The sequence below is a fragment of the Streptomyces sp. SudanB182_2057 genome (genome assembly GCF_964272715.1).
Taxonomy (GTDB): domain Bacteria; phylum Actinomycetota; class Actinomycetes; order Streptomycetales; family Streptomycetaceae; genus Streptomyces; species Streptomyces rubradiris.
In genome coordinates this window covers 1,325,168-1,382,838 of record NZ_OZ186798.1, presented here as the reverse complement: position 1 = coordinate 1,382,838, position 57,671 = coordinate 1,325,168, and the positions used below count along the sequence as shown (strand labels likewise).

Below are 57,671 nucleotides of genomic sequence, written 5' to 3'. Positions count from 1 at the left end.
CGGTGCGCGGGACGGTGACGGGAACATCATCGTCGGCCCGGACCCGGCCCCGCCAAGCCGTCCCGGGCCGTCCCCCTCCGCTCCCTCGCCGGCCCCCGCGCCGACATCCGCCTCCCCGGCCCCGTCCCCCTCCGCCCCGACGACGCCCCCGGCGAGCCCGGAGCCCTCCCGGTCGCCCGGGCAGCCGACGGGCAGCCCGTCACCGTCCACCTCACCGGACCCGACGGCCGAGCCGAGCCCGTCACCCACCGGACCGGACGACTGCGCCACCTCGTCGGCCACCCCGACCCCCACCCCCGCCCCCAGCACCTCCCCGAGCCCGACACCGTGCCCCACCCCGCGGCCGGGTGAGGACGCCCGACCGGTCCTCGCAGACCGGCCGGGACGGTGCTCCGCGCGGTGGTGTGGTGAGACGCGGGCTTTGCGGGCAGACGGAAGTGATCTTCACGTTCCGCCAGGGGAAGGGGGCGTCACCTCGTGACCATGCCCGCACGCCGCATACGTCCGCGCACCGGCCGCCGGTCGTTCGACCTACGCGCGACCGCCCTGTTCTTCGTGCTGCTCGCCCTGCTCCTGTGCGTCCTGGGCTTCGCCGTCCGAACGCTGGCCGGGACCGCCGAGCGGCGCCCCGCCTGGGTGGCCGTGCTGTGCCTGGCGGGTCTCGCCGCCGTCCTGGCGTGGGGCCGCCGACGGCGCCGCCTCTTCGGCGCCCGGCCCGCCCGGCGGGCCGCCGCGGCGCTGGAGGAGGGCGTGCACACGGCGCTGGAGGAGTGGGAGGCGCCCGTGGCTGACGCCCCCTCCGCCGGCGACCTCGTCGAGCCGGCCGGGTACGACCGCGCGTACGACTACGACGCCCTGGACGCCGACGAGTTCGAGCGGGCCGTGGCCGGGCTGTGCGAACGGGACGGCTGTACCGGGGTAGAAGTCGTCGGCGGTGCGGGCGACTTGGGCGCCGATGTGCTCGCCGTGACGCCGGACGGGCGGCGGGTGGTCATCCAGTGCAAGCGCTACGGCGACGGGCACCGGGTCGGTTCGCAGGACCTGCAGCGCTTCGGCGGCACGTGCTTCACCGTGCACGGGGCCGATGTCGCGGTCCTCGTCACCACCAGCGACTTCACCGCGCCGGCCGCCGAGTACGCCGAACAGTGCGGCATCGTGTGCGTCGGCCGGCCGGCCCTGCGGGCGTGGCACGACGGCACCGGTCCGGCACCCTGGATGCTCGTGGAGGCCGCCGGCGGATGCTGACCGACCGTTCTTCGCTTCGGGCCGCTTGCCCGGCGAGCTCGGGTGCGGAAGGGGCCGTTGCGGGGGAGCCGGGAACGGTGGTCCGGCTCCCCCTCGGCGTGCGGGTGGTCAGCCGGTCGTCAGGGTGGCGTCGTCGACGACGAAGCTGGTCTGGAGGCCGGAGTCCTCGGTGGTCGCGAACGCCAGCGTGATCTGCCGGCCGGCGTACTGGCCGAGGTCCAGGGTGCGTTCGGTGTACCCGGTGGCCGCGTCGGCGTTGGAGTAGGTCTGCTGGACGGTCCCGTTGACCTTGACCTGGAAGGTGTCGTACACCGTCGTGCCCGTCTCGGCGGTGTCGATGTGCAGCCAGTACCTCAGGGTCGCCGTCGCGCAGCCCGCCGGGACGGTCACCGTCTGGCCGATGCTGTCGGTGGCGGCGTAGCCGTACCCCGCCAGCCAGGCGTACCGGGACCCGGAGTGCGCGGACTGCCCGCTGAACGTGCCGATCGCGCTGGTGCTGCCCGTCCACGGCGATGTACCGGTCTCGAAGCCGCCGTTGGAGAGCACCTGGGTCGGCGTGCAGCCACCGGCGCCCTTGACGGTCAGCGTGTACGACGCGCTGCGCGTGGCGGTTCCGGTGCCGGTGAAGGTGAGCGGGTAGGTGCCCGGTGGCACGGAGGAGCCGACGGAGACCGTCGCCGTGGACGAGGCGCCGGAGGTCACCGAGGCCGGGCTGAAGGAGACCGTGACGCCCGCCGGGGCACCCGAGGCGGACAGGTTCACCGTCTGTGCGGAGCCGCTGGTGGTGGCCGTGGACACGGTGGTGGTCAGCGAGGACCCCGGGTCGGTGCTGCCGGTGCCCGGGTTCACCGAGACCGAGAAGTCGTTGGCCGGGGCGGTGTCCGAGACCGCCTGCTTCCACAGCGTGTAGGCGACACCGTCCGCGCTGCGGTTCAGCCCGGTGGCGTTGATGTTGCTGGTGGTGTCGCACGCGGAGTGGTAGCAGCGGTCGTACGCGGTGCCCGCCGTGCCGCCCCACTTGGCGGCCTGCGCCGAGGTCTTGCGGGCGCTCGCGCCCATCGCGTAACCCGAGGTCGGGATGCCGTAGTTCTCGAAGGAGTAGTCGTCGGAGCGGCCCGCGCCCTCGGTGTTCTCCTCGGGCTGCAGGTTCAGCGAGTCCCAGTACGCCTTCATCGGCGCGGCGGCGGCCGAGGTGATGTGGTTGATGAAGTAGCCGCCGTTGGGCGAGGCGACCATGTCGAAGTTGTAGTACGCCTTGATCGCCGAGCGCTGGGCGGAGGTCAGCGAACGGACGTAGAAGTCCGAGCCGTTCAGGCCCTGCTCCTCGTCCGTCCACCAGCCGAAGCGGACGCGCGCCGCCATGGAGGGGCCGGTCTCGGCGAGTTTCAGCGCGACCTCCAGGAGGGTGGCGCTGCCGGAGCCGTTGTCGTTGATGCCGGGGCCGGCGGAGACACCGTCCAGGTGGGCGCCGAACATGTACACCTTGGACGCGTCGCCGCGGGGCCACTCGGCGATCAGGTTGGGGCCGGCGCCGCTGGTGCAGCCGGAGGTGCAGGGCTGCTCGGTGACGGTGTAACCGGCCGCCTGGAGCTTGCCCTTCACATAGGCGACCGAGTCCCGGTAACCCTGCCCGGTGGAGCGGCGGTTGCCGCCGTTGCGGGTGGCTATGGAGTTCAGCTCGGTGAGGTGCGCCTGCACTCTGGTGACGTCGATGTCGGGCGCGGCGGCCAGGGCGGGGGCGTGGGCCGCCGTGGGGAGGCGGCCCGCGGGGGCCGCCTCGGCGCTCGCGGGCAGCAGGGTGAGGCCCGCGGCGGCCGTGGCCAGCGCCAGGCCCGCCAGGGACAGTCTTCGTGGTCGTAGCACCATGTCTCCTTGTGGGGTGGAGGAAACGCCGGGTGGGCGGCGGGCCCGGGTGGGCCGCACCACGACACCCAGAAGAGCATGCGCATGCCAAGCCTTCGGTAAGCACGGACGTGCGGGACCGGCCGGATCGCGGCTCCCGCCCGTCCTCCCGGCGGGCGCCGGCACGGGTGCCGTACGGGCGCGCCGGGGCCCCGAGGAACCGGGCGGGCGGCCATGAGGTTAACGGGCTCGCCCTGCTCGCGCCCCCGGCCGAAACCGGCGCGTCCGCTCCCGGCCAGATCCGCCGCCCCGGGTCCGGGCCCGGAGGACGGCCCTGGCCTCCGGTGCGAGCCGCCCGTATCGTGCGCGCATGCGTGCGCGGGAGAACCCTTCGCGGGGACGGCGGCCGACGGACTCCGAGGCGAAGGCGGCCTATCTGGCCATGAGGGAGCGGATCGGGACATCGGACGCGCGGCATGCCACCGAACGGGAGGAACTGCGCGGACTGCCCGCCGAAGTGACGCGGTGGCTGGCGGAGCGGCGGCTCCTGGACCCGAGCGGGGAGCGGCTCAGCCCCCCGGAGAGCGCCCTGCGGCACGTCGTCTCCGAGCACCGGCGCCGCCTGCGGGAGACGGTCGACGGACTCGCCCGGGACGCCCGGGCCCTGGACGACGTCCTGTCCCTGCTGACGGTCCCCCGGCCCGGCACCCGGGAAACCGTGGAGACGGAGTTCTTCACCGACCGCGAGCGCACCCGGCAGCGGCTGGAGGAACTCGACGCGCTGAGCCGGGAGGAGTTCCTGGCGATGCGCAACACCTTTCCCGGGGCGCGGGTCCTGGACGCCAGTCTCGCGCGGGACCTGGAGATGGCGGCCGACGGCATCCGCATGCGGGTGCTGACCTCCCAGCAGGCGCTGCGCTCGCCCGCGCCGGCCCGCTATCTGGCCGCGCTGGCCGAGGCCGGGGTCGAGGTGCGGGTCGCGGCGACGGTGCCGCTGCACATGAACATCATGGACCGCGCGGTGGTCGTGATCGGGGTGGGGGCCGGCCCCCGGGGCGAGGGCGGTGACGTCATCCTGCACAGCGGGCCCGTCGCGCAGTGCTTCGCCCGGGTCTTCCTGCACGCCTGGGACCTGGCCCGGCCCCACACCGGACACCCCGCCGGACCGGATCGCCCCGGGCCCGCGCTGACCGCGCTGGAACGCGAGGTGCTGGCGCTGCTGGCCACCGGCGCCAAGGACGACACCATCGCCCGCCGGCTGGACTGCTCGGACCGCACCCTGCGCCGCGTGATGCACCAGATCATGGCGAAACTGGGCGCCTCCAGCCGCTTCGAGGCGGGAGTGACCGCGGCCCGCCTCGGCCTGGTGGACTGAGACCGGCGGCGCCGCGGGCGGACACCCCGGACGGCGGGACGGGGCCGGGGCCGGCCGCTGCGCGACGCGGGGTGGACCCGGAGGGATCGGTTCCGGGGCCACCCCTGAGGCGTTCTCGGTCGCCGGGACGGGTGTCCCTCCCGGTCAGGGGGCCACGGCGCGGCCCGTCTGGGGGGAGATACGGCCGGCGCACAGGCCCTTGCCCGCCAGGGTCTGCGCGATGCGCGGGATGGCGGCGAGGGTGTTGGCCGGCCACTCGTGCATCAGGATGATCTGGCCGTTGCCCAGCCGCGACACCGCCTGCACGATCGCGTCGGTGCTGGCGCCGTTCCAGTCCTGCGAGTCGACGTCCCAGATGATCTGCCGCAGGCCGTACTTGGCCTCCACCGCCTGGACGGTGGCGTTGGTCTCCCCGTACGGCGGGCGGAACAACTGCGGTGTGCCGCCGCCGGCCGCCGCGATCGCCTGCTGGGTGCGGGAGATCTCGGAGTCGATCTGGGCCTGGCCGAGCTGGGTCAGATGGGGGTGGGTGTAGCTGTGGTTGCCGATCCACATGCCGGCGCTCACCTCGGCCCGCACCTGGGCCGGGTAGGCGGCGGCGAACTGGCCCTCGTTGAACATCGTGGCCCGCAGGCCGTTCTGCCGGAGCGCGTTGAGCAGGGCCGGGGTGCGGTCGTTGGACGGGCCGTCGTCGAAGGTGAGTCCGACGTAGCCGTTGCAGGCGGCGGCCCGCGCCGGCGGGGCCTGGACGGCGGCGGTGACGGTGCCGGCCACGGCCGTCACGGCGACGGCCAGTCCGGTCAGCAGGGAACGGGGTGCGGTGCGCATGCGGGTGGGTCCTCCTCGGGTCGTGCGGGACCGCGGGCGGGGATGAGCGGACGGGAGGAAGGGCTGGTCAGCCGCTCACCGTGAGGTTGGAGTAGCCGCTGCTCTGGTAGCCCTCGGTGGCGAGGATCATGTAGTACTTGAAGCTGCCGAGGGGCATGCCGACGCGGGACCAGGCGTCGAAGTGGTTGCCGGTGGTGATGGTGCCGCCGGTCCGCTTGGACTGCCGGACGCTCCAGTACTGGTTGAAGGTCTTCGTGCCTTCCACGGAGGGGGCGTTGTACCGCGTCGTCTGGTAGATGTCGTACGTGCCGCCGTCGCTGCTGACCGTGCCCTTGTACGTGCCGGTGGGCCGGTAGGTGCCCCAGTTGTCGACGATGTAGTACTCCACCAGCGGGTTCGACGTCCATCCGTACAGGGCCAGGTAGCCGTTGCCGGACGGGCTGAAGCTGCCCGAGTAGCTCACGGTCCTGCGCCCGCCGGTGCTCCAGCCCTTGCCCGCGACGAAGTTGCCGCAGTTCGTCCACGAAGTGCTGTAGTTGCCGCCGGAATTGAGGGTCATCGAGACCGCGCCGCCGCCGTCGGTCCAGAACGAGTAGTAGAAGCCGTTGTCGGTGCCGGTCCGGTTGGTGGTGATGACGGTGGCGGCGTCGGCGGTGCCGGGCAGCAGCAGCCCGGAGGCGGTGGTGGCCGCCGCCAGGGCGCCGGCGCGGCCGATGAAGCCCCTGCGGCTCATCGGGCGGGGGAGGGCGTTGTCGCTGTCCATGCTTCCTCCTGGTGAGGGTGGATGAGCTGGGACCCGGGGCGGGCGCGGCCGTGCGGGGTGCCGGGCGCAGGGGTGGCAGGCAGGCGGATGGAATGGCATGTACGCGCCATGCGCCAGGACGGGGTCGTTCCTGCCGGGGGCGGGCTCGATTGCTGGAGAGTATGCGGCCGTGCCGAAACGGCGGTCAATCCGTCTGTTTCCGAAACTTCATCGAAACAAGGTGAGCGTTCGTAGGGGTGGAGGCCGAAAGTTTCGTCTGCGCTGGTCGGTCGCGGTGTGACCGTGGCTGTCCGGACGGTTGACGGGGTGTGGGCGGGTGTCTAGCGTGACGCAACGCTCGACAACGGATCCGAAACATTCGAATGCCCGGGAGGGCACGTGAACCTGCCCCGCATCACCGCGGCCGCCGCCGCGGCCTGCTGCCTCGCCCTGCTTCCGCTCACCGCCGCGAGCCCCGCGGCCGCGGCGGGCGGCCCCGCCGCGGCGGACCGCCCGCTGCGGCAGCTCGCCGCCGACGACCACCTGCGGATCGGCACCGCCGTCGACATGTCCGCGCTCGCCGACGACGCCGCCTACCGCCGGCTCGCGGGCTCCGAGTTCTCCACCGTCACCGCGGAGAACGTGATGAAGTGGGAGGCGATCGAACCCCGCCAGGGGGAGTACGACTACGCCGCCGCCGACCGGCTCCTCGACTTCGCGCAGCGGCACGGGCAGAAGGTGCGCGGCCATGTCCTGGTCTGGCACAGCCAGTTGCCGGCCTGGCTGACCTCCGGCGACTTCACCGCCGACGAGCTGCGGGAGATCCTGCACCGCCACATCACCGACACCGTCCGGCACTTCAAGGGCCGGATCTGGCAATGGGACGTGGTCAACGAGGCGTTCAACGAGGACGGCACCCTGCGCGACAGCATCTGGCTGCGCGCACTCGGGCCCGGCTACATCGCCGACGCCTTCCGCTGGGCGCACGAGGCCGACCCGCGCGCCCTGCTGTTCTACAACGACTACAACACCGAGTGGACGGGCCCGAAGAGCGACGCCGTGTACGACCTGGTGCGCCGCCTGCGGGCCGAAGGGGTGCCCGTCGACGGCGTCGGCTTCCAGGGGCACCTCGGCATCCAGTACGGCCTGCCCACCGACATGGCGGCCAACTTCGCCCGCTTCGACAGGCTCGGCCTGGCGACCGCCGTGACGGAGGCCGACGTCCGCATGGAGATGCCGGCCGACGCCGGCAAGCTGGCCACCCAGGCCGAGGGCTACCGGCGCCTGCTCGACGCCTGTCTGCGCGCCCGGCACTGCGTGTCGTTCACCGTCTGGGGCTTCACCGACAAGTACTCCTGGGTGCCCGACACGTTCCCCGGCGAGGGCGCGGCCAACCTGTTCGATGAGAACTACCGCGCCAAGCCCGCGTACCGCACCCTCCAGGAGCAACTGACGGGCCGGGCACGGCCGCGGTCCGCCGAGTAGGGGCGGCCCACCGGCACGCTGACGCGAGGGGCGGGCGGGTCCGCCGCGGCGGCGGCGAGGGGGCCGGCCCGCGGTGACCGCCGCGGGCCGGCCCCCTGGTCATCCCCCGTCACCTCCCCGGGGCGGGGCCGTGCTCTGGCGTACCACCAGGTGGGTGGCCAGCTCGATGCGCAGGGCCGTCTTCCTGGCGTCCTTGGGCCGCAGCAGCATGCGCGCCGCCTCCTCGGCCATGCGCTGGAGGGGCTGCTGGACGGTGGTCAGGGGCGGGCTCGACCAGCGGGCCGGGGGCACGTCGTCGTAGCCCACCACCGACAGCTGCCCGGGGACGCTCAGCCCCAGGACCCGGGCCGCCTCCAGGACGCCGAGGGCCTGGAGGTCGCTGCCGGCGAAGATCGCCGTCGGCCGGTCGGGGCGCCGCAGCAGGTCCATGGCGTGCTCGAAGCCGCCCTGGACGTGGAAGTCGCCGAACCGCACCAGCGCCGGGTCCGGTTCGTGCCCCGCCATCGCCATCGCCGAGCGGTATCCGTCCAGCCGGGCCAGCGAGCACATCAGGTCCTCGGGGCCGGTGATGATGGCGACCCGCTCGTGCCCCTGGTCGGTCAGGTGGCGCGTCGCGGCCATGCCCCCGGCCCAGTTGGCCGAGCCGACGGACGGCACGTCCGGGTCCGGGTCGCCCGCCGGGTCCACGATGACGAACGGGATGGCCCGTGACCGCAGTTGGCGTTTCACGTCCTCCGGCACCGTCGAGAAGACCAGCAGGACGCCGAGCGGGCGGCGGCGCAGCACGCCCCCGATCCACTCCGGGCCGGGCGCCTGCCGGGTGCCGCTCTCGGTGAGCGCCACCGTCGCGTCGTTCTGCTTGGCGACGTTCTCCACCCCGCGGATGAGCTCCATCGCCCACACGCTCTCCAACTCGTGGAAGACGATCTCGATGAGCGGAGCCTGCGGCGCGCCCGCCGTCCGCCGACGGTAGCCGTGCACCTCCAGCAGACGCTCCACCTTGGCCCGGGTCGCGGGGGACACATCCGAACGACCGTTGAGCACTTTCGAAACTGTCGGAAGCGAGACGCCGGCCTCCCTGGCCACGGCTGCCAGGGTGACTCTCCGACCGACCTGGGCTTCTTCGCGCATGGTCGCAGCATAGGGCACGGACGCCGGGTAACGGTTTGGCCGCGTACGTGCACGACCGTTGACCACTTCTTCCTTCTCCTCCTACTGTCCAGCCGCAGGACTTTCGGCTCTTATACCGAAACTTTCGGAAGGCGGATGACCCATGCGTACACGTGTGTCCAGAGTGGTCGCGGGCGGCGCGACCCTCGCCCTGGCGGCGACCCTCGCCGCGTGCGGCAGCGGCAGCGGCAGCGGTTCCTCCAACGACGGCAAGATCCATGTGCTCGTCTACGGCGACTCCGGCAACAAGATCGAGAAGCAGATCGTCGACACCTTCAACAAGACCTCGAAGGTCAAGGCGGTCCTCGACACCATTCCCGGCGCCGACTACCAGCAGAAGCTGCAGACCATCATCAGCACACCCCAGGCGCCGGACATCTTCTTCCACTGGGGCGGCGGCAGCATCAGGCCCTTCGTCAAGGCGGGGCTGTTGATGCCGCTGGACGACTTCATCAAGAAGGACCCCAACCTCGACGACAAGTTCCTGCCCACCGTCTACAACAGCTCCGTCGTGGACGGGAAGCCGTACGGCATCCCCATGCGCGGCACCCAGCCGGTGCTGCTGTTCAGCAACAAGAACGTGCTCGACAAGGCGGGGGTGAAGCAGCCCCGGACCTGGGACGAACTGCTCGCCGCCGTGAACAAGTTGAAGTCCTCGGGCGTCACCCCCATCGCCCTCGGCGGTGGCGACCAGTGGCCGACGTTGATGTGGTTCGAGTACGTCTACGACCGGGTCGCCGGCCCGGGGCTGTTCGAAAAGGCCCTCAAGGGTGACAAGGACGCCTGGGCGAGCGCGGACAGCAAGAAGGCGCTCGGCATGCTCAAGCAGCTGGTCGACGCGGGTGCGTTCGGCAAGAACTACGACTCGGTGAAGTACACCAACGGCTCCTCGCCCGCCCTGGTCGCTCAGGGCAAGGCCGGCTTCGAGCTGATGGGCTCCTGGTACTACTCGCAGCAGCAGACGGACGCCAAGGACTTCGCCGCCAAGGGCCTGGGCTACGGCCCGTTCCCGACCGTCCCCGGCGGCAAGGGCGACGCCTCGAACGTCGTCGGCAACACCAACAACTTCTACTCGGTGATGAAGAAGACCAAGCACCCCGAGGCCGTCGCCGAGTTCCTGAAGCTGATGTACTCCGACGAGTTCGTCAAGGCCCAGCTGTCCATCGGCAACCTGCCCACCACCACGACCACCCCGCAGTTCCTGGACGAGTCGGCGAGCCCCGAGTACTCCCGCTTCCAGTACGACCTGGTGGCCAAGGCCAAGTCCTTCCAGCTGTCCTGGGACCAGGCCTACCCGCAGACCGCCGCCACCTCCATGCACCAGGCCGTTCAGCAGTTCCTCAACGGACAGCTCGACGAGAACGGCTTCATCCAGGCCATGCAGGCCCTCCCGACCGAATGAACCGCTCATGACCACACAGCTCACGAGCGCCCCGCCCACCGCCGAGGCCACCCGTAAGGCCCGGCGGCGGCCGGAGGACTCCTACGCCGCCCGCGGCACCCGCCCCGGCTTCCTCTGGGCGCTGCCGGCCACCCTGTTCTTCACCCTCTTCGCCATCGCACCACTGATCATGGTCGCGGTGCTGTCCTTCATGAGCTGGAACGGCCTCGGTCCACCCGAGTTCGTCGGCACCGACAACTGGCAGCGGATCCTCGACGACCCGGTCATGATCCGCAGCATCTGGCTCACCCTGCTGCTCACCGCCCTCGGCGTGGTCCTCCAGACCCCGCTGAGCATCGTGCTCGGGGTCTGGGCCGCCGGACACCAGCGCAACCGGGCCGTCCTGTCGGCGGTCTACTTCATCCCGCTGCTGCTGTCCGCCACCGCCGTGTCGGTGCTCTGGCGGGCGCTGCTCGACCCGAACTTCGGCATCCCCGCGCGAATGACCTGGCTGTTCGGCGACGGCAACCTGTTCGGCGAGCAGGCCACCGCCATCGGTGTCCTCGCCTTCGTCAGCACCTGGCAGTTCACCCCCTTCCACACGCTCATCTACCAGGGCGCGGCCCGGGCCATCCCGCCGGTGCTGTACCAGGCGGCGGAGATCGACGGCGCCGGGCGCTTCCGCCAGTTCTTCCACATCACCCTGCCGCAGCTGCGCAACTCGATCGTCACCTCGATGATCCTGATGATCGTCGGAGGTCTCACCACCTTCGAGACCGTGCTGATCCTCACCCAGGGCGGTCCCGGCACCGACACCACCATCAGCGCCTACTACATGTACCAAAAGGCATTCAAGAGCTTCGACTTCGGAGCCGGCGCGGCCATCGCCCTGTGCCTGGTCGTCGCCGCCACCGTCGTCTCGCTGATCGTGGTCCGCGTCTCCGGCTACGACAAGATGCGCAGCGACATGGAGGGGGTGTCATGAGGCGCCGCCCCAACTACCTCGCCGGAGCCGGCTCGATCGTCTGGCTCGTCGTGGTCGGCCTGCCGCTGTACGTGATGCTGGCCGCGACCCTGCGCACCCGGCAGGACTACGCCAAGAAGGGCCCCGTGTCCTTCCCCGGCGAGTTCACCCTGGACAACTACACCGGGGCGTTCGACGCCGGCTTCGGCCGGTACTTCCTGAACACCATCATCGTCACCGTCTGCGTCGTCGGTGTGGTGCTGCTGCTCGTACCGCCGCTGGCCTACGCGATCGTCCGCAGCCGCTCCCGGGTCACCTCGCAGATCTTCCGGCTGTTCCTGCTGGGCCTCGCCATTCCGGCCCAGGCCGTGATCGTGCCGATGTTCTACCTGATCAGCGAGGCCGGGCTGTACGACAACCTGCTGGGCGTCATCCTGCCCACCGCGGCGTTCTGCCTGCCCATGTCGGCGCTCATCCTCAGCGGGGCCATGCGGGACATCTCCCCGGAGCTGTTCGAGGCCATGACGATGGACGGGGCGAGCCCGAGGCGGATGTTCTTCCAGCTCGTCGTGCCGCTCTCGCGCGGCGGGCTGTCCACGATCGTGGTGTTCTCCGCCCTCCAGGCATGGAACGGCTTCCTGTTCCCGCTGGTCCTGACCCAGTCCGAAGAGACCAAGCTGATCACCCTGGGCCTGTACAACTTCCAGACCGCTCACGGAATCGACATCCCCGGCCTGCTGGGCGCCGTGACGCTGTCCATGGTGCCCGTCCTGCTCGTCTACCTGTTCGCCCGCCGAGCCCTGGTCCAGGGCCTGATGGGCATGGGAGGAAAGTGACCGCCAACGTGGCCGTAGAGACCACCCCCGAAGTCCCCGTCTGGAACGACCCGACCCAGGACATCGGCACCCGCGTCTCCGCGCTGATCGACGCGATGACCCTGGAGGAGAAGACCGCCCAGCTGTACGGCGTGTGGGTCGGCGCGTCCGACGAGGGAGGTGAAGTCGCCCCGCACCAGCACGACATGGAGGAGGCCGTCGACCTCGACGCCCTGCTGCCCGCCGGACTGGGCCAGTTGACCCGGCCGTTCGGCACGGCACCGGTCGATCCCGCGCTCGGCGCGCTGTCCCTGCTGCGCACCCAGAGCCGGATCACCGCCGCCAACCGCTTCGGCATCCCGGCCCTGGCCCACGAGGAGTGCCTGGCCGGATTCGCCACCTGGGGCGCCACCGCCTACCCCGTCCCGCTGTCCTGGGGCGCCACCTTCGACCCCGACCTGATCCGCCGGATGGCCGCCGCCATCGGCCGCGACATGCGCTCCGTCGGCGTCCACCAGGGCCTCGCGCCGGTCCTGGACGTGGTGCGCGACGCCCGCTGGGGCCGGGTCGAGGAGACCATCGGCGAGGACCCCTACCTCGTCGGCAGCATCGGTACCGCCTATGTGCAGGGGCTGGGCTCGGCCGGTGTCGTCGCCACCCTGAAGCACTTCGCGGGCTACTCGGCCTCCCGCGCCGGCCGCAACCTCGCGCCCGTCGGCATGGGCCCGCGCGAACGGGCCGACGTCCTGCTGCCGCCGTTCGAGATGGCCATCGTCGAGGGCGGAGCCGACTCCGTCATGCACGCCTACACCGACACCGACGGCATCCCCTCGGCGGCCGACGAGGACCTCCTCACCGGGCTGCTGCGCGACACCTGGGGCTTCGCGGGCACGGTCGTCGCCGACTACTTCGGCATCGCCTTCCTCAAGACCCTGCACGGGATCGCCGGGGACTGGTCGCAGGCCGCGGCGGCGGCCCTGCGCGCGGGCGTCGACGTGGAACTGCCCACCGTGAAGACGTTCGGCGCGCCCCTCGCCGAGGCCCTCGCCGCGGGCCGGGTGCCGGAGGCGCTCATCGACCGCGCCCTGCGCCGGGTGCTCACCCAGAAGGCCCGGCTCGGCCTGCTCGACGCCGGCTGGGACCCGGTCCCGGCCGCGCTGCGCGGAGCCGACCTGGACGACCCCGGCACCCTGCGCGGCACCGTCGACCTGGACACCGCGGAGAACCGGGAACTGGCCCGGACCATCGCGGAGGAAGCCGTCGTCCTGCTGGCCAACGACGGCACCCTGCCGCTCGACCGGCCCCGCAGCATCGCCCTGATCGGCCCCAACGCCACCGTCGGCACGGCCGTGCTGGGCTGCTACTCCTTCCCCCAGCACGTCGGCGTGCACCACCCGGGAACCCCGGCCGGCATCGACCTGCCCTCCCTGGAGGACGCCCTCCGGCGGGAGTTCCCCGACACGGAACTCACCGTCGTCCAGGGCACCGGCGTGGACGACGGCGACGTCTTCGGCATCGCCGAGGCCGTCGACACCGCACGCCGGGCCGACGTCGTCGTGGTGGCCCTCGGCGACCGCGCCGGCCTGTTCGGCCGGGGCACCAGCGGCGAGGGCTGCGACGCCGAGTCGCTGGCCCTGCCCGGCGCCCAGCAGCGGCTGCTCGACGCGCTGCTCGACACCGGGACGCCCGTGGTGACGGTCCTCCTGGCCGGCCGGCCCTACGCCCTGGGCCGGGCCGTGGAGGAGTCCGCCGCCATCGTGCAGTCCTTCTTCCCCGGGGCGGAGGGCACCGGCGCCATCGCGGGCGTGCTCAGCGGCCGGACCAACCCGTCCGGACGACTGCCGGTCAGCGTGCCCCGCGACACCGGCGGCCAGCCCGCCACCTACCTCGGCGCACGGCTCGCCCAGGCCAGCGACGTCTCCAGCATCGACCCCACCTCGGCCTTCGCGTTCGGGCACGGGCTGTCCTACACGTCCTTCGACTGGGGCGAGCTGGCCGTCGGCCGGGCGGAGGCGGACACCGGCGGCGAGTTCGACCTCGCGTTCACCGTGCGCAACACGGGGGAGCGGGCCGGCACCGAGGTGGTCCAGCTGTACCTGCACGATCCCGTGGCCTCCGTCGTCCAGCCGGTGCAGCGGCTCATCGGCTACACCCGGGTGCGGCTCGCCGCGGGCGAGGCCCGCCGGGTACGCGTCACCGTGCCCGCCGACCTCGCCTCCTTCACCGGCCGCGACGGCCGCCGGGTGGTCGAACCGGGCGAGCTGCACCTGCGGCTGGCGGCGTCCAGCGCGGACGCCCGGCTGACCGCGACGGTGACCCTGACCGGCGAGGAACGCCACGTGGACCACACCCGCCGGTTCCACGCGCGGTTCGAGCAGGAGACGGTACGGCCGGCGGACCCCGCCGCCTGACCCGCCGCGCGCGGCCGGCCCCACCCGTGGCCGGCCGCACGCCGGCGTCGCGACCGCACGCGCGCGAGGCCCGTACTCACCCGCGTGTCACCGTCACGGTCACCAGCGCGCCCGGGGCCGCCCGGACCCACGCCCGCCCGGCCGTCCGCCGTACGACGTCCGCCCCGCCCTCGGCCCGGATCCGCCAGGCACCGGGCGGCACGGACAGCACGCTCAGCCGGGAACCGTGCGCCGCCGCGCGGTAGACCAGCCGGTACCCGCCCGCCCCGGTGTCGTAGGCGGCGGAGCGCACCGTACCCGCCACGGCCTCGGCGTACGGCTCCACGGTCAGCTCCTTGTTGACGCGGAACGCGCCCGTGCCGTCCAGCGCGCAGTACCCGCCGCCGTAGCACCACACATAGCCCGCCCAGCCGGATGCGTAGCGCCCGAGCGAGGCCATGGCGTCCCGGTAGAAGCGGTTCATGTGCGGCAGCGAGCTGTCCGGCGGACCCCACTCGCCGACCACCACCGGGACCCCGTACCGCCTCGGGTACGCGGTCACGGCCCGCTCGTACGCCTCGATCCAGCCGGCCCCGGGGTCGTAGTCGGCGCCCGCCTCCATCGCGGTGTCGTAGAAGTGCGGCGCGTACACCACCCGGGGATCACGGACCCGGCCGAGGCCCGTCGGCACGCCCTCCCCGACGACCGGGGTCGGCTCGACGAACAGCCAGGCGTCCCGGTCCGCCGGGCGGACGGCGTCGGCCAGCCGGTTGTACATCGGGGTGAGCTGGTCGCGTTCGATACGGCGCGCGGCCGCCGGCAGGTCCTCCCCGGGCCGCGGCTCGCCCATGGGCTCGTTGATCAGGTCGTAGCCGAGCACCGCCGGATGGCCGGCGAAGCGGGTGGCGAGCGTGCGCCACATGCGGGCCTGGGCGCGCCTGAGGTCGTCGTCCTCGTAGAGATGGGTGAAGGCGCGCTGCACGGCGGGCTCGAAGTACTCGGCGAACCAGTCGTCCGGGTGCGGGGTGAACGGCAGCCCGTCGGTCCTGGTCGCCCACTCGGGTATGCCCCGGTGGCCGAAGGCGGGCCCGAAGACGTCCTGGTGGGCGTCCAGGACGACCCGCACGTCCTGGCGCTCGGCCCAGTCCAGGACGCGCTCGACCTTGCGCAGGTACCGCTCGCTGTACTGCCCGGGCCGGGGCTCCAGGTCGTCCCAGAAGACCAGCAGCCGGGCGAAGTCGAAGCCCTGGGCGCGCAGATCGCGCAGATGGCGTTCGGTGATCGCGCTCAGGGCCTGCTCGCCCCGGTGCGTCTTGTCCTCGATGTTCCAGCCGCGCAGGGTGAGCACCCGCCCCTGCCCGTCGGTCAGCGGGGGAATGCCGGGTCCGGCCTCCTCGGCGTGGGCGGTGGCGGGGGCCAGCAGCGCGGCGACGGCCGCGCCCGCCGTCAGCATCGCTCGCAGCACGGGAAACCTCCGGGGCGGTGGGAACGGCGGCAACTTCCTTGACTTCGCGTCTACTTCGAACACTCCCGTGCTACCAGGCGCACACGGGAAAGACCAGCACCAGGGAGCGCACATCCCCATTGCGCGCGGCCCCGTTCGTGAAATGATGTCCTGACAAAGGATGGACGGCGGGCCCGCCCGCGACGACCGCCCCGGAGAGGAACCCCTGCCATGGCCCAGACCCTCGACCGCATCCGGGTCGGCTCCGCCCCCGACTCCTGGGGCGTCTGGTTCCCCGACGACCCGCACCAGATCCCCTGGCACCGCTTCCTCGACGAGGTGTCCGAGGCGGGCTACGACTGGATCGAACTCGGCCCCTACGGCTACCTCCCCACCGACCCGGCCCGGCTCGCCGACGAACTGGCCCGGCGGCACCTGAACGTCTCGGCGGGCACGGTCTTCACCGCCCTGCACCGCGGACCGGCCGTCTGGGAGGAGACCTGGGCCCACGTCGGCCGGGTCGCCGAGCTCACCCGGGCCATGGGCGCCCGGCACCTGGTGGTGATCCCCTCCTTCTGGCGCGACGACAAGACCGCCGAGATCCTGGAGCCGCCCGAGCTGACCCCCGAGCAGTGGACCCACCTGACCCGGGGCATGGAACGGCTCGGCCACCTGGTCAGGGAGACCTACGGCCTGGACATCGTCGTCCACCCGCACGCCGACACCCACCTCGACACCGAGGCCCACGTCACCCGCTTCCTGGACGCCACCGACAGCCGGCTGGTGAGCCTCTGCCTGGACACCGGGCACTACGCCTACTGCGGCGGCGACAGCGTCAAGCTGATCGAGACCTACGGCGAGCGCGTCGGCTATCTGCACCTCAAGCAGGTCGATCCGGAGATCCTCGCCGAAGTCGTCGCCCAGGGAATGCCGTTCGGGCCCGCCGTGCGGCGCGGGGTGATGTGCGAACCGCCCTCCGGGGTGCCCGACCTGGCACCGGTGCTGCGCGCGGCACAGGGACTGGGCGTGGACCTGTTCGCGATCGTCGAGCAGGACATGTACCCGTGCGAACCGGACCGGCCGCTGCCGATCGCCGTCCGCACCCGGCGCTTCCTGCGCTCCTGCGGCGCCTGAGCGGGCGTGCGCGCGGATCCTGCGCTGCCCTGACGGATTCGGCCACGGCGGCGCCGGGAACCAACCGGGGCACCCGGGCGTTCCACCGACAACGGGGAACGCCCGCGTGGACGGGAGGACGACATGACACACCGTACGCACACCCACGACACGCCCCGCACCGACACCGACGCCGCCGAGGCGGCCGTCGCCCGGCGGCAGCGCTTCGGCCGCCTGCCCGAGCGGATACGCCTTCAGGACACGGTCGAGACGAAGCCGGCCACCCGGCCGGACCCGGCGCGGGACGCCTACCACCCGGACGAGTGGCTGATCCGGTACTGCGGCTGACCCCGGTGCGGGGACGGGGCGGCGCCGCGTACCGGCCCGGCACCGTCCCCGTACCGCTCAGGCCGACCGCACCTCCGTGAGCGTCACCGGCCGGTGCTCGCGCAGGGACAGGGTGCACGCCTCGGCGATCCAGCCTGCCTCCAGGGCGTCCTCCACCGTGCAGGGGGAGGGCCGGGTCCCGGCCACCACCTCGGTGAACGCGGCCAGTTCGGCGCGGTAGGCGGCGGCGAACCGGTCCAGGAAGAAGGCGTGCGGAGTACCCGACGGGAAGTTGGCGCCGGGCTCGGCCGAGCGCAGCGGAAGCCGGTCGTCCAGGCCCACGGCCAGCGAGTCGGCGAAGCCGTGCAGTTCCAGGCGCACGTCGTAACCCCGCAGGTTGTGGCGGGAGTTGGACACCGTCGCGACCGTGCCGTCGTCCAGGGTGAGCAGCGCGCCGGTGGTGTCGGCGTCGCCCGCCGCCGCGATGTGGCCGGCGCCGCGGTTGCCGCCCACCGCGTACACCTCGGTGACCTCACGGCCCGTCACCCAGCGGATGCTGTCGAAGTCGTGCACGGAGCAGTCCCGGAAGATGCCGCCGGACGCGGCGACGTACGCGGCCGGCGGCGGCGCAGGATCCAGCGTCGTGGACCGCACGGTGTGCAGCGCGCCCAGCTCACCGGCCCGTACGGCGGCCCGGGCGGCGGCGAACCCCGCGTCGAAACGCCGGTGGTAGCCGATCTGCACCGGCACACCACCGTCCCGCACGACGTCCAGGAGCTCGACGCCCTCGCGCATCGTCCGGGCGACGGGCTTCTCGCAGAAGACGGGCACACCGGCCGCCACACCGGCCCGGATCAGCGCGGGATGGGCGTCGGTGGCCGCCGCCACCACGATGCCGTCCACCCCGGACGCCAGCAGCGCCCGCGGCGACGGGGCCACCTCGGCGCCGAACCGCTCCGCCGCCCGCCCGGCCGCGTCCCCGAACGGGTCGGTGACGACGAGCGATTCGACGGCGTCCAGCCCGCGGAGGGTCTCGGCGTGGAAGGAGCCGATACGGCCGAGACCGAGGATTCCGATACGCATGCGCCCCATTCTTGTCCCCTTCTTGTCCGTACAGACCCGGCGCACCATCGGCGCGGAGCCGCCGGAACCCGGGAACGGAGCCGCCCCGGCGCCCCTACGGGCTGACCCAGCCGCCGGTCCGCGCGGACCGCGCCATCGCGTCGAGCGCGCGCGCCCCGTGCACCGCGTCCGCCAGGGTGGTGCCGTACGGCGTGCCCTCGGCCACGGACCGTACGAAGCGGCCGGCCTCGATCACCTTCAGGTCGTCGTAGCCCATCGCGTTGGCCGCGCCCGGCTGGAACGCGGCGAACTCGCCGGCGCCCGGGCCGACGTGGACCGTGCTCACGGGCTGGTCCCGGTAGCCGGTGCCGCGGCACACGCCCAGCTCGTTCATCCTCCGGAAGTCCCAGAACACCGCACCCCGGCTGCCGTGCACCTCGAAGCCGTAGGCGTTCTGCTCGCCGACCGAGACCCGGCAGGCCTCCAGCACCCCGCGGGCGCCGGAGGCGAAGCGCAGCAGACAGCCGACGTAGTCCTCGTTCTCCACCGGGCCCGGCGCACCGCCCGGGGCCAGGGCGTGCCCGGCCGTCGCACCGCCCGTGCGGGCGCGCTGCGGGACGAAGACCGCGGTGTCCGCGGCGAGGGAGACGATCTCGCCGCACAGGAAGCGGGCCAGGTCCACGCCGTGCGAGGCCAGGTCGCCGAGCACCCCGCTGCCCCCGCGCCGCCGCTCGTACCGCCAGGTCAGAGCGGTGTCCGGGTCCGCCGCGTAGTCGCTGAACAGGCGGACGCGCACATGCGTGACCGTGCCGATCCCGCCGGAGGCGATCAGCTCGCGGGCGGCCTCCACGGCGGGCGCGTTGCGGTAGTTGAAGCCGACCGTGCCCTGCACCCCGGCCCGCGCGACCGCGTCGGCGACCGCGCGCGCGTCGGCGGCGGTCAGGCCCACCGGCTTCTCGATCCACAGGTGCTTGCCGGCCTCGGCCAGCGTCACGCCGATCTCCCGGTGCAGGAAGTTCGGCACGGTGACGCTGACGGCCTGGACGCGCGGATCGGCGGCCACCTCGCGCCAGTCGCGGGTGGCGGAGGCGAACCCGAACCGCTCGGCGGCCTCCTCGGCCCGCCCCGGCACCTCCTCGGCGACCGTGACCAGCCGGGGCCGCAGCGCGAGGTCCGGATAGTGGTGCGGGAGCCGCGCGTACGCCCGGGTGTGCACCCGGCCCATCCAGCCGAACCCGATGACGGCGACACCCAGCGCATCCACCATGACAGCGTCTCCCAGAAGCGTGGGACCGGCGCCCGGACCGGTCCGTCCCGGCTCCGGGACACCTTTGTCCGGACATGGAGGCGTGTCAACCCTCCCGACGCTCCCTCGGAGACCTCACAGATTGATGGCGTACGCCTTGCGCAGCGTCTCGTGCACCGTCCACCGCGTACGGTCGCCCGCCCGCAGCACCGCCATGTCGCCGGGCCCCACCCGCAGCGTCGGGCCGTCCTCGACCTCGATCGTGGCCGAGCCGCTGATCACCACGAACAGCTCGTCGGCCTCCGTGTCCGTGACCACGCCCGGGGTGATCTGCCAGATCCCCCGGATCTGCCGCCCGTCCGGCGACTCCCAGACCACCTTCCCGGTCACCTCCGGGCGCCCGGAGACGATCTGCGCCGGGTCCAGGGGCTCGGGTTCGAGGTCGGCGTCGGGGATGTGGAGCGCGAAGCTGTGCGTCATGCGGCCGACCCTAGTCGGCGGGTGCGCCGCGGTGCCGTGGACAGGGTGTGGGGCATCGGGCCCGGCCACGGGACACTTCGTCGCCCCTGCTCAGCGGCCGGTGCGCACCCCGTCCAGCGCGATGGCCAGTACCCGGTCCCGCTGGGCGGCGTCCTCGAAGTTCGTCGCCATGATCCCGGCGACCAGCCGCAGCAGGTCCCCGAAGTCCATGTCCGTCCGCGCGGCGCCGATGCGCTGGGCGCGCTCCAGCAGCGGGCCGCCGGCCGCGAACATGGACTCGCGGCAGGTCTGGAAGATGTCCGACTCGCCGTTCAGCGCCTCGCGCACCGCCCGCTTGGTGACCATGTAACCGGCGAACCGGTCCAGCCACGCCGTCAGCGCCTCCCAGGGCTCCCGGTCCGCCAGCTCCAGGGCGGCCGCGCACAGGGCGGAGACCTCGTCGGCGTAGACCGTCTCGAACAGGTCGCGGCGGGTGGGGAAGTTCCGGTACAGGGTGCCGATGCCGACACCGGCGCGGCGGGCGATGTCCTCCAGGGAGGCGTCGGCCCCGTGCTCGGCGAACGCCTCGCGGGCGGCGTCGAGCAGGGCGTCGTAGTTGCGGGCGGCGTCCTTACGGTGCGGCCGGCGGGCCGCGACGATCTCGCTGACGGGGAACGGCGTGGCCGTCACTGCTGCCTCCCGGGGAGGGATTTCGGATTGAAGCGGAGGTTGGCCTCCGCTAGAGTGGAGGGGTACCTCCACTTTACCAGTGCGGGGTGGCTCCGCCATGGCCGGACGCGGCCCGCGCTCGCCGCCCCCGCGACCGGGGCGGGCCCCGTACGACCGCGCCCCCGCACCACCGCACTCCACGGGCCCGCCCCTGGGCTCCCCTGTTCCGCTGCCCTGACCCGCTGAGCTGATCCGTTTCCCTGATCCGCTTCCCTGATCCCTTTCTCGATTTCTCGATTTCCCTTTCTCGATCACGGAGAGGCTTCTCCATGCCCCGCGCCTCCACCCGTCTCACCTTCGCGGTCCTCGCGACCGGAGCCGGTGTCTTCTCCATGCTCCAGTCACTGATCGCACCGGCCCTGCCGACCGTCCAACACGCCCTGCACGCCTCCCCGTCCACCGCGACCTGGGTGATGACCGCGTATCTGCTGTCCGCCTCGGTCTTCACCCCGATCCTCGGCCGGGTCGGCGACCTCGCCGGCCGGAAACGGACCCTCGTCGCCGTCCTGCTGGCCGTCCTCGCGGGCTGCCTGGTCGCCGCGCTGGCCCCGAACATCGGCGTGCTGATCGTCGCCCGGGTCGTCCAGGGCGTCGGCGGCGCCCTGTTCCCGCTCTCCTTCGGCATCATCCGGGACGAGTTCGCCCCGGCCGAGGTCGGCGGCAGCATCAGCAACCTCTCCGCGGTGATCGCGGCCGGCGGCGGTGTCGGCATGGTGGCCGCCGGACCGATCGTGTCCGCGCTCGACTACCGCTGGCTGTTCTGGATCCCGGTGGCGATCGTCGCCGCGACGGTCCTGATCGCCCTACGCTACATCCCCGAGTCGCCCGAACGGGCGGCGGGCAAGGTCGGCTGGACCGGTGCCGTGCTGCTCTCCGGCTGGCTGGTGGCCCTGCTGCTGCCGCTGAGCCAGGCCGGGCAGTGGGGCTGGGGCTCGGCGCGGGTGCTCGGCCTGTTCGCCGCCGCCGTCGTGCTGTTCGCGGTGTGGCTGGTGACCGAGGCCCGCTCGCGCACCCCACTGATCGACCTGCGGGTGCTGCGGCTGCCCGCGGTGTGGACGACCAACGCCGCCGCCCTGCTGTTCGGCGCCGGCATGTACTCCATCTGGTCCTTCCTGCCGGGCTTCGTCCAGACACCGTCCGCGGCCGGCTACGGCTTCGGCGCCGGCGTCACCGAGTCCGGACTGCTCATGCTGCCGATGCTGGTCGCGATGTTCCTCTCCGGAGTGCTGTCGGGCCGGCTGGAGCCGCGCTTCGGCGCCAAGGCCCTGCTCACCACGGGCGCCGCGCTCGGCGCGCTGGCCTGCGGCTTCCTCACCCTCTGGCATGACGCCCGGTGGCAGATCGGCGTCGTCGCGGCTCTGTTCGGCCTCGGCATTGGACTGGCCTTCGCCTCGATGGCCAACCTCATCGTCGGCAGCGTGCCGGCGGCCCAGACCGGCGCCGCGACCGGCATGAACGCCAACATCCGCACCATCGGCGGCTCCATCGGCGCCGCGCTCACCAGCGTCCTGGTCACCGGCCGGCTCCAGCCCTCGGGCCTGCCGTACGCCTCCGGCTACACCCACGGCTGGACCCTGCTCACCCTGCTCTGCCTGGCCGCGACCGCCGCCGCCCTCCTGGTCCCGGCCCGCCGCCAGGGCCCTCCGGCCGAGACCCCCACGACCTCGGGGGTGACACGGGCACCCGCCCAGGTGCGGTAGTGTTGACCTGCGTGATCACGCGGGAAACCCCGCGTAGGACCGCGGCGGGACGTGGCGCAGCTTGGTAGCGCACTTGACTGGGGGTCAAGGGGTCGCAGGTTCAAATCCTGTCGTCCCGACTTGTGAGAGTCGCAGGTGAGGGCCGGTTTCGGAGCAATTCGAAACCGGCCCTCGGCCGTTTCTGGGGACCGGTTGGGGACCAGGGCTCCCTCGACCGGTGTCGGCGGGGCATGACGATCGGGCTCTGGAGCGAGCGGGGGCGCGGACCGCGCTGAGGTGTGTGGGGAGTGCTGTGCCCGCGACCTCCAAGCCAAGTGCGGTGCGGTCACCAGTCGGTGAGGTCCACCACGTACCGACAGTGCGGATCGATCGCGTCCTTCGAGATCCGGTATTCCTCATCGAGCAGTGACGGCAGAGCCGCGAGTACGGCGGTCAGCGCGCCGCCTGGGCGTACGTCGGCGGCGATCACTCCGGGAACCTCGTCGCTGTCCATGTACAGGCGCAGCAGACCCTCCTGGCGGAACAGGAAGCCGCGCAGTCGCGCTCCGTGCCGGTCCTCGGCCGGATCGGTCGGACGGGCCAGGCAGCGCAGGAGCGTGGCGGACCAGTCGTCCGTGGTGAACGGAGCCTCCGTCACCTCCGCCGGGTCGACCAGGTAGAGGTCCATGCCCATGACCGAGGTGACCCGGCTGTGCGGGTAGATGTGGGTGCCGGTGTGCGCGGCCCTCAGCAGTGCGACGACATCGTGCGGCGTGCGCAGATCCTCGCCGTCCCGGAGGGGGATCTCGTAGGCAGTCAGCCGTTCCGGCCTGGTCTCGCCCCGGTCACCCAGCACTGCCCGGACGGCCGGCGCCTGCGACGGGGCGGGCAGCACTCCGCGTACGTGCTGGTCCTCCAAGAGCGGGGCGTAGACGTGGTCCGACAGGAGGGCGGCCACCTCGACCTGGAGGTCTGCGATCTCACGCTCGTCTTCGTTCACGGGGTTACTCATTCACCCAGTTCGGGCACCTTGTCAACCTTGTCCCGGAGAGGAATGTTGACGAGCGCGCATTTCTTGATGTTGTGCTTGCCGGAGAAATGGTTCCAGCCCAGCACGCCGTTGCCCAGACGGGTGGGGATCCGGCGGCCGTCCGGATCGGTCGCCTCACACTTGATGCGCTGGTTCCAGTAGGGGCCCGCGTGCGCGGGGAAGGCGGCACCGCTGAGAAAGAGCGCCGCTACGGCGACGGTTGATGTGAATGCCGTGAGCTTCCGCATGCCAAGACAATGGCGTCGCCCGTACCGGCGTGTGCATTATCTTCCGCGGGATTCATCATATTCAGGTTCCGTCGCACGTGTGTCCGCCCCTACGGCGACGTCCGAAGGCGTCGCTGACAACGGTGTAGACCGAGAAGTCGTGGTCTTCCAGGCGGCGCCAGGACCAGATGGCTCGCCGACTCCACTCGTACCACGCTCGCCGGAAGGTCTTCTCCGTCTTTGCTTCCAACCCGGCGAAGCCGGGATCGTCGGAGAACTTCGGCGTGGGCAGGACACGTACGGCAGCTGCCTCCAGCAGGCGGAGCGGCTGCACGAGGGCCGCGAAGGCCCGGCGCTCCTCGTCGAGGACCGTGGGGCGGGCACTCGCCGGTGGCGAGAGCGCTAGCGGCGTCACGCTCGGCCTCGAGGTCCTCCTCGTCCTCGGACTCCCGATCGAGCCAGATGGCGAGTGAACCCACCTCGCTCACAGCGGCGCCGAGCGGGAGGATGGGGCTGTCTGTGGGCAGAGGCCACCGACAGCTCGCGCGGAGCCGCGCCACGGCTGCGCCGGTTGGGGACCACGGCTCCCTTGACCGGTGTCGGTGGGGCATGACGAACGGGCTGGGGAGCGTGCGGGGCGCGGAACGCGCTGAGGTGTGTGGGGAGGGGGGATTTCCTTCTGAGGTTTCACCGGTCCGGGCGGCGGTGCACGCTGCGAGGACGACGGCGTCTCCCCAGCCGCCTTGCTGGTCGTGGGCGGCGGCCACGAGCGCGTCGGCCGGCTGGAGGGAGTTGTCCCGCTCGGGCAGGGCCTGCGAGTGGCGGCCACGGGAACCCTGACGTCAGCCTGTTCACGGCGCGGCATGCGCAGCAGGGGCACGTCCAGCAGTCCGGGGAAACGGGCATCGATGTCCTTGCGGCGCGGGCCGCCGGGTGCGGAGCCGCAGGTCCAGGGCGATGTCGTCGCCGGGAATGACGCTGTGGGCAGGCGCCGTCGCGGCTGTCAGCCGGTCGCGAGGGCGGCCGACGCGTCGATGAGGGCGAGTTGGCCCGGGCTGGCTCTCCGGGTCCGGGCCTGTTCCACGAAACGGCCCAGTTCCGCGCGGACGGTGGCCGAGTCGATGCGCTGGATCAGGGGCAGCGTGGCCTCGACGACCTGACAGGCGTCGTCGAGGCGGCCGGTACCGGCCAGGGCTGTCGCCTGCCGGACGGCGAAGCGAGCCTGGGAGTTGCTGTCCGCCGGGACGGAAGGCCGGCGTCGGCGCTCGGCGGCGAAGAGGTCGGCAGCCGGCTCGAAGCGACGGAGGCTGAGCATGCAGGACGCCTCGATGAGCCGGGGGTTGCCGTTTTCGATGCGCGGGCCCCAGTGAGGGGTCTGGTCGCCGATGACCGCGGCGGCGTGGCTTCTGAACCGCTCCAGTGCCTCCCGGCAGGCCCCCGCATCGCCACGGAGGGCATGCCCCTGGGCCGCGCGTCGCGCGGCGTGCGCGCGGATCACCGGGTTGGCCGCCGGGTGCCGGGCCGCCTGATCGGCGAAGCCGATCGCCGCAGAGGTGTCACCGCGGTGCTGTGCGATGAACGCCTTGCGGACCAGGGCGTAAGCGGCCACCGTTTCGTCCCCGCCGTGTGCGCCCCAGCGGACGGCGAGATTCGTCCAGCGCAACGCCTCCGCGGGGTTTCCCGCCTCCTGTGCCATCCATCCCGTGTATTCGGCGAACCTCGAGGCCAGCAGCCAGATCTCGGCACGCTGCTCGCCAACGGCGTGCGGAACGGCGTCCGTCAGGATTCGCGTGGCCGACTTCATCGACGCGGTGACGAACCTCGGTCCGGTGGATCTGCCGATGTCCTTCAGCTCCCCCAGGACCCGCTCGTATCCGGCGACCACGGGGCCCGCCTCGACGATGCTCTCGGTCCGGGCGCCGCGGCGGCCGGCCTCGGCCAGTTCGACGAGTTTCCCGCCGGTGCCGAAGGCCGCGTCACATGCCGCCGCCACGGCGGGCGTCGGGTTGCGCACCCCGCTCTCCAGATTGCAGATCTGCCCTTCGGACACGTTCGCGCGCCGGGCGAACTCGCGCACGCTCCACCCGCGACGTGCCCGGAGGGCGGCCAGGACGACGCCGAAGTCGCCAGGCGGCAGACGCGTGCTGGCCGATCTCCCTGCCGAGACCGTCTCCGCCGCGCTGTCCGCCGGGTCCATACCGGCCAGCGTACGGAGCCTTGCGGCCGCTATTCAATCCCCGGCGAATAGCCACCGAACGGGTAAGCCACCCCTAGGGTGAGCACGATCCCTGACGTCAAGGCTTGCCAGAGAGGGGGGGCAATTGTGCCGCGCATATTCCTCAGCTTTCGGAAACCGGACTCCCGGTGGATGCGAGACCGCGTCTATCGCGCCCTGTCCGACCGTTTGGGCGCCGACGAGATCTTCAAGTCGGGCCAGTCGATACCGCCCGGGGCCGACTTCGCCGAGATTCTGCGACGGCAGGCCGCCGATTGCGAACTCATGTGCGTACTGATCGGGCCGGGGTGGCTCGACGCGCGGGGCGAGGACGGTGTGCGGCTCCTGGACCGGGCTCACGACTGGGTCCGCCTGGAGATCGCGACAGCTCTGCGGGCGGGAAACCGCGTCGTCCCGATCCTTCTGGGGGACGCGACGATGCTGCCCGACGCCTCGGCGCTGCCGGCCGAGATCGCACAGCTGGCGCGTCTGCAGTTCCTCCGCGTCCCGGAGACCCATCTGACGGACGGGCTGAAGCACTTGGGCGACGCGGTGAGCGCACTCCTGTCCGACACCGATACCGGCCCCGCTGCCGAACCCGACCACGGCCCGGCGCCGAACGCCGGTCCGGAGCCGTCCATGACCATGACGGCCCATGTGTCCGGCGGCGGCAGCGCCTACCAGGCGGCCCGCGATCAGACGATCAGGCTGGCGTGAGGGAGCGGACGATGGATCATCCCGGAGCAGACGGTACTCATCGGATCGGGCCGTATGCGCTGCTCGGAAGGCAGCGCACGGTCCGCGGGGGCGAGGTCTTCGCGGCCCGCACGGACGAGGGACTCCTCGTCACGGTCACGGTCGTGCGGCCCGAACTCGCCGCGGACCCGGGTTTCCGGGACCGGTTCCGAGCCGCCGTCGAGGCGGCTCGGACGCTGTCCGGTGCCTTCCTCGTGCCGGTGGTGGATGCGGACGCCGACGCGCCGGTTCCCTGGCTGGCGACCGAGTTCACCGCCGGACTGCCGCTCCGGCAGGCGGTGGACCGGCACGGCCCGCTGCCCGAACCGGCTCTGCGGGTGCTCGCCGACGGCCTCGCCCGCGCGCTCGCCGTACTCCACGCGGCCGGGACGGCCCACGGCGAGGTGAGCCCGGACTCGGTGCTGCTGACCATGGACGGGCCCCGCATCACCACCCTGGGGATCATGGGAGCCACCGGCGGTCCGGCACCCGCGCCGACGGACGACATGTACGACCTCGGGTCGACCGTGCTGTTCGCGGCCTCTGGAGACGAGCCGGACACGGGCGCCCTCCCCGTGTCACTGCGCGAGGTGATCGGCGGCTGCCTGTCCCCGGAACCGCCGGACCGTCCCACCGCGAAGCAACTCGTCGACTACCTGGCACGCCAGGAACTGTCGGCCCCAGGGCGCAGTTGGCTGCCCCCGGCCGTGACCGCCGACATGGCCGCCGCGACCGCGGTGGTGGGATCGGTGCCCGCCGGGGGCGGCGGCCGGGGCCCGTTTCCTCCGGCACCGGTGATCGCTGCCGGAACGGGTGTCAGCCGCCGGAAGCTGATCACCGCTCTGGCCGGGGGCGCGGCCGTACTCGGCGGAGCCGCGGCGGCACTCGCCTTCTCCGGCGATTCGTCGCCGGCACCCCACGGTCGGGCCGGCGGACCTGGGTCCACCGCGCGGTCGGCCCCTCCGCCAGGCGCGCGATCCACGTCGGCCTCCTCCGCGTCGCCGACCTCGGCGGACGGACCGGAACCGGTCGTCCTGGCCGGCCCCGACGCCGCCAAGGCCTGGTCGGGCGCCGGAAAGCACGCCCCCACCTGCTTGGAAGCGTCCGACAAGGTGGTCATGGTGGTCACGGACACCGCCACGTCCTTCCTCGACACCGCGACCGGCAAATCCGTGTTCCCCCAGCTGAACACGACCAACGACTTCGGCATGAGCAGCGACAAGTACCCCACGGCGTACGCGGACGGGGTGTTCTACCTCCTCTGCGACACACCGAGTCAGTCAGGCGTGCTGGCGGCGTTCGACGCCGCCGGCGGGAAGGTGAAGTGGGCCACCGAGATGGCCGACGCCGATCCCGGCAGCGGCACGCGTCTGGCCATGTACACGAGCAACTATGTGGCAGTCGCGGGGAACACGGTGTACGTCTGCGGCCATGTACTGCAAATAGACGGGAAGTTCTCGACCGAAGATCCGAGTACGGGGTATGTCCGTGCGTTCGACGCCGCGACCGGCAAAGGACTGTGGCGGGTCAAGGGCACGGACATCAACAACGTGCTCGTGCCGCCCTCCGGTTCCCACCTGCTGGCCACCTCGGCCGTTCCGGGCAAGAAGGCCGGCCGCGTCCAGATGATCGACGCCGGCAGGAGGGGCGCCCGCGGCTGGAACGTGTCCGTCCAGGACTCCGGGTTCTACTTCACCCCTGGCTGGCCGCTGACCTGCTACGCCGCCGGGCTGTTCCTGTTCGCCGGCGGCAACGGCGACACGCTGTTCGCCGTCGAAGCGGCCACGGGCAGTGAGAAGTGGCATCAGCGCTTCGAGGCGAAGAACGGGGACCGGGTACATATCGGCGCCCCCTTCGCCGGGCTGGACGGCGCGACCGTCTACGTCGCGGTCGGCAGCGACCTGGTCGCTCTGACCGCGGCCGACGGCACGCCCCGCTGGGTCGCGAGGCTCGACGGGGCCAGTGACATGGGCGGTTCCAACCTGTTCCGGGCCGCCCTCAGGGTCTCCGGCAGGAGCGCGCAGTGTTCGGCGGACACCGTCTTCGCCACCGACAGCGCCAAAACGCTGTGGGCCATCGACGCGGCCACCGGCAGGGCCCGGTGGAAGTACAGCGACCCCGGCCAGCCGGACGTGGGATTCCGGTGGACGGTCGGCGGCGACCGCGTGTTCATCGCCTCCCATCTGACGCTGACCGCGATCGCGGCCCACGGGCGGTAAGACACGGCCCACGCCGGCAGGAGACAAGGAGAAGACATGGAGACGAGCATGGAACTCGCCGGCCTGGCATCGGTGGCCGCGGCACGCCTGATCGATCTGCTGGCGACGGACGGCTGGGCCGCGGTCAAGTCCTCGGTCCTGTCGCTGTGGCGGTGCGCGCACCCGGAGCGCGTCGAGGAGGAACTCGCGGACGCACGCGGTGAGTTGCTGCAGGCGCAGCGGACGGGCGGCGGCCAGGAACTCCAGGGGCTGCTGGTCGCCGAGTGGCAGGCCCGCCTCATCCGGCTGATGGCCGCGCGGCCGGACGCCGTCGACGAGCTGCGTACGCTGTTCGGCGGAGAACCGCGCGCTGCCAGAGCCCCGGAACAGCAGATCAGCGGCTCGATGACGCTGGAGGCGCACGTCTCCGGCGGTGATGCGTTCATGGCCGGCCGGGACATGAACGTCACCAGGGGCGGACAGGCGTGACGGAACGCGACACCAGCGCCTCGTCCCCCGACGGGCCGCCCCTCTGGCAGCCGAAACGGCTGGAGGCGCACGTCTCCGGCGGCGGCAGCGCCTTCCTGGCCGGCCGCGACATCCACGTTCGCCTCGGCGACGAGGGGCGCAGCACCGTGCCCGGCCCCGGCGCCGAACAAGTGCTGTGCCCGTACCCGGGCCTGGCACCGTTCGGCGCGCCGCACAAGCAGTGGTTCTACGGCCGTGAGCGCATGGTTCACCTCGTGTGCGAGCGGATGGACGCCCGGATGCGTGAGGGCGGCCCGCTGGTGCTGATCGGCCCCTCGGGAGCCGGGAAGTCGTCCCTGCTCGCGGCCGGGGTACTGCCGGCCCTGGACGACGGCCGGCTTCCGGTGGCGGGTTCGAGCACCTGGCCGCGGCTGCTGCTGACCCCGACGGCGTCCCCGGCCCTGGCGCTGGCGTCCGCCGCCGGGCTCGACGCCGCGACCGCCCGGCGCACGGCACCGGCGTGGCGGGCCGACCCCGCACGATGCCTCGCCGAGCTGCGCGAGATCACCGGAGCCGGTGATCCGGCGCCCATCGGTGAGTCGTCCACCGGGGAGTCCCCCTCCGCGGGCCTGGTCGTCGTGGTCGACCAGTTCGAGGAGATCTTCACGGCCTGCGGCGACGAGACCGAACGGCAGTGGCTCATCGACGTGCTCGACCGTCTCGCCCGGCCCACGGGCGGCGCGGTCGTGGTGCTGGGAGTACGCGCGGACTTCTACGCCGCGTGCACGGCCCACCCGCAGCTGCGGGCCGCGCTCCGGGCCGGACCGGTCCTGCTGGAGCCGATGACGGAGGACGAACTCAAGGACGCGATCCGCCGCCCGGCGCACAACGTGGGACTCGACGTCGAAGACGGCCTGGTCGAGGTGTTGCTGGCGGACCTGGGCGCGGTCGGCGGAACGGTCGGCAGGAGCACCACGGGCCGGCTGCCGCTGCTCGCGCACGCGCTGCGGGCCACCTGGCAGCAACGCCACGGCCACACGCTCACCGTGGACGGATACCGCGTCACCGGCGGCATCCAGGGCGCCATCGCCACCACCGCGAACAGGCTCTACGACACCCTGCCGCCGCCCTGTCAGGAGGCCGCACGGTGGGTGTTCCTGCGGCTCGTCATCGTGGGACGTGACGCCGACGACAGCCGTCGGCGCGTCCCGTACGGCGAGCTGCTGCGTCATGCGCCGGACCGGGAAGCGGCCGTCACGGTCCTGGACGACTTCACCCGTGGCCGGCTGCTGACCCGGGACCAGGACACGGTGGTCATGACACACGAGGTGCTCATCCGCGCCTGGCCCCGGCTGCGGGACTGGATCGAGCACGACCGCGGCGGAAACCTCGTACGACAGGATCTGGAAGAGGCGGCCGCGCTCTGGGAACAGGCCGACCGTGAGGCAGCCGCGTTGTACCGCGGCAACCGCTTGGAGGCCGCTCTCGCCTGGGCCGAGACGCACGGACCGGAGCTCAGCGACGCCGCCCGGGCGTTTCTGGCAGCCGCCCGCCGCCACCAGCGGCGCGGGCAACGGCTGCGGCGCGCCGCGATCGCCACCATCACCGCCCTGGCCGTGACCGCCTCGTCGGCCGCGGTGTTCGCCTTCCGGCAGGAGTCCGAGGCCCTGAAAGCCCGCGACCAGGCCATCAACGCGGCCGTTACTTCCACGTCCGTGCAGCTGGCGTCGACCGATCCCTCGCTGTCCGCTCAACTCGCGCTGACCGCCTACCGCATGGACTCGACCCCGGAGGCGGCGTCCCGGCTCATCACGACCGAGAACACCCCGCTGGCCACCCGGCTTCCCGGCCCGCGCGGCTCGGTGTCCACCGTGGCCTACAGTCCCGACGGGCACATGGTGGCGGCCGGGAATCTCCGCCAGAACCTCGTCCGGTTGTGGGACGTCTCCGATCCCGGCCGTCCGGTGGCGCTGGGCCGACCCGTACCCGTGGACCGTTCCGTCAACTCGATCCGGTCGCTCGCGTTCAGCCCGGACGGCCGGGTGCTGGCAGTCGGCGGTCGCACCAGTGACAACGGCGACGGCGGTTCCGGCGGATTCGTCGAACTGTGGAGCCTGACCAGCCCCAGTCACCCAGTCCTGCTGGGCCGGCCGGAGGACCCCGCCATCCAGGGCTTCGACGCCGCGTCCGCCATCGAAGCGCTGGAGTTCAGTCCGGACGGCCGTACCCTGGCCGCGGGATGGCACGCCGGGCTCGTCAGCCTGTGGAACGTCACCAGCCCCGACGACGCCAGACCCGCGGGAGCGCCGCTGAGCCTCGACTGCCCCGACGTCTACTCTCGTCACATCGCGTTCAGCCCCGACGGGCGCACCCTGGCCGCCGCATGCGACGACGACGCCGGCACCATCCGCCTGTGGGACACCACCGCCCCGGCCCGCCCCGGCCGCGGCCGTGCCCTGAAGGCCGGAAATCCCGTCAGCGCCTTGGCGTTCAGCCCCGACGGCCACACCCTGGCCGCCGGAGCCAGCCGCCCCGGCGCGGTCCACCTGTGGAAGGTCGCGGACCCCGGCCACGCCACCCCCCTGGGCAAGCCGCTGGAGGGCCCCGCCCAGCCCGTCACGTCGGTGTCGTTCAGCCCGGATGGTCACATCCTGGCGGCCGGCAGCGCCGACCGCGCCGTTTATCTGTGGAACGTCACCCACTCCAAGACCATCGGCCCTCTCGGCCGGCCGCTGACCGGTCCCGGCGACGGGGTGACCGATGTGGTGTTCAGTCCTGACAGCCGCACCCTCGCCGCCGGGAACTACGACGGCAACGTCCAACTGTGGAATCTGCCGCCGACGACGCTCATCGGTGGTGGCGGCAACGTGGCATCCGTGGCGTTCAGCCCCGACGGGCGCACCCTGGCCGCCGGGAACCAGAACAACACCGTCTCGCTGTGGAACACCGCCGACCCCAATCACCCAGCTCCCCGCGGTGACCCGCTCACCGGCCCCGACGACCCTGTCGACGCCGTGGCGTTCAGCCCGGACGGGCGCACCCTGGCCGCGGGCGACGGCGGCGGCACCGTCACGTTGTGGAACACCGCCGACCCCAGCCATCCTGTTCGCCTCAGTGAGACCCTCACCGGGGCGGACGGGACCATCTTCGCCCTGGCGTTCAGCCCCGATGGCCGCACCCTGGCCGCGGCCGGCGACGACCCCGACCATGGCACCATCACCCTGTGGGACGTCAGCGACCCCGCACACCCCGGCACCCGGTCCGGCATCTCCAATTCCGCCACATCGTCCGTCATGTCCCTGGCGTTCAGCCGCGACGGCACGATGCTGGCGGCCGGCGGCGACGCCAGCAACGGTGAGGTCGGACTGTGGAGGACGGACGGCGCCCGCATCGGGCAGCCGATCGACCAGCCGACCGGCACCCACACCTGGGTGGCGTTCAGCCCGGACGGCCGCACCCTCGCGACCGGGAACAGCCGCGGCACCGTCACCCTGTGGAATGCCACCGACCCTCACCACCTCACGCGCAGGGGAAGCCCCCTGACGGTACCCGGCGGCAGCCTGTGGTCGGTGGCGTTCAGCCCGGACGGGCGCACCCTCGCAGCGGCCGGCGACACCGAAAGCGGCACCATCCACCTGTGGGACGTCACCGATCCCGACCACCCCACCGCCATCGGCCTGCCGCTGACCGTGGAGACAGGATTCGTCGCCGTTCTGGCGTTCAGTCCGGACGGTCACACCCTGGCCGCCACCACCGACGACGGCGTGGCCACGCTCTGGGACCTAGACGTCGAGTCCGCCATCAGCCGTATCTGCGCCGGGAGCTCCGGCGCCCTGGGCCGGCAGCAATGGAGCCGCTACGTTCCCCAACTGTCTTACGACCCACCCTGTGCGTCCACCTCGTAGGGCCGGTGGAACAGGACCGTCGCGACGGCGAAGGCGCTGCCGCCGACGGAGCCGGCGAGCCGACTCAGGCACAGGTGATGGAACCGAGCGTGTCCCAAGCGTGAGTCGTCGCTGTTCGATCCCGGTCGGCCAGAGAGGCCGGGGGCCGGGGCCGTCGGCGGCCCGTGACTTCGTCGGCGGGCGGCTTCCCGGTTCGTCAGTGCTCGTCAGCGCTCGTCAGCTTCTCGAAGCGGGCGGCGTTCACGCACCGTGGCGTACGCCCTTCGGGAGGTCGTCGCCTGACGGTGCCGCACCTCGCCCCGCACCGTGGCGTACACCCTCCGCGCGGACGTCTCCTGACGGCGTCGCACCCCCGTAACACGCCTGCCCGGGCGTTCCCGTGGGGCCGGTCGTGTCCGGAAACGGTCGGCTGGATAACCTGCGTCCGGCGCACGGGCTCCCGAACGGGTGTACCCCCGCGCGCCTGCCCCAGGTCGGCCGGCCGTCGGCCCCCGGTACCGCCGTGTGCCGGGCGACCGACCCGCTCCGGACAGGAACACCCATGCGTGACGAGACGCCCGCCAGAGCCACGGTGCCGCTCGACCGGCCCGTCCCCGACCCGTACGCCCGCCGGGTGACCGCCGCACCGGCCGGGGAGCCACCCACCGGGCCCTGGGCGGCGATCACCCACTTCGCCGAGCGGACCCCGCACGCGCCGGCCCTGGGCGACAGCCGGCGCACGGTGACATACGCGGCGCTGGTCGAGCGCGTACGGCGTCTCTCCGCCCAACTGCGGGGGAGGGGGGTCGGGCCGGGTGACGTCGTGGGGGTCCTGCTGCCCCGGAGCGCGGACTTCGCGGAGACCGTCCTGGCGATCTGGCACGCCGGCGCGGCCTACCTGCCCCTCGACCCGGCCCACCGCACGGCGTGGACGGCCGACGGTCTCCGGCAGGCCGGTGCCGTCCTGTGCGTCGCCCGCTCGGCGGGCGGGGCCGGGGACCAGGCCGGGTCCGGGGCCGGGGACCAGGCCGGGTCCGGTGCCGGGGCGCCGTGCGTTCCCGGGCTGCCGGTGCCGGTGCTCGACCTGGCCCGCCTCCAGGCGGCCCGGCCCCCCGTCGTCCCCTCCCAGGGCCGGCCGGAGGGCGGAACCCCCGAGCCCGGCAGCTGGGCGTACCTCATCCGGACGTCGGGCAGCACCGGGCGCCCCAAGCTGGTGCCGGTCACCCACGGGGGGCTGCCCCATCTGGTGGCGGCACAACGCCACGCGATCTCGGGACTCGGGCCGGGCAGCGTGGTGCTCCAGGTGTTCACGCCGCTCTTCGACGGCTGGGTCTTCGACCTGCTCCTCGCGCTCGGCCACGGCGGGCGCCTGGAAGTGCTCGACGAGGAGCGGCTGGGCCGCCCGCTGCACACCGTGGCCGCCGAGACCGGCACCACGCACGCCACGGTCCCGGCGGTCCTCGCCCGCACCCTGCGGCCCGCGGACTTCCCCGGCCTCAGGATGCTGCTGAGCGCGGGTGACGTCTGCCTCCCGGAGACCGCCCGGCGGTGGGCCGGGCACGTCCAGTTCGTCAACGGGTACGGCCCCACCGAGGCGACCGTCTGCGCGACCCTGCACACGGTCGACCCCGCGGCCCCTCCCTCCGGCACCGTCCCCGTCGGCCGCCCCGTGCCCGGCCGCCGGATCCTGCTCCTGGACGAGGCGCTGCGGCCCGTCCCCGACGGGGAGTTCGGCGAGATATGCATCGGCGGCTGGGGTCTGACCCCCGGATACGTCGGTGACCCGGAGGAGACGGCGCGCCGCCTGATCGAGGACCCCACGGGCACGGTCCCCGGCCCGGTCTACCGGACGGGGGACCGGGGCCGGCTGCGGCCCGACGGTGAACTGGAGTTCGGCGGACGCCTGGACGCGCAGACCAAGGTGAACGGGTACCGGGTCGACCCGGCCCAGGTCGAAGCGGCTCTCGTAGCGCTGCCGGACGTCCGGGACGCGGTGGTCGTGGTGGACGAGGGCGTGGCGGGCAGGAGGCTGCTCGGCTACGTCAGGCTGAAGGACTCCGCGTCCCGGCGGCGGACCGGCCGTGACCTGCGGGCCGAGCTGCGGGACGCGCTCCCGGCGCACCTCGTGCCGGCCTCGGTGACGGTGCTGGCGGCATGGCCGCTGACCCCGTCGGGCAAGGTCGACCGGCGGTTGCTGCCGCCGCCCGGCCGGGACGCCGGGTCCGCCGTACCGGCGTCGGGACCGGCCGCCCGCCTGTCCCGCATCGCCGGAGAGGTGCTCGGCACCGGAGCCCTCGGGGCCGACGACTCCTTCATGGCGCACGGCGGAGACTCGCTCAAGGCCGTCGAGTTCGCCGCACGTGTCCGCACGGAGACGGGGATGTCCCTTCCGCTGCGGGCCGTGCTCGAAGGGACCGGCATCACCGGACTCGCCTCGCTGGCCGTCCCCGTCGAGGAGGACCGCCCCCCGCTTCCGCCGCCCGCCGACGCGAGCGCCGGACCGCCGCCCTGCTCGGCCGCCCAGCAACGCGTCTGGCTCGCGGAGAACCTGTCCGGCGGGACACCCGCCTACCACGCCGCCTCCGTGGCCCGGCTCCGCGGCCCCCTGAGCCGACCGTCCCTGCGCGCCGCCCTGCAGGCGCTGGTGGACCGCCACGAGGTCCTGCGCTGCCGGCTCCCCGTCCACGACGGCACCCCCCGCTACGTGGTCGAACCCGACGCCCGCGCGGAGGTGCGGTACAGCGATCTGCGGGACACCCCGGACGCCGGACGGGTCGCGTGCGAGGCCGCCCTCGCCGAGGCCCGCCGCCCCTTCGACCTGTCGGCGGGCCCCCTGATCCGCTGGCACCTGATGCGCACGGCGGACGAGGAGCACCTCCTCGTCCAGACCGAGCACCACGCCGTGCACGACGGGCACTCGGCACGGCTGCTCCTCGCCGACCTGGTGCGGGGCTACGCGGAGCACGTCCGCCACGGACACGTCGGCACCCGGCCCAGCCCTCCCGGCTACGGGACGCTGACGGCGGCCGAACGGCACTGGTCCGCCGGGCCCGGGGCCGGACGGCAGAGGGCGTACTGGCGCACCGCGCTGGACTCGCCGCCGCCACCCCTGCCGCTGCCCGAGCGAAGGGCGTCCGGTTCCGCCTCCGGTGCGGAGGGCGCGGAGCAACGCCTCCACCTGGACGCCGAACTGATGCACCGGGTAAGGGAGTTGGGACGTGCGCACGGGGCCACCGTCTTCATGGTCGCCTTCGCCGCGTTCCTGGCCGTCCTGCACCGGACGACCGGCGCGCGGGACGTGCTCGTCGGCTCGGGGCTGGCCAACCGGCGCCGCCCCGGAACCGCCGGAGTCGTGGGCATGTTCGTCAACACCGTGGTGCTGCGCGGGAAGCCGCGCCCCGGCCTCCCCTTCTCCGCCTTCCTCGCCGAGGTGCGCTCGACCTGCCTCGACGCGTACGAACACCAGGAACTGCCCTTCGAGGAGGTGATCGCCCCGCACCCGCGGCGCCCCGCCGAGGAGCGGAACCGGCTCGTGCAGACCGCCTTCAGCTTCCACGACACCCCCCTGCCGGCCCTCCCCGAGTCACCACTCGACATCACGGTCCGCGAGGGCCTGCCCCTGGGCGCGGCCAAGTTCGAGCTCGGCGTGACCGGCTTCCCCCACCACGAGGAACAGCCCGACCGCAGCGGGGTCGGCCCGGACGGCCTGCTGCGCGTCCCCCGGTCCCGTGGCCCGGTCCTCCCGGCGGACCGGCCGGCCGGACTCACCCTGACCTGGCAGTACCGGACCTCGCGGCTCGACGACGACGTGGTGCGCGGCATGATGGACTGCTACGAGGCCGTCCTGCGCACGGTGGTCGACCGCCCGCACACGGCGATGGAGGAGCTTCCGCACCGGGCGCCCCGGGCGGCCGAGTCCGTGGAACCCTCCCCGTCGGCCCCCGGCAGCCGGGCGGAGACGACGAGCCGCCGGCCGCCCGCTCCGTCCGGCGCCGGGGCGCACGGGCACGCCGCCGCCCTCGCCCGGCTGATGGGCCGGGTCCTGGGGGTGCCCGGCATGCGGCCGGAGGACGATTTCCTGGCCCTCGGCGGCGATTCGCTCGGCGCGCTCCGCTTCACCCTGCTCGCCCGTGCCGAACTGGGTCTGGAGATCCCTCTCAAGCCCTTCCTCGGGGCGCCCACGGCGGCCTCGGCCGCCGCTCTGGCACGACCGGCGGCCCAGGACCTCATCCCGGCCCGTCCCAGGCACCGTCCGGCAGGGGAGGAGTAGGAGCGTGCCGCCGTACGACCGCGTGTGGTTCCCGCTCGCGGAACCGCAGCGCCACCTGCTGGACCGGCTCGGCCCCGGCACCGACCCTTCCGCGTACGTGAGTTTCCTCGCCCATCACGTACGCGGCCCCCTCGACCCGTCCCGGCTGCGGCGGGCCGTGGACGCGCTCACCGCCCGTCACGAACCCCTGCGCACGGCCTTTCCCGCGGACGAGGACGGCACGGTCCGGCGGCAGTACGTCGAGGAACCCGACGCGATGCCCTGGGAACTGACCGTGGCCGCACCGCCCTCCGCCCCTTTGGGCACACCGCTTCCGCCCGGCGGCGAGGACGCCCTCCTGCGGGACTTCGCCGGACGCCCGTTCGACCTGGCCCGAGGGCCCCTGGCGCGCGTACTGGTCGTACGCCGCGCGGCAGAGGAACACCTCGTCGTCCTGGCTGTCCACCTCCTGGCCGCCGACGGCTGGTCGCTGCGGATCCTGCTGGACGAACTGGGCGAGTACTACGCCGACGCGGGACGGACGCACGCGCTCCTCCCGCCGCTCGACATCCAGTACGCCGACTGGGCCCACTGGCAGGCCGGGAGAGCGGCCCGCCCGGAGAGCTCCCTGCCCCGGGTGCCTCCCCGTCCGGCCGGGGGACCGGGACGGCGCCTGCGCACGGCTCCCGTACCGGTCCTGGAGGCGCAACGCCTCGCCCGCCAGGAACGGGTGCCGCTCTTCACCGTGCTCCTGACGGCCTTCGCGCTGGCGGCACGCGGAACGGCGTCTCCGCGCGTGCGGGCGGACGTCCCCGTCTCCGGGCGCGACCACCCGCAACTCGCCGCGATTACGGGCTACTTCACCCGGTTCCACCGGCTCGACGTCCCGCTCCCCGAGAGCACCACCTTCCGGCAGGCGCTGCGCCGGGTGCGCGACGCCTGGGACGAGGCCGGGGAGACCGGTGCGGGCACGGCGAACCCGCCCGGTCCGGCTCCGGCGGACGGCGTCGTCCCCCTCTTCTCCTACCGCGGCGGTGACGTGCGGCCGAGGCTGCGGCTGGCGGGCTGTTCGGTGACCGAGGCCCGCTGGACGCACGACGCCGCGAAGGTCGATCTCGGACTGATCACCGACCGCGTCGGGGAGGCCGTACACCCCATGCTCGAGTTCCGGCCGGCCGTCGTCCCGGAGCGGACCGCCGTCCGCCTGGCCCGGCGCTTCGCGGAGTTCCTGGAGGGAGCGGCGGGCGATCCGGACGAAACGGTGGATCTCCTGGCGGGAGGAGCGCCCTGACGACCGTGGGCCGCCGCCCGTGCGCGAAGTCGAGATGACGCCGGCCCCGTTCCCCGACGGCCCGTTGCGGCGGGGACCGGCACGGCGGCAGCCACGGCTTTCCCGGCTGTGACATGGGCATGAGCGATACTCTCGTGTCGGCGCCGGCACGACCGGCACGTGCGGGGGACGGGCACGCATTCGCCGGCAGACGGGGCATAGGGGGCGACGTTCGGGTGTCTGAGGCGGAGGACCGCGAACTCCTGGGCCGGGAGCGGGAGACGGCCCACTTGGACGGCATCCTGGAGGCGGCGCTCTCCGACGGGAGGGGAGCGGCGGTCCTGCTGCGGGGCCAGGCCGGCATCGGCAAATCGGCACTGCTGGCCTGGACCCGGAACGCGGCGCGGCGGCGCGGCTTCGCCGTCCTCGCAGCGGTGGGCGCCGTGGCCGAGGCGGAACTCGCCTTCGGGGGCTTCCACCAGGTCTTCTGGCCCCTGCTGAAGCGCTCCCGGACCCTTCCCGCACGGGACCGGGACGTGCTGGAGTGCGCCTTGGGCCTGCGGGAAGGGCCGCCCGCCGGCGCGGCCCCGCTGGGTGCCTCGGCCCTCGCCCTGCTCACCGAGGCCGCGCGCGACCGGCCGCTGCTGGTCGTGGTGGACGACGTGCAGTGGATCGACGACTCCAGCACCGAGGTGTTCGCCTTTCTGCACCGGCACGTCGCCGCCCTGCCCGTGGTCTTCGTCGGCGCGGGCCGCGAGGACGGCCCGGCCACCGAACGGTGGACCGCGCGGCCGGTACCGGTGGGAGCGCTGGAACCGGCCGCCGCCGAGGCGCTGTTGCGCCGGCACCATCCGAGCCTGCCCGCGGCCGCGGCCACCCGGGTGCTGACGGAGGCCGCGGGCAATCCGCTGGCCCTCCTGGAACTGCCCCTGCTGCCGGACGACGAGCACGGCGCCGGGCTCCCCGGCGCCCCCGGCCGGATGCCGCCGGCGCACCGGCTGGAGCGACTCTTCGCCGAGCGGATCCGGTCGCTGCCGCCCGACGCCGCGCACACCCTGCTCCTGGCCGCGCTCGGCGGCCGGGTGACCCTACGGACCACGGACACCCGGCCGGCTCCGACGGCGGCGCCCGGGCACCCCGCCGCGACACCTGGGGCCCTTACGGCCGTTTCCGGAGGCCCCGCGGTCGCTTCCGTCGGCCCCATGACCGTATCTGGGGGCCCTGCGGTCAGTTCCGAGGACCCCACGGGCGGCTCCGCTGTCGCTCCTGTGGAACCTATGGGCGGCCCCGCTGTCGCTCTCGGGAGCCCCACGGGCGGCACCGCCGCCGCTCCCGAGGTCCCCACGACCGTACCCGCGAACCCCGCGGCGGTCGTCGCCGCCGTCGAGGCGAGCGGGCTGGCGCACCTCGACGGGACCGGTGCGCTGGCCTTCCGCCATCCCCTGGTGCGCAGTGCGGTGATCTCCCTGGCCTCGCCCGAGGACGAGCGGGCGGCCCACCGGTTCCTGGCGGGGCGGCTGGCGGCCGGCGATCCCCGGCGGCTCCGGCACGAGACGCTGGCCGCCGTCCTGCCGGACGCCTCCCTCGCCGCGCGGCTGGAAGAGGCCGCGCGGCGGATCGCGCGCCGCGGCGGCGACGCCGAGGGCGCGGTGCTGATGAACCGGGCGGCCGCCCTGAGCGCCGACGCCGCGTCCCACACGGCACGTCTGACGTGGGCCGCCGTCATGGCGGCGCGGGGCGGACGACTCGCCCACACCGCGGAGTTGGTGGAGGAGCTCGAACGCCGGCCGGTGCCACCCGGGTTCGAGCCCCTCTTCGCCTACGCGGTGGTGTACGTCGACCAGAGCCACCGGATCGACTTCGAGTCGTCCTTCACGCTGCTGCCGCGGGCCCTGGACCTCCTCTCGCGAACCGGTGTCGAGCCCTTCGAGGGGCTGGCGGAGCAGATCTACTTCAAGCTCCTGCTCGCCGCCTCCTACACCGACGACCCCCGGGGCTGGCGCGCCCTGGAGAAGCACGCCGGCGCGGTCTCGCCGCTGGCCCGGCTGTGCCGTGCGGTCTGGTCCGACCCGCCCCGGACCGCGCACGGGGCGACCCGCGAACTCGCCCTGCTGACCAGGGAGATGAGCGAGGAGCAGGAGGCGGGAGCCGCGTGGCTGCTGCTGTGGACCGCGTCGGCGGTCGACGCGGCCGACGAGACGCTGTGGCGCCGCTTCACCGGCCAGCACGCCTACGCCACCCAGGGGTCGGTCGCGAAGGCCCGGTTCTACCAGGACTACCTGCGGGGGCGGTGGGAGAGCGCCGCCGCGTGCCTGCGGGAGGCGGAGGCCGCCGACGACCGCGGCTACCACTGCAACGCCCTGCTGTTCCGTCACTACTACGCGCACTTCCTGGCCGGGCGGGGCGACGAACAGGGGCTGCGGGAGGTCGAGGCGCTCATCGAGCCGACGGCCTCGGGGGCCCGGATGCGGTTCGTCACCGACCACCTCGTCCACCTGCGGGCCCTGGTCGCGCTGGCGCACGGCCGGTACGAGGAGGCGTACCAGTCGCTGGTCCAGCTCATGCCCCCCGGTGTGCTGCCGCGCGGTCTGCCGTGGTTCCACCTGCCGTTCTACGACCTGGTGGCGGCCGCCGTGCACACGGGCCGCCGGGCCGAGGCCGCCGCGCACGTCGAGGCCGGGCGGGCGGCGCGGATGGCCGGCGTCTCCGGTCACCACGCCTTCCTCCTGGCGGCGGCCGACGCCGTCGCCGCGGCCGACGAGGTCGCCGACGCCCGCTACCGGAGCGCGTACGCCGTCGAGGGCGCCGAGACCTGGGTCTTCGCCATGGCCCGGTTGCGGCTGGCGCACGGCTCCTGGCTGCGCCGGCGCCGGCGCGCGGAGGCACTCGACGTGCTGCACCGGGCGCGCGACGCGTTCCGGCGGCTGGGCGCGGAGCCCTGGGCGGAGCGCTGCGAGGAGGAACTGGCCGCCGCGGGCCCCCCGACGGCGGTGGTCGGCGGACGCGGGCTCCTGACGGGCCAGGAGCGGCGCGTCGCCCAGCTCGCCGCGAGGGGGCTGACGAACAAGGAGATCGGCACGGCGCTCCAGGTGTCGCCGCGTACCGTCGCGGCGCACCTGTACAAGATCTTCCCCAAGCTCGGGGTCACCTCCAGGGCCGGGATCGCCCGGGCCCTGGCCGACGACTCGGCCGAGCGGGACTGAGGCCGTGTCCCGCCCGGCGCCCGCCGCCCACCGGTGGTGACGCCGAGCGGGCCGGGCTTTTGCCGTCAGCAGGCCCCGTCGAGCGCGTCGGTCCGGGCCGCCGCGTCCACGGTGCCGTTCTCCGCCCGCAGGTCCCGCCACTCGCTCGGCGACATGCCGTATCTGGCGCGGAAGCACCTGCTGAAGTGGGCGGCGGTGGCGAACCCCCAACGCTGGGCCACCGCCTGGACCTTCGCCTGACTGCCGCCCCCGCGGCCCAGTTCCCGCCGGCATTCCTCCAGCCGGCGCCGCTGTATCCAGCGGCCGATCGTGCCGCTCTCCCCCGTGAAGAGCTTGTGCAGCCGGCGCACGGACATGTGGTGGGCCTCGGCGATGGCGTCCGGGCGGAGCCGGGGGTCCGCGAGCCTGGCGTTCGCCCAGCGCCGGATCTCGTCCGCCGCCCGGCGGTCGCCGTCCGGGAGGCCGCTCCCGCCGGGCCGGGTCCTTCCGGACCGGGCGCTCCGCTCGGCCTCCTCGGCGACCAGGGTGGTGACCAGGTCCGCCGTCTGGTTCCTGAGCCGAGTCGCCACGCCGGCCCTCCCCGGCTCCGTCCCCCAGGGGTCCTCGGCCGTGGCCAGAGAGAGCAGCAGGGGCAGCAGCAGCGAGGCGACGCCCGTGGTGGCGTCGTACGTCCGGCCGGTCGTCCGCGCCAGGGCGTCGTCCGGGAACGGCACCAGCCGGCGGGGCACGCGCAGCACCGCGAGGGCGCATCCGGCCGTCCCGCTCACCGCGACCGGCCGGGCTGAATCGGCCAGCACCAGGCTGCCCGGCGACACCCGGCCACCGTGCTCGGGGGCGAGGACGAGGCTGCCCCGGAGCGGGGCGCAGACCAGGATCTCGCGCGCGTCCGGCCCCCCGGCGGGCCGCCCCGGAAGGGCAGCCGCGCGGGCGAGTTCCGCGCCGGGGACGACGCCGATCCGGACGCACGGCGGCCGCCCGGGATCCACGGCGGGGGGAACCGGACCGGAACGCGGCCGCGGGCCCGTTCCGTGGGACGAAGGCGCAGGGGACGGCACCGTGGGCTCCTCCGGGTCTCGTACGCGGACGGTCCGTGCCCCCACTCTCGGCGTGCCCCGCCTCCGGCACGTAGGTCGGATGACTGACGCCCCCGGCGCGTCAGTTCACGGCGGCGCGCCGCGCTCCCCTCGGCAGCTCCGGGCCGGGAAGGTTCCCCTCCGGGGCGCCGGTGAGTCTCCACTGGCGCGGCGGCACGCCGAACACCCCCTTGAAGGCGCGGCTGAAGTGGGCGGGGCTGTGGAACCCCCAGCGGCGGGCGACCGCCGAGACCGTCGGGCTGACGCGTCCCCGGCGTGCCAGTTCCCTGGCGCACTCCTCGACCCGGCGCCGCAGGATGAGCCGCCCCACCGTCGTCCCCTCGCCCTCGAAGAGGCGGTGGAGGTAGCGCACCGAGATGTAGTGGGCCGCGGCGATCCGCTCCGGTGTCAGGTCCGTGTCGGCCAGGTGCCGCTCGATGTAGCCGCGGACGCTCGGCACCAGCCGGGCCCGCGTGCCGCCCGGCGGCTCCTGGTCCCGTCCGAGCAGTTCGTCGGCGAGGAGGGCGATGAACTCGACGGTGTTCCCGGCGAGCAGGTCACCGGTGTCGGGGGTCACCCGGTCCGCGAGGAGAGAGAGGCGTTCGAGGAACGGGATCAGCAGGGCGGCGACACCGCCGTGTCCCGGTACGGCACGCCCGGTGAGGCGGCACAGGTGGTCCGCGGGGTCGCCCAGCGCCTGCCGGGGCACGGAGACCAGCAGCATCCGGTGGGCCTCGCGCTGGTCCAGGGTGAAGGGCCGGCGCGGGTCGAGGAAGACCACCTCTCCCGGCTCCAGCGCGGTGCTCCTTCCGTCCTGGGTGAGCAGCGCGGTCCCCGACTGCTGGAGGACGACGGCGATCCGCTCGCCCGGGCTCCGGGCGATGTGCCGGGGGGTGCGGCTCAGCTGCGACGGCCCCGCCTCGACGAGCAGCAGGCCCAGATAGCCGAGGTGGGTGACCACCGGTGACGGGAGGTCGGCCGCGGCGGCGCGCATCACGAGCCGGACGGGGGCGATGAGACCGTCGAAGGTGTCCTGCCACAGTCCCGGCGCCCCGTTCGCCCGCCCCGCCGTCATGTCCCGAAGAACGTGTCCCACGCGTGCTCCTTGTTCTCGGACGCCGGCCGGTCGGCGAACTCTCCGCTCAGGGGGGTGCGAACGGCCATGTGCGTTCCCTCTCATGCTCGGCGGCGCGAGAAGACCCCACATAGGTCATTTGACGTGCGGTCACGCACCCGGGCGGAGCGCCCGCGTCCTCCCCGGACAAGAGGTGTGCACGGACAGGCACACGCGGCCGGTGCGGAGGGGCGGCGGGGCCGGTACCGGTCCGTAGGCTGGGGGTCCGTCGTCCCGGCAGCCGCTGCGCACAGGAGCGGACCGGGACCGGCGGATCCGTCAGCTCTTCCATCCCGGGATCGCGCCCACGCGCGGGAGTGTGTCGTGGAACATGTCGCTGGACCGCCGACGGTCCTCGAGCAACTGGCCCAGGCCTTCGTCGAGGCCCACGAGTGTCCGGGCGTGCCGGACGGAGCGGGGCCCGTTCCCTCCGGGGAGGCGCTCGCCGTCCTGCGCGGAGAGGCGGACCGGACGCCGGACGTCGAGGAGGAGTGGCTGGCGCTCCCCGGGTGCGACGGGGACCGCATCCGCGTGCGGATCCTGCGGCCGGCCGACAGCGAGGAAGTCCTGCCGGTGGTGCTCTACCTGCACGGCCTGGGCTGGACCCACACGACCGCCACCACCCACCAGCGGCTGCTGGAGGACCTGGTCCTCGGCGCGGACGCGGCGGTCGTCGTGCCCGAGTACGACCGTTCGCCGGCCGCCCGCTATCCGGTGGCCGTCGAGCAGAGCTACACCGTGGCCCGCTGGATCGCGGAGCACGGCGCCGACTGGCATCTCGACGGCTGCCGCATCGCCGTGGCCGGTGTCTCGGCGGGCGCCAACCTCGCCGCCGCCCTGACGCTGGTCGCCAAGGAGCGCGGGGGAGTGGACTTCGTCCACCAGGTCCTGGTCTGCCCCGTCACGGACGCCGCCGGGCAGACGGCGTCCTACCGGCACTTCGCCGAGGGCTACTTCCTCGGCGGCGCCGTCATGCGCAGCTTCTGGCGGAGTTACGTCCCCGACGCGGCACGGCGCACGGAGATCACCGCGTCGCCGCTGCTGGCGACCACGGACGACCTGCGCGGGCTGCCGCCGGCGCTGGTCCTGACCGCGGAGGCCGACGTGGTGCGCGACGAGGGCGAGGCGTACGCGGCGAAGCTGAGGGCGGCGGGCGTCTCCGTCGTCTCCGTGCGCTACCACGGCACGATCCACGGGTTCATCCTGTTCGACATGCTCCGGGACAGCGACGCGGGGCGGGCCGCCCGGACGCAGACCGTGGACATCCTCCACGTCGCCTTACACCGGGGGTGGTGAGGGGCCGTCCGGCGGAACAGGCACCGGGCAGACCCCCGTGCGCCCTCGGGCAAGTCCTGTGCACGGGGGGCCGGTCCACGCCGGGCGAAGGGACATAACGTCCCGGTGTGCCGCCTCCCGGCGGCGCGCCGAACGTCCCGCGTCCCTCACGAAACGGGTTCAGCCATGCACGAGTTCACCCCTGTCACCCCTGTCCTGGAGCCGGCCGCGGCCGCCTTCGCCGAGGCCACCGCCCAGCCGCCGTACCTCTTCCAACTGCCCGTGGCGGACGGCCGCAAGGCCGTCGACGAGGTCCAGTCCGGGCCGGTGGACAAGCCCCGGATCGACGAGGAGTGGGTCACCGTCACCGTCCCCTCCGGCGGCTCCGTCAAGGCGCGCATCGTGCGTCCCGCCGGTGTCCGGGGCGAACTGCCCGTCATCCTCTACATCCACGGCGCGGGCTGGGTGTTCGGCAACGCCCACACCCATGACCGGCTGGTGCGGGAACTGGCCGTCGGGACCGGTGCCGCCGTCGTCTTCCCGGAGTACGACCTGTCGCCGGAGCACCGCTACCCGGTGGCCGTCGAGCAGAACTGGGCCGTCGCCCGCTGGATCGTGACCGACGGGGCGGACAAGGGCCTGGACGGCACCCGCATGGCGGTCGCCGGGGACTCGGTCGGCGGCAACATGAGCGCCGCGCTCACCCTGATGGCCAAGGAGCGGGGCGGCGTCCCCCTGCTCCAGCAGGTCCTCTTCTACCCGGTCACCGACGCGTCCTTCGACACCGCCTCCTACCACCAGTTCGCCGAGGGCTACTTCCTGCGCCGCGACGGCATGCGGTGGTTCTGGGACCAGTACACGACCGACGAGGCCGAGCGGGCGCGGATCACCGCCTCTCCGCTGCGCGCCACCACCGAGCAGCTCACCGGCCTGCCGCCCGCCCTGGTCATCACCGCCGAGGCCGACGTCCTGCGCGACGAGGGCGAGGCGTACGCGAACAAGCTGCGGGCCGCCGGCGTGCCGGTGACCGCCGTGCGCTACCAGGGCATCATCCACGACTTCGTCATGCTCGACGCGCTCCGGGACACCCACGCCGCCCGGTCCGCCGTCGCGCTCGCCGTGAGCACGCTCCGGGACGCGCTCGCCAAGGACTGAACCGTCCCCCGGGCGGCGACGCCCGGGGGCAGGAGCCCGTCCCGCGCGGCCCCCGGGGCACGCGGGCCGGGCCGTCGCCTCCACCGTCCCGTCCGCCCTCGTACGTCAACTCCTGGTCCATTCCCTGGCGTTCGGTGGTTCCGCCGATCGGCCGTGCCGTGAAGTGCGGCCCCTGCCGTCCAGCCCCGCGACCTCGCACGCGCGACCGGTGTCCGCCGCACGCCCCGCTCCCTCCGGCCGCCGCGTCCGCCCGCACCGGCGGCGTCGGCGTCCCCTCCCGTGACCACGTCCCAAGGAGTGTCCGTGAAGCCCGTCCAGCGACTCGTCACGGCGAAGGTGTCGTCGCCGGAACACGGCGCCGGCCGGCTGGTGGTGGGGCTCCGTCACGACCCTGGCGACCCGCTGGCGGTGCGACTCGACTTCGCCCCCGCCGCAGGGCCGGACGAGGGCGGGGCCGCGACCTGGGTCTTCGCCCGGAGCCTGCTGGAGGAAGGGGTCGTCGTGGCCGTGGGCGACGGTGACGTCCGGGTCCGGCCGGGCGCCGACGGCGAGACGGACATCGAACTGGTGTCCCTGTACGGCTCCTGCGTGGTGCGGCTCCGCATGGACACGCTGTGCTCCTTCCTCTCCCTGACCGAGACCCGGCCCGCCGAGGTCTCCACACGGATCCGGACCGAGCTCGACCAGACGCTCGACGCCATCCTCGGGCGCGCGTAGGACCCGCGGCCATGCCCGGCACCGGCGAGCCATGCAGTGTGGGAACAGTCCCGGCCACCCTGAGCAAAGCGCCGGTAACCCTCACGGCCGTAGCGTCGGAACGCGGACAGGGCTGCCCGGCACACGAGTTGACCCTACGTCAGCCGTCACCGGCACCGCTCTCCACGCGTTTCTCTTCGCCTTCTCGACTCTCCTCTCCTGGAAGGATCAGCCATGAGCGAGTTCGACTCCGTCGAGGCCGCGCCCAGCCCCGGAAAGGGCGTCTCGCGGCGTACGGCGATCGTGGCCGGCACCGCCACGGCCGCGTCGCTCGGCACCGGGACCGCCGCCGCGGGCCCCGCCACCGCCCAGGACCGGGACCACTCCGGGAAGCCTCGGCCCACGATCGTCCTCGTCCACGGCGCGTTCGCCGACGCGTCCAGCTGGTCGCCCGTCATAGAACGGCTCCAGGACCGCGGTCACCGGGTGCTCGCCCCGGCCAACCCGCTGCGCGGACTGCACCACGACGCGGCCCACCTCACGGCCTTCCTGGAGAGCGTCGAGGGCCCCGTGGTCCTGGCCGGCCACTCCTACGGCGGAGCCGTGATCACCCAGGCCGCCGCGAGCGCCCCCGGCGTCCGGGCGCTCGTCTACATCGCGGCGTTCATGCCCGACGCCGGCGACGTGCTCGGCGAACTGACGTCCCGGTTCCCCGGCTCCCAGCTGGCACCGGCGCTCACCCAGGTGCCCGCGCCCGCGCCCGACGGCACCCCCGGCCTCGACCTCTACATACAAACCGACAAGTTCCACCAGGTCTTCGCCCAGGACGTGCCGCGCGACACCGCGCGCACCCTGGCCGCCGTCCAGCGTCCGCTCAGCGCCACCGCCTTCGGCGACCAGGCGACCGCGGCGGCCTGGCGCACCCTGCCGTCCTGGACGCTGATCGCCACCGAGGACCACGGCATCCCGCCGGAGCTCCAGCGCTTCCAGGCCCGGCGCGCTCGTTCGCACACGGTCGAGGTCCCCAGCTCGCACCTGCCCCTCCACAGCTTCCCGCACGCGGTGACCTCGCTGATCCGCTCGGCCGCCGGTGCCGTCCGGCGCTGACGCCGCCCCACTCCCGAAGGACTGTTCCGTGACTCTCCCCTCCGAGAACTCCTACGCTCGTGACCTGGCCCAGGTCGAACGGGCCAACGCCGACGGCCGCGTGCCCGTGGTCTTCGTCCACGGCCTCTGGCTCCTGCCCACCAGCTGGGAGCGGTGGGCGGCCGTGTTCGACGCCGCCGGTTACGTCCCCGTACTGCCGGGCTGGCCCGACGACCCCGAGACGGTGGAGGAGGCCAACGCCCACCCCGAGGTCTTCGCCGGCAAGAGCGTCGGCCAGGTCGCCGACCACTTCTGCGACCTGGTGCGCAAGCTCGACCGCACGCCGGTGGTGGTCGGGCACTCCTTCGGCGGCCTGATCACCCAGATCATCGCGGGCCGCGGGCTGTCCCGGGCCTCGGTGGCCATCGATCCCGCCCCGTTCCGGGGCGTGCTGCCCCTGCCGCTGTCCTCCCTGCGCGCGGCCGGTGCGGTGCTCGGCAACCCCGCCAACTACCACCGGGCCGTGCCGCTCACCTACGAGCAGTTCCGGTATTCCTTCGCCAACGCCGTCAGCGAGGCCGAGGCGCGCGAGCTGTACGAGACCTTCGCCGTGCCGGCGCCGGGCGAACCGTTGTTCCAGGCCGCGGTCGCGAACGTCAACCCCTGGACCGAGGTCAAGGTGGACACCCTGAACCCCGACCGGGGCCCCCTCCTCATCCTCTCGGGGGAGAAGGACAACACCGTTCCGTGGGCCATCGCCCACGCCTCGTACAAGAAGCAGGTGCGCAACGCGTCCGCGGTCACGGAGATCCTGGAGATCCCGGGCCGCGGCCACGCCCTCACCATCGACAGCGGATGGCGCGAGGTCGCCGACACCGCCCTCGCCTTCCTCGGCCGCCACGTCGACCCCGCGGCGGGCGACGGGGCGTGACCGCCGACTGACCTCCACTCCCCTCCGAGCGGCCGGTCCGGACCTCTGCGTCCCGGACCGGCCGTTTCGCGTCCTCCCGCGCCGCTCGGCGGACCCCGCCCGGAGGACGGGCGGAGAGGATCGCAGGGGCACTCCCGCGGTTCGCGGCCGAGGAGTTCTGGTCCGTGCCCGCACAGCTTTGGCCTGTGCGTGCGCGACCGCCGGTCCCGCTCCGCCCGCGTCCTAGCGTCGAACCGCGGTGGGGGCCGTGTCCTCACCGCTCGGCACGGACACGGTTCTCGGGGAGCGACACGATGACATCCGACGGCACGGCGGGAGCACCGTCCCGGCCCTGTACGTCGCTGACGGGGCGCGACGCCCCCTGGACGACCCTGCGGAACGCCCTGCTCGCGGCCCCGGCCGGAGGGCGGGCGCTGTGGCTGCGCGGGGAGGTCGGCATCGGCAGGACCGCGCTGCTGGACCAGGCGGCCTCCTTCGCCTCGGAACGGGGCATGGGCGTCCTGCGAACCGCCGGCACCGCGCCGGAGTCGGGTACGGCCCTCGGTGTCCTGCGCCGGCTGATCCGGCCGCTGCTGGACCGGTACGACGTGCTGACCCCCGCACAACGCCTCTGTCTGGAAGGGGCCCTGGACACCGCGGCGGACACACCCCCCGGCGGGCCGGCCGTCGCCGCCGCCACCCTCGCCCTGCTGAGCGGGATCGCCGACGCACAGCCCCTGCTCCTGGCCGTCGACGACCTCCAGTGGGTGGACGCGCCCAGCGCGGGCGTCCTGGCCTTCGTCCAGCGCAGACTCACCGCCACGCCGGTCGTCCTGGTCTGCGCCGTGCGCGCGGAGGGCTCGTCGGCCCTGGACAGCACCGGTGCCGAGATCCTGAACCTCGCCCCGCTGACCGACGCGGAATCGGCGGCGGTCCTGCGCCGTCGCCGTCCCGACCTCACGGCGAAGGCCCGGGCCCGCCTCGTGAGGGAAGCGGCCGGCAACCCGCTGGTCCTGCTGGGGACTTCCGCGAGGCCGGAGCGCGTCCACCGCACGGGGCACGCTCCGGCCCCTGCCGACCCGGCGCCGGACGGCCCGCCGGAGCACGACTTCGGCCCGCGCCTGGACGCCCTGCCGCCGAGGACCCGGTTCCTGCTCCTGCTCCACGCGCTGGCGGGCCACGAGGAGCGCAGCACCCGCCTGGCGCTCGACGCGGCCCGTGCCGCCGGATCGCCGGCCTCGGAGGAGACGCTGGTGGCGGCCGAGAGGTCCGGTCTGGTCAGGCTGCACCACGCCAGGATGACCTTTCCTCACCCTCTCCTCCGCACCTGCCTCGTCCGGACGGCCTCCGCAGCGGACCTGCGCCGCGCCCACGCCGCGCTCGCCGCCGTACTGCCCCGTGACGACGAGCGGCGCGCCGCCCACCTGGCCGCGTCCGTCGCGGGCACCGACGACGACGTGGCGGATCACCTGGAGGAGGTGGCCCGCCGTACGATCCGGCGCGGCGGCCACCCCGAGGCCGCGACGCTCCTGGAACGCGCCGCGCGGCTGAGCGCACGCGCGGGGGCACGCGGCGCCCGGCTGACGGCCGCCGCCAACGCGGCCGCCGTCGGCGGGCAGCCGGCCGTCGCCGCCCGCCTGCTGGCGGACGCCGAGGCCGACGGCGTGCCCGCCGGCAGCCGCCCCCTGTGGGAACTGACCGACGCCTATGTGCGGTTCGAGAGCGACGGTGACCTCTCCCCGGCCGTCACCCGCCTCCCGGCGCTGCTCGCCGGCCTGCGCCACCGCACGCCGACGGCCGACGACACCTCGCGGGACACCCTCCGTTTCCTGCTCCAGCTGACGGCGGTCTTCTCCGACGAGCCGGCGCTCCGGGACGCCCTGCGCACGGAACTGTCCCGCTCCGGGCCCGCCGCACGGCTCTGCCTCGACCTCTGGAACCGGCCCGCCGGTCCGGGCCCCGGCGGCACGCGGCACCTGCGGCGGCTGGTCGAGGAGCTGACGCCGGAGGAAGAGCTCACGGAGGCATGGCGGTTGCTGTGGATCGCGGCAGCCCTCGACAGCGTGGGCGAGCACGCCCAGCTCTGGCACCGCGTCGTCCAGCGGGCGCCCTACCCGACCCAGGCGCACGTGCGGCTCGCCACCTGCGGGGACGACTACCTGCGCGGCCGATGGGACCGCTGCCTCACCGTCTCCCGCCAGGGCGCGCACACGGCCCGGGAACAGGGCTGCGGATTCCACGTCCAGCTGTTCCGCCTCACCGAGGCCGCGGTCCACGCGGCCCGCGGCCAGCAGGCCGAGACGGAGGCGCTCCTGGCACGGACCGAGCCCTGGGCGCGGGCACGCGGCCAGTCGTACATGCTGCGCCGGATCACCGGCATCCGCGCCGTCCATGCTCTGGCCTCGGGAGCCGACGAGACCGCGTACGCGCTGGCGGCGTCCCTCACCCCGCCGGGCACGTTCCCCCCGGAGGAGCCGCGTTTCCAGCACGTGTTCCTCGACCTGGTCGAGGCGGCGGTGCGGACCGGGCGGCGCGCCGAGGCGCTGCGCCACATCGCGGCCGGTCACGCGATCGGGATGGGGGACATCGCGCCCCGTCACGCCTTCGTGCTGGCGGCCGCCGAGGCGATGGCCGCCGAGGGCGAGGACGTGCACACCCGCAGCGAGGCCGCCTACGCGATGCCGGGGGCCGACGGCTGGCCCTTCGAGCTGGCGCGCCTGCACCTGCGCCACGGCGCGTGGCTGCGGCTCGCCCACCGCCCCGAGGAGGCCCGTGCCCACCTGCTGACCGCGCACACGCATTTCACCCGGCTCAAGGCGGAACCCTGGGCGCGCACCGCCGAGGCGGAGCTCCGGGCCGGCGGCACGGTCGTCGCGCGGGCCCGGCCGACGGAGGCGTGGCGGCTGTCCCCCCAGGAGCTGCGCATCGCGCGGCTCGTGGCGTCCGGCCTGAGCAACGGGCAGATCGCGGAACAGCTGAAGGTGTCACCACGCACGGTCGGCACCCACCTCTACAAGATCTTCCCGAAGGTCAACGTGGCCTCCCGCGCGGCCCTGGCGCACGCGGTGCGCGAGGCGTACGACCGGTGAGCGGCCGTAAGGCCCGCGCATCGCGGGGGCGCGCCTCCTGGCGTCAGCCGGTGGGCGGGGTGCTCGCCTTCTGTCTCGCCCGCTGCCTCCACTCGCGCGGGGACAGGCCGTAGGCGGACCGGAACCTGCGGGTGAAGTGGCTCGGGCTGGAGAAGCCGCAGCGTGCCGCGACGGCCCCGATGGCGAGTCCCGCGTGATCGGGGGAGGCCAGCATCTGCCGGGCGGTGGCGAGCCGCTCGGAGATGATCCACTGTTCCAGGCTCACGTCGGCGTCGCGCAGCACCTGGTAGAGGTGGCGGACCGACACCCCGTGCGCGGCGGCGATGCTCTCCGCGCGGAGACCGGGGTCGGTGTGGTGCCGGCGGACGTGGGCCGTGACCCGGGTGAGCAGGGTCTCGTCCATCACCGACCGCACGGCCGGTGTCCGCGGGTCGTGCGCCGCGGACACCAGGAGCGCGCGGACCAGATCGGCGGTGGCACCCGCCAGGGCCGTCGCGCCGGGGTCCCGGGCCAGCCGGCCCGGATGGCGCCACATGTCCCGCAGATGGCGCAGGACCATGTCGTGGAGCGGACTCGCCCGCAGCCGCAGCGAGGCCCGCACCACCGTCTCCACGGGCAGGCCGATCCGCTCCACGTCGAACACCATGGCCTGGGAGCCCCCGTCGCCCGACCATCCGTAGACGCGGGGCGACAGCTCGTGGAAGACACAGACGTCGTCCGGCCCGAAGGTCACCCGCTGCCCGGCGACCTCCGCGCGGCCCGTTCCCCGGTGCTGGAGCGACACCGAGACGACCGGGTTGCTGCGCTGTCTTCGGATGTGAGCGGGGGTGCGATGGGCCTCGAAACCGCTGTTGTACGTGGAGAACATCGGCAGGCCCCCGACGCTCCAGAGCTCCATCCGGGCGTGGACGCCCTCGGAGGTCTTCTCGTGGACGATGTGGTTGGGCACCGACTCGTTGGTCATCCCGTGACGGAAGGCCTCCAGCCGTTCAGCGGGGGGCAAGGCGCTAGTGTCCAGCAGCAACAACGTTTCCTCCACCTGCGTCTCGTGGTCCGGGATCCGATTCTCACCGCGCCCATGGCCGTGCTCAAGACACCTCCGGCACGGACACCCCGGGCGCGGCCGGGCGCCCGGCTCGCCTGACGGCCCCTATCAGACAGGACCACATGAGCGACGTACCCTCCGGCGGGAGCCGGGCCGCGGAGATCGACGTCAAGGAGGTCCCCTCGCTGCTGCTGCGGATGATCCCGGAATCCGCCGACGCCATCGAGGAGCTGTTCGAGCAGCCGGCGGAAGAGGCCGTCCTGGCCGGGGAAGCATGGATGCGGCTGTACTGGCTGCTGATCGACTGCTTCACGACGCCCGTGCTGATTCCCGAGTTGGAGAGCGGCAGCCCCGACACCGAACTGCTCGGCCGGTGCTGGGACTTCGTGGAGCGCGTCGTCGCCCATCCCAGTTCCGTCGTCAGTGGCGCTGTCTACTTCGAGGTCCTCGAACCGCTCCTGAACGCCGCGGGGCTGGTCGAAGCCGCCTGGCCCCATATGAAGGACCGGACGCGGACGGAGACCGTGCGCATGCTGGACGGCTACGGTGTGCGGCTGCGCGGCATCAACCGGCGTTGAGGACCACCAGGCACCTGGTCAGCGGAACAGCCCGGTGCCCAGCGGTCGTTGTCGGTCGAAGCCGGGGAGGATGAGGAAGGTCGCGCCGGCCGTGGTGGTGGTGAACGGCAGCAGGGCGTCGGAACCCTCCATGTGGGCCAGCGTCTTGGTGAAGGTGCTCAGGTCGTTCTGGAAGCTGATGAAGAGCAGGCCGGGGGCGGGCTCGTCGGTGCTGTAGGAGCGGCGCAGCATGAGGCCGACGCCGACCACGCCCGGGTGGGCCCGGCGGACATGGGCGTCGGCCGGGACCAGGTAGCGTCCGTCCGGTGTCTTGGCGCCGAGGTCCGGGTCCGAGGCGGCGGTCCCGCCGGAGAGGGGCGCACTGGTGGCTCTCCGCCGGCCGAGGACCGCCTCCTGCTCGGCCACGGAGAGCGCGGCGAACCGTGGCAGGTCGAGTTCCATGCGCCGTACCACGGCGATCGTGCCGCCGGCGACCGGAGCGGGTCCGGCCAGCCACAGATCACGCCGCTGTTCGGCCGCCGTGTGCGGGCCCACGATGCCATCCACGAAGCCGAGCAGGTTGCGTGGCGCGGAGACGTCCTCGGACACCCGGACGTCCGGGCCACGGCGTCCGGACTGCCGCCAGCGTTCCCGGACCCGGTCCCCGGCCTGCCCCAGCAGCGCGGCGGCGACGACCGGTAGCAGCAGGGGGTCGCCGGCGCAGATCTGCACCAGCAGGTCCCCGCCGCGCGACCCCGGGGCGATCCGCTCGTGGGAGAACCGGGGCAGGTCCGCCGCGCCGGGCAGGCCGGGCCCGGCCCCGCGCACCAGCCGTGGTCCCACCCCGATCGTCACGGTGAGGTCACCCGGGGCCAGTCCCAACAGGCGCGGATCGGTCCCCGCGGTGAGCGTGCGGACGGCCTCGCCGAGTTCGGCCAGCAGCGGGCCGACGGCCACGCCGTCGTCCACATCGGCCACCACCGCCAGGAGGTTCGGCTGGGCCGTGCGCGGGAGCGTGACACCCGCCTGGTGACGGCCGGTGGGGGAGACCCGCGGAGTGGGCGTGGGGGACGGGGGCCGGTCCTGCCGGGCGGCGGGCGATTCGCACCCCGCCGTGAGCCCGGTGGCCGCCACGGCCCCACCGGCTCCGATGAACGCGCGGCGTGACGGGCGGGGTTCGGCTCGGCTCACGGTGTGCAGGATGTCATATCCCTTCCGGCCGGGGCGAGTTGACCGGCCCCGCGCGGGACCGGCCTCGTGCCAGGATGAGGTCATGCCTCGTCTCCGTCTTCGTCTGATGGCCGCGTTGTTGAGCACTCTGGCATGCGTACTGGCGGGCTGCGGGTCCGGCGACGACGGGCCGGACCAGGGCCGGCGGCCCGACGGGGCGCACGTGACCATCAAGGTGCCGGCCGACGCCCCGACGATCTCGGCCGCGGTGTCCCTCGCCCGCCCCGGTGACCTGGTCCTGGTCTCGCCGGGCGTCTACCACGAGTCGGTGAGGGTCTCCACGCCGCGGGTCACCCTCCGGGGCGAGTCCCGGGACAGGGTCGTCATCGACGGGCGGACGCGGCAGCCGAACGGCATCGTCGTCTCCGCGCCCGGAGTGGCCGTGCAGAACCTGACCGTGCGGAACAACACGCAGAACGGGGTCCTGGTCACCGGTTCCGCGAAGGCGGCCGCCGGGCTGCCGGGGCGTTCCGGGGGCTACGACACCGGCGACGAGCCCGTCACCTTCCTGAAGTCGTTCCTGGTCTCCCACGTGACCGCCACCCGCAACGGCCTGTACGGCATCTACGCGTTCTCCGCGCAGAACGGTGTCATCGAGCACTCGTACGCCTCGGGCGCCGCCGACTCGGGAATCTACGTGGGCCAGTGCAAGCCCTGCCGCATCGTGGTGCGGGACAACATCGCCGAACTCAACGCGGTCGGTTACGAAGGCACCAACGCCGGCGGGGACATGTACGTGGTCGGCAACCGCCTCGTCGGCAACCGGGTCGGGCTCACCACCAACTCCGACCACCAGGAGAAACTGCTCCCCCAGCGGGACGCCGTCATCGCGGGCAACCTGGTCGCCGCGAACCAGCAGCGGGCCACCCCGGAACAGGCCGACGGCGGCTGGGGCACCGGCATCGGCGTCGACGGCGGCAGCGGCAACCGGTTCCTGCGCAACCGCGTCACCGGCAACAGCACCGCCGGGCTGGTGATCACCGCGACCTCCGACATCCCTCCGGTCGGCAACCAGATCGTGGACAACGCGTTCGACGGCAACGGCGTCGACGTCGGCTGGTCGTTCCCCACCGCCACCCGGGGACGGGGCAACTGTCTGCGCGGCAACGCACTGGACAGCACGGCGCCCGCCCGGCTCGCGACGACCGAGGCCTGCCCGCTGCCCGCCAACATGCTCTCCCCGACCGGTACTTGGGCGGTGCCGACGGCACCCGGCGGCATCCCGTTCACCGAGGTCGCCGCGCCCGCTCCGCAGCCGCAGTTCCCCCACGCGGCCACCGCGGGCGCCACCGCCGTCCCCGCCGTCCCGGACCTGCCCGAGACGGCGGACGTCCCCCTGCCGCCCGCGTCCCTGCTCGCCGCGCACGCGCGGGTACGGATGCCCTGAAGCGTCGGCTACCGGGCCGGTGTCACCCCGGGCACCGGCTCGACCGGCACGTACGCCCGGTCGTCGAAGGCGATGACCACCGGCTGCTCCTCGGACTCCACGCGGACGCGGACCCGGTACATGGTGCCGTCCGGGCCGACCCAGTAGCGCACGTTGCCCGCCGTACCGGAGCGGTCCGGGGAGGCCGGCCCGGTCATGATGTCCACCCGGTGCCCGTCCACCTGGTCCCGTCCCCACCAGGCTGCCCCGTTCTGCGGCAGCAGTTCGGCGTTGTCCGGCCGGTCGCTGCCGAGCTTGAGCGCGATGGCCAGCGAACTGTCCAGCGCGCTGCCGGACGCCCGGAGCGGACGGTCGTACCAGCCGGAGCCGGGGGGTGACGCGGGGGCGTGCGCCGGGGCGTGGGCCATCGGGTGGACGTGCACGGAGGTCGCCGTCCACTGGATCAGCCCGTCGCTGGACGTGTCGCGCCCGGAGCCGCGCACCACGCCGTAACCGACCTTGCCCCGGTAGTCCACGGATCCGGTGACGGTCAGCCCGCCGGCGGCGCCCGGCACGGTGATCGTCACCGCGCGGCCCCGCGCCTCGTAGTTTCGGAACCGGGCGATGGCCAGCCGGTTCGCCTCGTCCTCGGTCAGCGCGCGCGGACCGCCCGGGTCCGGGCCGCCCCCGGCGAGGAGGAACACGGCCACCGTGACCGCCGTCAGGCCGGCGGCGAGAGCCGCCCAGTGCGGCCACCGCCATCGGCGCCGGCCGGGCGCACGGCCCGGTGGGGCCTGCCGGATTCTCCCGCCGCGCACGCGGTTCGACACTGGCACGTGACTGCCTCACCCTCTCGGTCGTCTCCCCGCCGCCCGGTCGCCGGGGTGGCGGACGAACAAGGCCGGCCCTCGGGGGCCGGCCGGGACGTGATCCGCCCGTGCGCGCCGTCCGGAGCGCGGACGGGCGGATCACCGTGGTGCGGTGTGGTGCGGTGCGTTCAGTGGTGCCGGGCGCGACGGTTCCGGGTCACGAACGCGATGACCAGGCCCGCGCCCACCAGCAGACCGGCGAGGCCGACCAGTGTCGGCACCCCGGTCATACCGGTGTTCGCCATCGAACCGCCCCCGCCCCCGCCACCCGGGGCCGGGCCGACCGGCGGCACCGGTGACGGCGGCGTCGAGGCCGGTGGCGAGGCCGGCGGCGAACTCGGGGACGGCGCCGGAGTCGTGGTGCTCGGGCTGGGAGTCGGAGTCGGAGTCGGGGTCGGAGTCGGGCTCGGGCTGGGGGACTCCTTCGGGAT

General features: G+C 73.6%; 44 protein-coding genes, 1 tRNA gene and 1 pseudogene (2 of these 46 running past the window's edge). 27 read left to right on the top strand and 19 right to left on the bottom strand.

What is annotated here, in order from left to right:
* On the top strand, nt 1-481 hold the 3' portion of the coding sequence (locus ACSURM_RS05660) for a lytic transglycosylase domain-containing protein (protein WP_436953848.1). Its footprint begins 935 nt before the window's first position; 481 of the gene's 1,416 nt are visible here — the last part of the coding sequence; the start codon falls outside the window, past its left edge; it ends in the stop codon at nt 479-481.
* Nucleotides 478-1,245, top strand: coding sequence for a restriction endonuclease (locus ACSURM_RS05655; RefSeq protein ID WP_436953847.1), 768 nt, complete (start codon nt 478-480; stop codon nt 1,243-1,245). Before ACSURM_RS05660 ends, ACSURM_RS05655 begins: the two co-directional genes overlap by 4 nt.
* Nucleotides 1,246-1,353: 108 nt before the next feature.
* On the opposite strand, the gene ACSURM_RS05650 is transcribed toward ACSURM_RS05655, so the two are convergent.
* Complete coding sequence (locus ACSURM_RS05650) at nt 1,354-3,111, bottom strand: M28 family peptidase (RefSeq protein ID WP_436953846.1); 1,758 nt, start codon at nt 3,109-3,111, stop codon at nt 1,354-1,356.
* A 346-nt stretch (nt 3,112-3,457) separates the two neighbouring features.
* Here ACSURM_RS05650 and ACSURM_RS05645 point away from each other — a divergent pair, with 346 nt between their 5' ends.
* Nucleotides 3,458-4,462 (top strand): LuxR C-terminal-related transcriptional regulator, encoded by a 1,005-nt coding sequence (locus ACSURM_RS05645; protein ID WP_436953845.1) that lies wholly within the window; start codon nt 3,458-3,460, stop codon nt 4,460-4,462.
* Nucleotides 4,463-4,609: 147 nt separating this feature from the next.
* Here ACSURM_RS05645 and ACSURM_RS05640 read toward each other — a convergent pair.
* Both ACSURM_RS05640 and ACSURM_RS05635 read right to left on the bottom strand, forming a co-directional pair.
* Nucleotides 4,610-5,290 (bottom strand): annotated as a pseudogene (locus ACSURM_RS05640) (polysaccharide deacetylase family protein); the annotation flags it as partial.
* A gap of 67 nt (nt 5,291-5,357) precedes the next feature.
* Nucleotides 5,358-6,053: a glycoside hydrolase family 11 protein gene (locus ACSURM_RS05635; RefSeq protein WP_436953844.1), complete on the bottom strand. Its 696-nt coding sequence runs from the start codon at nt 6,051-6,053 to the stop codon at nt 5,358-5,360.
* A gap of 378 nt (nt 6,054-6,431) precedes the next feature.
* On the opposite strand from ACSURM_RS05635, the gene ACSURM_RS05630 reads away from it, so the two are divergent.
* Nucleotides 6,432-7,517, top strand: coding sequence for an endo-1,4-beta-xylanase (locus ACSURM_RS05630; protein WP_436953843.1), 1,086 nt, complete (start codon nt 6,432-6,434; stop codon nt 7,515-7,517).
* A 99-nt stretch (nt 7,518-7,616) separates the two neighbouring features.
* Here ACSURM_RS05630 and ACSURM_RS05625 read toward each other — a convergent pair whose 3' ends face one another.
* Nucleotides 7,617-8,648, bottom strand: a complete 1,032-nt coding sequence (locus tag ACSURM_RS05625) for a LacI family DNA-binding transcriptional regulator (protein WP_436953842.1) — start codon at nt 8,646-8,648, stop codon at nt 7,617-7,619.
* 142 nt (nt 8,649-8,790) lie between these two features.
* Between ACSURM_RS05625 and ACSURM_RS05620 the strand changes: the two genes are divergently transcribed.
* From ACSURM_RS05620 to ACSURM_RS05605, 4 genes are read left to right on the top strand one after another with little or no spacing between them, the layout of a single operon-like run.
* Nucleotides 8,791-10,089, top strand: coding sequence for an ABC transporter substrate-binding protein (locus ACSURM_RS05620; protein WP_436953841.1), 1,299 nt, complete (start codon nt 8,791-8,793; stop codon nt 10,087-10,089).
* Nucleotides 10,090-10,096: 7 nt separating this feature from the next.
* A complete protein-coding gene (locus ACSURM_RS05615; RefSeq protein ID WP_436953840.1) occupies nt 10,097-11,053 on the top strand; it encodes a carbohydrate ABC transporter permease in 957 nt (318 codons plus the stop codon).
* On the top strand, nt 11,050-11,868 hold the full coding sequence (locus ACSURM_RS05610; protein ID WP_289971106.1) for a carbohydrate ABC transporter permease: 819 nt from the start codon (nt 11,050-11,052) through the stop codon (nt 11,866-11,868). Before ACSURM_RS05615 ends, ACSURM_RS05610 begins: the two co-directional genes overlap by 4 nt.
* Nucleotides 11,865-14,258, top strand: a complete 2,394-nt coding sequence (locus ACSURM_RS05605) for a glycoside hydrolase family 3 N-terminal domain-containing protein (RefSeq protein WP_436953839.1) — start codon at nt 11,865-11,867, stop codon at nt 14,256-14,258. Before ACSURM_RS05610 ends, ACSURM_RS05605 begins: the two co-directional genes overlap by 4 nt.
* 76 nt (nt 14,259-14,334) lie before the next feature.
* Here the strand turns inward: ACSURM_RS05605 and ACSURM_RS05600 are convergent, their stop codons facing one another.
* Entirely contained in the window at nt 14,335-15,690 is a 1,356-nt protein-coding gene (locus tag ACSURM_RS05600; protein ID WP_436960936.1) for a cellulase family glycosylhydrolase, read from the bottom strand.
* A gap of 222 nt (nt 15,691-15,912) precedes the next feature.
* On the opposite strand from ACSURM_RS05600, the gene ACSURM_RS05595 reads away from it, so the two are divergent.
* Both ACSURM_RS05595 and ACSURM_RS05590 read left to right on the top strand, forming a co-directional pair.
* A complete protein-coding gene (locus tag ACSURM_RS05595; protein ID WP_436953838.1) occupies nt 15,913-16,815 on the top strand; it encodes a sugar phosphate isomerase/epimerase family protein in 903 nt (300 codons plus the stop codon).
* Nucleotides 16,816-16,938: 123 nt separating this feature from the next.
* The gene (locus ACSURM_RS05590) at nt 16,939-17,142 is read left to right on the top strand and encodes a hypothetical protein (protein ID WP_436953837.1); all 204 of its coding nucleotides are present in this window, start codon (nt 16,939-16,941) and stop codon (nt 17,140-17,142) included.
* A 57-nt stretch (nt 17,143-17,199) separates the two neighbouring features.
* Here the strand turns inward: ACSURM_RS05590 and ACSURM_RS05585 are convergent, their stop codons facing one another.
* The 4 genes from ACSURM_RS05585 to ACSURM_RS05570 form a co-directional block, all read right to left on the bottom strand.
* On the bottom strand, nt 17,200-18,204 hold the full coding sequence (locus ACSURM_RS05585; RefSeq protein ID WP_436953836.1) for a Gfo/Idh/MocA family protein: 1,005 nt from the start codon (nt 18,202-18,204) through the stop codon (nt 17,200-17,202).
* Between the two features lie 94 nt (nt 18,205-18,298).
* Nucleotides 18,299-19,450, bottom strand: coding sequence for a Gfo/Idh/MocA family protein (locus tag ACSURM_RS05580; protein WP_436953835.1), 1,152 nt, complete (start codon nt 19,448-19,450; stop codon nt 18,299-18,301).
* Nucleotides 19,451-19,564: 114 nt separating this feature from the next.
* Nucleotides 19,565-19,909: a cupin domain-containing protein gene (locus ACSURM_RS05575; RefSeq protein ID WP_189754727.1), complete on the bottom strand. Its 345-nt coding sequence runs from the start codon at nt 19,907-19,909 to the stop codon at nt 19,565-19,567.
* Nucleotides 19,910-19,999: 90 nt separating this feature from the next.
* Nucleotides 20,000-20,578 carry a TetR/AcrR family transcriptional regulator gene (locus tag ACSURM_RS05570; RefSeq protein WP_436953834.1) on the bottom strand — a complete coding sequence of 193 codons (579 nt, stop codon included), beginning with the start codon at nt 20,576-20,578 and terminating at the stop codon, nt 20,000-20,002.
* A 308-nt stretch (nt 20,579-20,886) separates the two neighbouring features.
* Between ACSURM_RS05570 and ACSURM_RS05565 the strand changes: the two genes are divergently transcribed.
* Both ACSURM_RS05565 and ACSURM_RS05560 read left to right on the top strand, forming a co-directional pair.
* Nucleotides 20,887-22,317: an MFS transporter gene (locus ACSURM_RS05565; protein ID WP_436953833.1), complete on the top strand. Its 1,431-nt coding sequence runs from the start codon at nt 20,887-20,889 to the stop codon at nt 22,315-22,317.
* 45 nt (nt 22,318-22,362) lie between these two features.
* Nucleotides 22,363-22,436, top strand: a tRNA-Pro gene (locus tag ACSURM_RS05560).
* Nucleotides 22,437-22,642: 206 nt separating this feature from the next.
* Here ACSURM_RS05560 and ACSURM_RS05555 read toward each other — a convergent pair.
* The 4 genes from ACSURM_RS05555 to ACSURM_RS05540 form a co-directional block, all read right to left on the bottom strand.
* Nucleotides 22,643-23,296: a hypothetical protein gene (locus ACSURM_RS05555; RefSeq protein ID WP_436953832.1), complete on the bottom strand. Its 654-nt coding sequence runs from the start codon at nt 23,294-23,296 to the stop codon at nt 22,643-22,645.
* 8 nt (nt 23,297-23,304) lie between these two features.
* A complete protein-coding gene (locus tag ACSURM_RS05550) occupies nt 23,305-23,574 on the bottom strand; it encodes a hypothetical protein (protein WP_436953831.1) in 270 nt (89 codons plus the stop codon).
* Between the two features lie 61 nt (nt 23,575-23,635).
* Nucleotides 23,636-23,968, bottom strand: a complete 333-nt coding sequence (locus ACSURM_RS05545; RefSeq protein WP_436953830.1) for a hypothetical protein — start codon at nt 23,966-23,968, stop codon at nt 23,636-23,638.
* A gap of 588 nt (nt 23,969-24,556) precedes the next feature.
* Complete coding sequence (locus ACSURM_RS05540; RefSeq protein ID WP_436953829.1) at nt 24,557-25,750, bottom strand: helix-turn-helix domain-containing protein; 1,194 nt, start codon at nt 25,748-25,750, stop codon at nt 24,557-24,559.
* Between the two features lie 78 nt (nt 25,751-25,828).
* On the opposite strand from ACSURM_RS05540, the gene ACSURM_RS05535 reads away from it, so the two are divergent.
* The 7 genes from ACSURM_RS05535 (at nt 25,829) to ACSURM_RS05505 (ending at nt 41,775) form a co-directional block, all read left to right on the top strand.
* Nucleotides 25,829-26,485 (top strand): toll/interleukin-1 receptor domain-containing protein, encoded by a 657-nt coding sequence (locus ACSURM_RS05535; protein ID WP_436953828.1) that lies wholly within the window; start codon nt 25,829-25,831, stop codon nt 26,483-26,485.
* An 11-nt stretch (nt 26,486-26,496) separates the two neighbouring features.
* Nucleotides 26,497-28,722: an outer membrane protein assembly factor BamB family protein gene (locus tag ACSURM_RS05530; RefSeq protein ID WP_436953827.1), complete on the top strand. Its 2,226-nt coding sequence runs from the start codon at nt 26,497-26,499 to the stop codon at nt 28,720-28,722.
* A 36-nt stretch (nt 28,723-28,758) separates the two neighbouring features.
* On the top strand, nt 28,759-29,190 hold the full coding sequence (locus ACSURM_RS05525) for a hypothetical protein (RefSeq protein ID WP_436953826.1): 432 nt from the start codon (nt 28,759-28,761) through the stop codon (nt 29,188-29,190).
* Nucleotides 29,187-33,074 (top strand): nSTAND1 domain-containing NTPase, encoded by a 3,888-nt coding sequence (locus ACSURM_RS05520; RefSeq protein ID WP_436953825.1) that lies wholly within the window; start codon nt 29,187-29,189, stop codon nt 33,072-33,074. The genes ACSURM_RS05525 and ACSURM_RS05520 overlap by 4 nt, the downstream gene beginning before the upstream one ends.
* Nucleotides 33,075-33,615: 541 nt before the next feature.
* Complete coding sequence (locus ACSURM_RS05515; RefSeq protein ID WP_436953824.1) at nt 33,616-37,323, top strand: amino acid adenylation domain-containing protein; 3,708 nt, start codon at nt 33,616-33,618, stop codon at nt 37,321-37,323.
* A 4-nt stretch (nt 37,324-37,327) separates the two neighbouring features.
* Nucleotides 37,328-38,593, top strand: coding sequence for a condensation domain-containing protein (locus tag ACSURM_RS05510; protein WP_436953823.1), 1,266 nt, complete (start codon nt 37,328-37,330; stop codon nt 38,591-38,593).
* Nucleotides 38,594-38,808: 215 nt separating this feature from the next.
* Nucleotides 38,809-41,775, top strand: a complete 2,967-nt coding sequence (locus ACSURM_RS05505; protein ID WP_436953822.1) for an AAA family ATPase — start codon at nt 38,809-38,811, stop codon at nt 41,773-41,775.
* Nucleotides 41,776-41,840: 65 nt separating this feature from the next.
* Here ACSURM_RS05505 and ACSURM_RS05500 read toward each other — a convergent pair whose 3' ends face one another.
* Together ACSURM_RS05500 and ACSURM_RS05495 are read right to left on the bottom strand one after the other, a co-directional pair.
* Nucleotides 41,841-42,761: a helix-turn-helix transcriptional regulator gene (locus ACSURM_RS05500; protein WP_436953821.1), complete on the bottom strand. Its 921-nt coding sequence runs from the start codon at nt 42,759-42,761 to the stop codon at nt 41,841-41,843.
* A 169-nt stretch (nt 42,762-42,930) separates the two neighbouring features.
* Nucleotides 42,931-43,944: a helix-turn-helix domain-containing protein gene (locus ACSURM_RS05495; RefSeq protein ID WP_436953820.1), complete on the bottom strand. Its 1,014-nt coding sequence runs from the start codon at nt 43,942-43,944 to the stop codon at nt 42,931-42,933.
* Nucleotides 43,945-44,286: 342 nt separating this feature from the next.
* Here ACSURM_RS05495 and ACSURM_RS05490 point away from each other — a divergent pair, with 342 nt between their 5' ends.
* The 6 genes from ACSURM_RS05490 (at nt 44,287) to ACSURM_RS05465 (ending at nt 52,173) form a co-directional block, all read left to right on the top strand.
* Entirely contained in the window at nt 44,287-45,258 is a 972-nt protein-coding gene (locus tag ACSURM_RS05490) for an alpha/beta hydrolase (protein WP_436953819.1), read from the top strand.
* Nucleotides 45,259-45,423: 165 nt separating this feature from the next.
* Nucleotides 45,424-46,392: an alpha/beta hydrolase gene (locus ACSURM_RS05485; RefSeq protein WP_436953818.1), complete on the top strand. Its 969-nt coding sequence runs from the start codon at nt 45,424-45,426 to the stop codon at nt 46,390-46,392.
* A 303-nt stretch (nt 46,393-46,695) separates the two neighbouring features.
* Complete coding sequence (locus ACSURM_RS05480; protein ID WP_436953817.1) at nt 46,696-47,109, top strand: SsgA family sporulation/cell division regulator; 414 nt, start codon at nt 46,696-46,698, stop codon at nt 47,107-47,109.
* A gap of 213 nt (nt 47,110-47,322) precedes the next feature.
* Nucleotides 47,323-48,195 (top strand): alpha/beta fold hydrolase, encoded by an 873-nt coding sequence (locus ACSURM_RS05475; RefSeq protein WP_436953816.1) that lies wholly within the window; start codon nt 47,323-47,325, stop codon nt 48,193-48,195.
* 28 nt (nt 48,196-48,223) lie between these two features.
* The gene (locus ACSURM_RS05470; protein WP_436953815.1) at nt 48,224-49,105 is read left to right on the top strand and encodes an alpha/beta hydrolase; all 882 of its coding nucleotides are present in this window, start codon (nt 48,224-48,226) and stop codon (nt 49,103-49,105) included.
* Between the two features lie 293 nt (nt 49,106-49,398).
* Nucleotides 49,399-52,173, top strand: a complete 2,775-nt coding sequence (locus ACSURM_RS05465; protein ID WP_436953814.1) for an AAA family ATPase — start codon at nt 49,399-49,401, stop codon at nt 52,171-52,173.
* A 43-nt stretch (nt 52,174-52,216) separates the two neighbouring features.
* Here the strand turns inward: ACSURM_RS05465 and ACSURM_RS05460 are convergent, their stop codons facing one another.
* On the bottom strand, nt 52,217-53,137 hold the full coding sequence (locus ACSURM_RS05460) for an AraC family transcriptional regulator (protein WP_436953813.1): 921 nt from the start codon (nt 53,135-53,137) through the stop codon (nt 52,217-52,219).
* 203 nt (nt 53,138-53,340) lie between these two features.
* On the opposite strand from ACSURM_RS05460, the gene ACSURM_RS05455 reads away from it, so the two are divergent.
* Nucleotides 53,341-53,796 carry a hypothetical protein gene (locus tag ACSURM_RS05455; protein WP_436953812.1) on the top strand — a complete coding sequence of 152 codons (456 nt, stop codon included), beginning with the start codon at nt 53,341-53,343 and terminating at the stop codon, nt 53,794-53,796.
* An 18-nt stretch (nt 53,797-53,814) separates the two neighbouring features.
* Here the strand turns inward: ACSURM_RS05455 and ACSURM_RS05450 are convergent, their stop codons facing one another.
* A complete protein-coding gene (locus ACSURM_RS05450; RefSeq protein ID WP_436953811.1) occupies nt 53,815-54,966 on the bottom strand; it encodes a Dyp-type peroxidase in 1,152 nt (383 codons plus the stop codon).
* A 214-nt stretch (nt 54,967-55,180) separates the two neighbouring features.
* Between ACSURM_RS05450 and ACSURM_RS05445 the strand changes: the two genes are divergently transcribed.
* Nucleotides 55,181-56,392, top strand: coding sequence for a right-handed parallel beta-helix repeat-containing protein (locus ACSURM_RS05445; RefSeq protein ID WP_436960934.1), 1,212 nt, complete (start codon nt 55,181-55,183; stop codon nt 56,390-56,392).
* Between the two features lie 8 nt (nt 56,393-56,400).
* On the opposite strand, the gene ACSURM_RS05440 is transcribed toward ACSURM_RS05445, so the two are convergent.
* Both ACSURM_RS05440 and ACSURM_RS05435 read right to left on the bottom strand, forming a co-directional pair.
* On the bottom strand, nt 56,401-57,081 hold the full coding sequence (locus tag ACSURM_RS05440) for a hypothetical protein (RefSeq protein WP_436953810.1): 681 nt from the start codon (nt 57,079-57,081) through the stop codon (nt 56,401-56,403).
* 287 nt (nt 57,082-57,368) lie between these two features.
* Nucleotides 57,369-57,671: the 3' end of an SdrD B-like domain-containing protein gene (locus ACSURM_RS05435; RefSeq protein ID WP_436953809.1), read on the bottom strand. Its footprint extends 2,253 nt past the window's final position; only the last 303 of its 2,556 coding nucleotides appear in the window; the start codon falls outside the window, past its right edge — the gene reads right to left on this strand; the stop codon is at nt 57,369-57,371.

Bases quoted from the DNA above. Each gene is read 5' to 3' on its own strand.
- ACSURM_RS05650 (WP_436953846.1), bottom strand. From the start codon at position 3,111: ATGGTGCTACGACCACGAAGACTGTCCCTGGCGGGCCTGGCGCTGGCC.
- ACSURM_RS05645 (WP_436953845.1), top strand. From the start codon at position 3,458: ATGCGTGCGCGGGAGAACCCTTCGCGGGGACGGCGGCCGACGGACTCC.
- ACSURM_RS05635 (WP_436953844.1), bottom strand. From the start codon at position 6,053: ATGGACAGCGACAACGCCCTCCCCCGCCCGATGAGCCGCAGGGGCTTC.
- ACSURM_RS05625 (WP_436953842.1), bottom strand. From the start codon at position 8,648: ATGCGCGAAGAAGCCCAGGTCGGTCGGAGAGTCACCCTGGCAGCCGTG.
- ACSURM_RS05620 (WP_436953841.1), top strand. From the start codon at position 8,791: ATGCGTACACGTGTGTCCAGAGTGGTCGCGGGCGGCGCGACCCTCGCC.
- ACSURM_RS05615 (WP_436953840.1), top strand. From the start codon at position 10,097: ATGACCACACAGCTCACGAGCGCCCCGCCCACCGCCGAGGCCACCCGT.
- ACSURM_RS05610 (WP_289971106.1), top strand. From the start codon at position 11,050: ATGAGGCGCCGCCCCAACTACCTCGCCGGAGCCGGCTCGATCGTCTGG.
- ACSURM_RS05600 (WP_436960936.1), bottom strand. From the start codon at position 15,690: ATGCTGACGGCGGGCGCGGCCGTCGCCGCGCTGCTGGCCCCCGCCACC.
- ACSURM_RS05595 (WP_436953838.1), top strand. From the start codon at position 15,913: ATGGCCCAGACCCTCGACCGCATCCGGGTCGGCTCCGCCCCCGACTCC.
- ACSURM_RS05590 (WP_436953837.1), top strand. From the start codon at position 16,939: ATGACACACCGTACGCACACCCACGACACGCCCCGCACCGACACCGAC.
- ACSURM_RS05585 (WP_436953836.1), bottom strand. From the start codon at position 18,204: ATGCGTATCGGAATCCTCGGTCTCGGCCGTATCGGCTCCTTCCACGCC.
- ACSURM_RS05580 (WP_436953835.1), bottom strand. From the start codon at position 19,450: ATGGTGGATGCGCTGGGTGTCGCCGTCATCGGGTTCGGCTGGATGGGC.
- ACSURM_RS05575 (WP_189754727.1), bottom strand. From the start codon at position 19,909: ATGACGCACAGCTTCGCGCTCCACATCCCCGACGCCGACCTCGAACCC.
- ACSURM_RS05565 (WP_436953833.1), top strand. From the start codon at position 20,887: ATGCCCCGCGCCTCCACCCGTCTCACCTTCGCGGTCCTCGCGACCGGA.
- ACSURM_RS05550 (WP_436953831.1), bottom strand. From the start codon at position 23,574: ATGCGGAAGCTCACGGCATTCACATCAACCGTCGCCGTAGCGGCGCTC.
- ACSURM_RS05540 (WP_436953829.1), bottom strand. From the start codon at position 25,750: ATGGACCCGGCGGACAGCGCGGCGGAGACGGTCTCGGCAGGGAGATCG.
- ACSURM_RS05530 (WP_436953827.1), top strand. From the start codon at position 26,497: ATGGATCATCCCGGAGCAGACGGTACTCATCGGATCGGGCCGTATGCG.
- ACSURM_RS05525 (WP_436953826.1), top strand. From the start codon at position 28,759: ATGGAGACGAGCATGGAACTCGCCGGCCTGGCATCGGTGGCCGCGGCA.
- ACSURM_RS05515 (WP_436953824.1), top strand. From the start codon at position 33,616: ATGCGTGACGAGACGCCCGCCAGAGCCACGGTGCCGCTCGACCGGCCC.
- ACSURM_RS05485 (WP_436953818.1), top strand. From the start codon at position 45,424: ATGCACGAGTTCACCCCTGTCACCCCTGTCCTGGAGCCGGCCGCGGCC.
- ACSURM_RS05475 (WP_436953816.1), top strand. From the start codon at position 47,323: ATGAGCGAGTTCGACTCCGTCGAGGCCGCGCCCAGCCCCGGAAAGGGC.
- ACSURM_RS05465 (WP_436953814.1), top strand. From the start codon at position 49,399: ATGACATCCGACGGCACGGCGGGAGCACCGTCCCGGCCCTGTACGTCG.
- ACSURM_RS05460 (WP_436953813.1), bottom strand. From the start codon at position 53,137: ATGACCAACGAGTCGGTGCCCAACCACATCGTCCACGAGAAGACCTCC.
- ACSURM_RS05455 (WP_436953812.1), top strand. From the start codon at position 53,341: ATGAGCGACGTACCCTCCGGCGGGAGCCGGGCCGCGGAGATCGACGTC.